The organism is Mesorhizobium huakuii, assembly GCF_030160235.1.
Lineage (GTDB): Bacteria > Pseudomonadota > Alphaproteobacteria > Rhizobiales > Rhizobiaceae > Mesorhizobium > Mesorhizobium huakuii.
On sequence record NZ_BSNY01000005.1, the window covers coordinates 113955 to 171198 of the forward strand.

A 57244-nucleotide genomic window follows, 5' to 3' on the forward strand; every position below is an offset into this window, starting at 1 on the left:
TACGTGACCAGTGCCACGCCAAAGGTGATCACGAGCGCCGACGCGATAAAGGCCCACGGGCCGAGCACCGAAGTCAAGCCTGTTCGCACGAAGAAGATGCGCGTGGCGCGGATGACGAATGGATGCAGCAAGTAGAGAGCATAGGACGCATCGCCGACGCCAGCGCCCCATCGCGCGGCCAGGCTCTCATGCCTCAACTCTCCTGGCGCCAAGGCAGCGCTCCAGACGATGAGAAATGCCGGAATGCCATAAACAACGGGGCGGGCAAGGCCGGCCGAGATATCGGGAAATGCCGCCGCGAGCATCAGCGCGGCCAGTCCCGTCGCAGCGACACAGGCCCTGACCAGGCCGGAGGGCCGCAGGCCGGAGGCGCACATGATCCCGATTGTCACGCCGAAAGCGAACTCGAGGATGATCGGGTCCGTCCAGAACGCGAATGGCTCTCGCAAAGGTGCCGCGAGACGCCCTGCCAATACCATCCCCGCCAGGGCAGTGAGCAGGGCGGTGACGGCCCAACGCATGGGCAGCACTATCGCCGCCGTAAACAACACGTAGAAAAGCATCTCGTAGTTGAGCGTCCAACCGAGTTCATAGACAGGTTGAACGACGCCGTCGGGGCGAGTGGCCGGGATGAAGAAGTAGGATTCGATCACAAACCTGAAATTGATGTAGTCCTGGTTGAGAAATGAGGGAGCGAGCAATGCCACGGCAAGGTAGAGCGTGGTGACCGCCCAATAAAGCGGGACGATCCGGGCGAGCCGGCGAGACAGAAAGAGACGCGCGCCACCCGTCTTGGCGAACAGCTGCCGAGATGTGTGCACCATGATCAGGCCGGAGATCACGAAGAAGATATCGACCCCAGCGCTCCATGGTATCGGATCCCAGGCCTGAAAGGTGCGGCCGGCCTCCAGCTCCAGGGTCGCCGCATCATGCTGTGCGTGGCGCAGCGCCACCGAAGTGGCCGCGAGGGCGCGCAAGACCTGGACCTGAGTTAGGGTTTCGCGTTGGTTGGGCTCGACAGGCGTCGACCTTTCGGACCGATGGCGCATCGGAGGCGTCGGCGCCGTCGCCAATGGTGCTTGTTGCATGGATGCTCCGCAGCTTGCCACGATACCGTGGGGCACGTCCGGAACTCATGCATCCTTCAAATGACGGACACAGGCCTTGAAATAAACATGAGGACCCTGCCGGCATGGCGCGCGTCAAGAGGCGGGTAAGGACATCGACGCTTCTGACCTTAAGCCTTCAGCCATCGAGCCTGGGCCTCTCGCCGCAATGCCGATTAAAATGCATCCGGGCTTCGGTCACTGGCGATCCGCCATGAGCATGGAGACCAACGCACGAAGTGCCCTCATTTGCTTGCCCTCAAGAACCAATTCCATTGATGGGCCTCAATCGCGCTAGGCTTGAGGGATAGTAGAGCAAAAACCAGGCCCGGCATGATTTTCAGTCGCTTGCCGATATAGATGGCCATGGCAACGCTCCAGATGCTGAGAGCAAGCGCGACGCCCACGGCTGCGCCAATCGGGCCGTATATGGCGACGCCCGCCCCACAGGCTATGATATTGGCCACGGCACCGGCGATCATGGTCGTTGCGGCGGCCCATTCGTTTCCAGTCATCGTCAGGAGATTCTGCTGAGGCCCACACAGCGCGACAAAAACATATCCCAGGATGAGCACACGCGCGATTGGCGCTCCCGCGGCGTAACCATCACCGAAGTACCTCAGGAACGGCTCTGCGATCAACATCATGGGGATGGCGACAACGATGGCACCGCCAGCGGAAAGCAAGGTAGCCCGCGCGAACAGCTGCTGCAGTCCGTTGCGATCGCCTCTTGCATAGAGATCGGCAGCCGTTGGCGAAAACATGGTGGCGACGGCGATGCGGGAGAGCCCAACGAGCATCGCGATATTCAACGCCAAGGCGAAAATGCCGGCTTCACGGATATGGTCTGTCCAGCCCAAAACCAGCACGCCTGCCCGGCTGACGAAGACATCGAGCCCGGTGATGAGCATAAGCGGGGGGGCAGCAGACCACCATTCCCTCGACGCATAGCTAGGCTTGGCCTGGCGCAGGCCAGGTGGTTCAAACTTCCTGGCGGTGATGAACACCAACCCAACCGTGAAGGCGGAACTTACCACCACGGCCAGGGTCACGGATGGCGCGTCCACCGTTCGCAATCCGGACTTGGCCAGCAGTGCCACCAGCACCAGCAGGAGCCCGTCTCGCACGATGCGCTCCGGCAACAGCGCAGAGACAACGCCGCCGAACGCACGCACCAGCGTGGCTCCGAGAGCATAAGCGGTAATCAAGGGCACGGCCACCATGCCGAGCATGATGCTTGTCTCGAGCCCACTTTGCGTGTGGTCCGAAAAAAGCAGCACCGATGTAGCGCCGATCGCGCCGAACAGCGTCGCCGCCACCAGCGATCGTTGCAGGGCAAATCTTATCACGCCCCGCGCCAGATCGAGCCTGCCGTTGGCTCGATAGGCAGGGACAAAACGCAACAATGATACGTTGAAGCCAAGCGTTGCCAGATAGGCGAGCACCGAGGTCCATGCCAGAACGTAGGAATAGATGCCATAGTTGCGTGGCCCGATGAGGCGTGCAATTGCCAACTGCGCAAGACTGGTCAGCCCAGCGCCTCCGATATAGATCAGCAGAGCGAAGATGCTCGCCCAAGCGAGCCGCGAGCCCATGTCCCTGTTCCGCGGCGGCGCCGCTGCCGAAGCAGGAACGCCCGTGAGACTATTCGGGAACTCGCTTTGTTTTTCGGGCATCTCCGTACGCAACAACGCGGAAATTATTTGCTTCTCGACCTGGCAAATACTTTTGAGGGTCGCTTGTCGGTCAGTGTTGTCGACGGAAACGATTTCCCGACGAGAAGTCGCCAGAAGATCATTTATAGCTTCAAAAACACCAATGGAGCGCATATTCACGTTCAAGTCGGCCTCGAAAATTCGTTCTGCCGGCGGCTCGCGCTCCATCCGCTGTCGCAGGCGACTCTCCACAATCGCAGCCGGCACCACCAGCCTGATGGTGAGATCGGCAGGGGGCGCGAGGCAGAGCGCCTTTTCGAGCGCTTCGAGGTCGGTGTCCCCGTTGAATATCGCCAGCGATCCAATCGCTTGAACGTAGCCCTGATCGAATATCACGATCTTTGGCGATTGCTTCGCGGCATTCCAGCAACGCGAAAGATGCAAGATATATCGCCAGATTCGGGCGCGCCAGATCCGTTTCTTTGGCGGTATCAGCCTCACCATCGAGAACGAGTTGGCAACTTCGTCCAGTCGCCCTACCGAGGAAAGCAATATCCTCGCGGTGGAAAATATTGCCGACACGATTCTCGAAACGAACAGGAGTATCCCAAGATCGAAGCTGCCTGCCCTAGTGCTGGGCTCGTAGCTGAGAGCAACCGTGGCGTTATAGCCCTTCCCGCGCAACTGCTGGGCGAGCGCATGTGCAAACGTTGTTTTGCCGGATCCTGGCGGTCCGAAAAATTCAATGATCATTCTGGAGCAGGCCCGATTGCGGGAAACGCCGTTGTTCCCTGTGGCTTTTTTGAAGAGCGGAGACGACCGTCGTCATCAAACCTTCTCCAGCAGGAGGTCGGCGGTATCCCCAAGCCCGAAGCCGGCGTGTCTCTTCAGGTTCACCTGGGTGAGCACACTTCCGACTGGAACGGTGGCGGATCCGCCGGTCCGCAGCGACTCCAGAACACCACGGGCGATGCCGCGCCTCGTCCTGGCCCAGCGAACGGCAAAAAGCACCCCATCGGCCCAGCGCTTTAGAAGCCTGGCTTCCGGCCCCCCGAGGCCAAGGGGCCCGTTCATGATGACGACGTCGTAGACCGATCGCAGTTCATCGGTAAACTGGGATTTGTCGACGGTGGACAGAAGCGTGAGCAGATCTTCCGACGGTGATGGAGCAGCCATCAGATCGATGCCGATCTCTGGCATCCTGGTGACTGCATCCTGCAGCACGCAGCGTTCACTCACATAATCTCCAAAGGAGTTGTGAGCCTTGATGGTGCTGAATTCGCCACGAAATTCGTTCGTCAGCCGTACGTCCTTGCGGTCGAGATCGAGGAAAAGCACCCTTCCTCCCAGCCGCGTCGCAGCCAGCGCCAGACTCCATGCCAACTCTGTCTTGCCATCGTCCTGGATGCTGGACGTCACGAGAATGATATGCGGCGGCTGGCCCTTGCCCTGCGTTGGCGCCGCGGTGACGAGAAGGGATGTCGCCGCGCGACTGAAGGGCGAGTTCTGCTGGCCCAGAACCAGATGCCGCAGCTGTCGCGCGTGCAGTCCTGAAACCCTGGGAAGCAGTCCGATGCACGGAACCCCAAGCTCGGCTTCGGCTTCAGCTTCACTGCGCAAGGTCTGATTGAAACCGTTGCGGACCAGGACGAAGACCGCCCCCATCAGGCCAAACACGATCATGCCGGGTGGAATCAGGAAAATTGGCGATAGGGATTTGGGATTTGACGGCGCCCATGCCGTCGACAGTACCGCTACACCTGGCGAGGGAGCGGCAATGCGCCGTATCAAGTCCTGCTGCCGGCTAAGGAGCTCGTTGTAGTGCTGGGTCACGATGGCCACCTGCGGCTCGAGCGCACGCAGGCCGGAAAGCTGGCTCGCGGTGTCGGCCACCGCCGCGTCGAGCATCCTCTTGCGTTCCTCGAGAGCCGCGGCCTGGGCGCGGTAGACATTTGCCTCCGCGGCGATTTTCGCAATGCCCTGTTCCATCTCACGGTTGATCGCGTTGCCCAGATCAGCGTCAGCAGGGGCATCCGGCTGGCGTGCCACGAGGTCCGCCAGCACAGGCGATCCAATTTCTTCGGCAATGGCCGTGACCGGGGCGCCCGCCTTTCGCAGGTCCTCTATGTGGCGAAGGCGCGCTTCCGAAGCGGAAAGATTGGCTTTCGACAAGAAAATCTGTCGGCCTAGCTCCGCTGTCTCATTGGCTGCGTTGTTGGCAGCGGTTTGATCAACTGCGCCATGTGTCAGCCGGTATGTCTCCAGCCGATCGGTCGCGTCCACCAGGTCCTTTTGTACTTGCGGCAGGCTGGCGACCAGCGATTCCAGCTCGAATTGATCCGATGCACGGCGTTTCTGTACGAGATCTTCGATATAGACCTGAGCGAATGTGTTCGCGACAAGCGCGGCACGCGCCGGACTGGCATCGGTGAAGGCGATGGTGATGACGCGCGAGCGCAGCTCCTGTCCGACCCTCATGCCGTTCCGCAGCGTCTTCAGCGCGGCGGCGTCCGCGGCTTCCGGATCTCCTGCCGCGGGCTTACCCTGCGACCAGATCCGGCTCAGGAGATCGCTCACGAACGAGCCGCTAGCCGGCGGGACGGCGCTGACATCGCTTTTTCCGCCGTTGTCGACCGTTTGCACTTTGCGCAGCGCCGTCAAAACTTGACGCAGGTGGCCTTGCGACGAGAGCATCGTCAGATGGTCATCGATGCTCGATTCCAGCGAGTCTTGAGCGGGTGCCATACCGCTCGCGGTGCCGCTGCTCGGGGCGTCGATGATGACCTGCGTCGTCGCCTCGTACAGCACCGGCCGAGAAAGGCCCGCGAGGCCGGCCAGGATGCCGCCCAGAAGGGCGACGGCAAGCAAGAACCATTTTCTCGTCGCCAGGGTGACGACGAGCTGATGGAAGGGAGAAGATTGCATAGGCTCGCGTGGCGGCGGCGTCATTCGCGGATTGGTGTTGAGCGTAGCAACCGCCATCTGGGTAGCACGCGGAAGCCTGGCGCGGCTGGCTATGGAACCTTCCATCTCAATCCCCTGTCAGTTCGATATCGTAAGAAGGGCGCGTTGCCGGCGCCGATGGCCGCACGGCTTCGTTGCGCCACGCCTGGAACATGAGCACCGGCCACAGGTCGCGGAAATTATCCTGGCTTCCATGCAGATGACCGCGCCAACATGCGTCGACCTTCGCGCAGTCGATGACGCCGTCTCCGGACAGGCGTATCGTGGCGATGATATCCGTTGCCCAGTCGCGCAACGGTCCCTTCAGCCAGGCCCCGACAGGAACGTCGAAACCTTGCTTGGGCCGATCGACCAGTGAGCGCGGCACATAGCGATCAAGGAGCTGGCGAAGTATCCATTTGCCCTTGCCATTTCGGACCTTGGCACTGGTCGGCAGGCGCCAGGCGAATTCAACGACGCGATGATCCAGGATCGGGCATCGCCCTTCGAGGCTGTTGGCCATGGTGGCGCGATCGAGTTTCACCAGGATGTCTCCCGGCAGATATCCGGTCATGTCGTCGAACAGGAGGCGGGAGAGCAGGTCGTCCAGCCGTGTCGCGCTGGCATTCGATGCCGGCGGCTTGCCGTGAAGAAGGCTATTGGTCGAAGATTCCGTCAGCCGCTGGAGGAGTTGGTCCTGATCTGCCGCAGCAAACAGGCGGGCGAGGCGATTCAGCCGGTCACTTCGCAGCCCGTGCCGCATATTCGCCGAAAGCGGCAGGCTGCCGAAGATATCTTTCTGGGAAGCCTGGGCCAGCAATCCAGTCCCCGCCGCCAACATCCGACGAAATGACGATGGCAGCTCATGCTGCCTTCTGAGGCGGGTTGCCAGGAAGTGTCTCGAGTAGCCCGCAAAGCACTCGTCGCCACCATCGCCTGACAGCGCCACGGTTACATGTTGCCGGGCGAGGCGCGACACCAGCAGCGTCGGTATCTGCGACTCGTCGGCAAACGGCTCGTCCCAAATCCGCGGCAGCTCTGGAACGACCTCAAGCGCCGCGGTCGATGAAAGGTGAAGTTCGGTATGATCGGTGCCCAGATGCCGCGCAACCGCGGCCGCATGGGGGGCCTCGTCGAACCCGCTCTCGCCGAACGCTATGGTGAACGTACGAACTGGCTTCCGGGACTGCGCCTGCATCAGGGCGACGACCGTCGAGCTGTCAATGCCCCCCGACAGAAAGGCGCCAAGCGGTACATCGGCAATCATTCGTTCCTTGACAGCAAGGCGAAGCAGCCTGTCTAGCTCGGTCGTAAGCTCCTCGTCGCTGCCGGCGATCGGATCCCGCTGCGCCTTGCAGGCGACATCGGCAAGCGACCACCAACGGCGAACGCTATGCGCAAGCGAGCCGGCGCCGCGGGTGTTGGCGAAATCCGCCGCCGTCACAGACAGGACTGAACCGGGTGGCAACTTGAACACGCCCTGCCAGATGCAGCGGTCATCCGGCACCCAGCCTTTCGAAAGCATCGTCGCCGCCGCGTCGACATCGAGTTCAGGGCTGAATCCCGGGAAACAAGTGATCGCCTTCATTTCCGAGGCGAAGACGAGCGCTTCAGGTGTCGAGGCGACGTAGAGCGGCTTTTTGCCCATTCGGTCGCGGGCGAGATGGAGTATCCGCTTCTTCATATCCCACAGAGCGAAGGCGAACATGCCGGCGAAGCGCGCGAGCGCCGCGTCGAGGCCCCAGTTCTCGATCGCGCACAGCATGACTTCCGTGTCGCTGGTGCCGCGGAAATGGTGGCCTGCCCCCTCCAGGTCGCGGCGCAGGTCGCCGAAATTGTATATTTCGCCATTGAAGGTAATGACATACCGCCCGCTCGCGGAGTGCATCGGCTGGCGACCGGCATCCGACAGGTCGACGATGGCCAGGCGCCGGTGGCCGAAGGCGATCCCGGCTTCCCGGCTCGTCCAGAATGCCTCGCCATCAGGCCCACGATGACGAAGGGCCATCATCATCGGACCGATCGCCCTGAGAGCGTTCGTATTGGCTGCATCAGGCGCCAAGAGAATTCCGGCAATCCCACACATTCTAATATCTCCTCCGGCGAACGGTCGCGGGGATCGCCTGCGGCATTCCAGAGACAAGGCAGAGGGTCAGGCAGAACCACACGATCGGATGGCGGATGATCAGGTGCGGAGCACTGAAGACAGCGATCGATGCGACGAGCGCCACGAGAGCGTCCAGCTTCGCACGCCAGGCGGATATAGCGGCCGAGCCGAGGATCCATAGCAGGGCCAGGACTGAAATCAGGCCGCCCTGGGTGTAGAGATCGAGGATCGTGCTATGGGCCTCGAAAGGACGCGGCAGAAACTGCTGATTGACGACCGGGGGAGTATCGAGGTGTGGGCCTGGACCGAGCCCCAGGGATCCGGATGTTGCTCCCTTGTCCAATGCCGCGTTCCAAAGGTAGAGGCGAAGTGCGGCGGTTTCCGCGGTCGCATCCCCGCCCTTATCCTTGGTCAGGCTTTTGGCGAAGTCTTCGGCGCTGGCGGCCTCGCTGAGAGCGTAAGGCGCCATCGACACGGCCAGCGGGACGAACCCAATGGCGAACAGGAGGGCAAGTTGCCGTGAAAGGCTGACCCTGCCGCCGTCGCTGGTGAGCCATGCCCGAACCCGCAGTCCAAGAAGGATCAGGCAGGCCAGGACCGTCGTATAGAGATAGGTATCGCTCTTTGTCAGCCTTCCGACATAGAAGGTGAGGATCAGGCTGCACAGCCCAAGACATCTTCCCCAGGGATTGCGAGTGGTTGTCGCAAGATGCAGGGCCAGGGGGCCAAGCAGAGCGCAATAGAGCGCAAGCTGGTTCGGATTGTCGGACCAACCGCAGAAGCGGTCCCAGTACCAGGGGTCGACGCCAGACTGATGGATCCAGCCGAAGCCGAGCCCAAGCTGAATGACAAAGCCCCCACTCGCTATAGCGATCATCCACCAGGCGATACGACGCAAACGGGGAGCGGCGTTGGGCTCCGCGGCAGCCAAGCAGGTGATGCAAACCAACAGCACGTATGCCATCGTGTCATGCAACAACGGATCGAGGAACAGCGTCGTCGTCAGAAAGCCGATGATGGACCCCACGCCCAAGGCAAGCGTCATGATCAGCCAGAAACGTGCAAGTTTGCTGAGGGCCGGCGTAACCTCCAGTCGGCCGCCGGCGAGGATGCGGGTGATCGACAGCAATATCCAGAGCGTGAGGAACAGTTCGCTGTAGCCGAACGGCAGCCCCGGAATGGTGAGTTGCACCGCGTATGACATCGCGATGCCGAAGGCCAGGATCGCGTCACGGATCATTGCCGCGCCTCACCCAGCCGGGGACCGCGCGCACCCTCTTCCCTCAAGATCACGGGTGCGGGCCGAGCAAGACTGCCGCGGTATTTGCCGCCGAGGACAGTCTTGTAGAGATCGCAATACTGGTCGACGACCCACGACAGCGAAAAGCGTTCCCGCACGAGGCCGATGGAACGGCTGCCCATGACCTTTGCATGGGCGCGGTCGGACAGAAGACCGATTATTCTGGACGCCAGGCCATCGGCATCGCGCGGCGCGACGAGATAGCCATTCCAGCCATCTTCAACCACGTCATTGCAGCCGGGCATTCTCGAGGCGACGATTGGCAATCCGGACAATCCCGCTTCCAGCAGGACGCGCGGAATACCCTCGCGATACTGCGTCGGAAACGCGAATAGATCCGCCATGCCAAGGAGAGCTGGAACGTCCCGCCTTGGCCCCAAGGCGACGACGTAAGGAGCATATTGCTCGATATCGGACCTGCTGACCGCGAACGGGCCTTCGGAGTCCTGTGGCCCGACAAGCACGAAACGCGCGTTGGGCCTCTCGGAGAGGACGCGGGGAACCGCCTTGATCAGGGTCGGAATCCCCTTCTGGCGGGTCAGCCTGCCGACAAAGATTATGATTTCGGCCGACTGAAGCCCAAGCGCCTCGCGCATCGTGGCGGCCGAAGGGCCGCGATACCTTGCTGCCGAGAAGGCATTCGGGTCGATGCCAGAACTCCGGATCAGTCGCGCTTTGCCGCGCCCCACCAGCCGATAGCGGTCGAAGAAGGCCTGATCGTCACGATTCTGGAAGACCGTCATGGCCGTCCAAAGCGACGCCAGCCCCTGAAGGCCACAAAAGACCGGACGCAGCGCCAGCGCTCGCGGTTCCCGTGACGAGAATGTCCAACCGAGCCCATTGATGGTGCGAATGACCGGAACCTGCCCGCGCACGGCCAGAGGGGTCAGGAGGTTGGGCTTGGTGTCGAAACTTTGAACAATGTCGGGACGCAATTCGGACATCAATTTGCGGATCGCGCTGACAGCGCCCCACTCTCCACCGCCGCTGGCAAAGCGGTCGAACCCAAACCGGCGATGCGGAATGCCGTGAGGTGAAAAGGCGTCTCCGACATCGCTCGATACGGCAGTGACCCGAAAGCCCCTTTCACGCAGCGCCAGAAGGAACGGAATTCTAAGCCGGTGATCCTCGCCTCCAATGCAAACCAGATGCGGACTCATCCTGTCCTCCTGGATGCCGGCAGAATCCCCATCGCGCAAAACCGCTGGCCCTGTGATCTGTTTTCACGGCCCGGTTTCATCGCCCCAGTACGCACAACACCCAGGCTCACGCTAGGAGCAGGCTTGCGCGTTGTCCTCGTCTGTTTGAATGAAGCAAGGGATTGGGGGATGCAGCGATGCAGCGGCAACCGCTGTCGGATCGATGAGTTGAGCTGGAACTCATTCGTTCTAACGATGCCAGGGCCGACATGGTCGCGTACGACACGGCAAAGCCAGTCAGCAAAACAAGGGGGCTGTGTTGGAAGCGTCGGGGCGCCCGCGTTTAGAAAGCCGTCTTCCACGCGCCTTGCCATCCGTTGGCAGACCGACAACGGATCAAGACGTTGTGATACTGCGCGGCAACAGCCCTCCAGATGGCCTCACATGGAAACAGGCCTCCACCCGACCTCTGGACATGGACGGACCAACCAGCCGCCTCTTCCCGCGCATGGGCGACGACTTCTCCGAAAAATCGGCATTTTCGCACCTGGAGCGGATCGTCGAAAAATACCCGGACAAGATCGCGGTCAGTGACGGCTCTACGTCCCTCAGCTTTTCGGAACTGCTCAACGCGGTCCAAAACCTGGCGGGTGCGATTGCTGGTTCGACCCCACCAGGCAAGGCGGTCGGGATCCTCATCGGAAATACGCTCTGGTATCCGGTGGCCATGCTCGCCGCCATGCGGGCCGGCAGGCCCGCCGTGCCGTTGAACCCCCGGGATCCATTTCAGCGCCTCGCCGCAATTTCCACCAGCGCGCGGCTGGCTGCGATCATCAAGCCAGGGCCGGGCAAGCCGGCAGGCTGGCCGGATGCCTCTTCGCTTGAGTGGATCGATGCGGCGAGTTGCATGGCCGCAATGCCGGATGGCGGCCTATCGGCGCTGCCGTCCGAAGTGTCGGTCGATGCGCCGGCAATCGTTCTTTACACGTCAGGCAGCACCGGGGCGCCGAAGGGGGTCGTGAACAGCCAGCGGGCGATCCTGCAACGCGTTCAGCAATATGTGGATGCCTGCCACTTCGGCCCCGACGATGTTTTCATGCCATTGACCGGGCCGGCGACGATCGCGGGATGCCGCGAGATGATGACACCGATGCTGTGCGGCGCCACATTGTATCTCTCGGATATCGAGAGCGCCGGTATTCGCGCCGCCCGCGACAATTTCGAGAAATGGCGGGTGACGGTCGTTTATCTCGTGCCGGCGCTGCTGCGTGTGTTGATGAATGGTTCTGCGCGCGACACATTCTCTTCGCTGCGGATCGTGCGGGTCGGCGGAGAAAAAATTCTATGGTCCGATATCGACCGGCTCCGCGACAGCGTTCCCGAGTCTTGCCTTGTCCAGATCAGCTATTCGTCCACGGAAACGACTGGCACGCAATGGTTCCTGCCGAGGGGCTACCAGGAACGCGGCGCAACCGTCCCGGTTGGCTTCGTGCTACCCGGCATCGAATACACCATCGTGGATGAGAACGCACGCGAGGTCGCCCCGGGCGATGAAGGAGAGTTGCTGATCAGAGGCAACTACACCACGCTCGGCTATTGGGCGGATGGGGAAAATGTCCCGCTTCAGGCGAACTCCGGCAACCCCCTGCTTCGAACCTTCGCAACGGGTGATCTGGTCAGGGTCGACGACACCGGAATGATGTGGATCGTCGGACGAAAGGGACGCCAGATCAAAATCAACGGAAGGCGGGTCGAACCTGCCGAACTGGAACTTGTCCTGCGCCGGGCGCCTCAGGTGGATGATGCCGTTGCGGTGGTGACGGACGCGAACGAACTGGTGGCCTTTGTTGTCCCCGCGAGACCTGACGGAACCGAGCTCATCGCTGAACTGCGCGACCTGATCAGGACGGCCCTGCCGCCGGCTGTTCACCCGACGCGACTGCACAGTGTTGCCGAGATACCGCGGCTCAAAGGCGGCAAGGTCGACGGTGTCAAGCTGAGGGAACTGGATCGCGCGCTGAACGCGCAAGATGCCCAGAACACGCCCGTTTCCCGTCAGGCGGCGAACCCGCTTGATATCGAAGGCACCGCGGCGGCCGTATGGGAGAGGATTCTCCCAGGCAAAAAGGCAGCTGGCAGCCGCTGGGACGATGCCGGCGGCGATTCATTGAAATTGCTGCAATTCGTCATGGAACTTGAGACGGCTCTGGGGCGGGAACTCAACCTGGACGCGTTCACGGTCGGGATGAGCTTTGCCGATGTCGTCCGGGCAGCGTCTCCAGGGCAAGACACAAGTAACCCGCTTGTCGAGGCTTCCGACCCGAGACCCGTTTTGTTCATCGTGCCCGGATCGATCGGCTACGGTCCAAGCCTCGCGGCCTTCGGTGCCGAGATGGGCAATGTCGCCAGGGTTGTTGCCGTGCGCTACGGGGATTTGAACGATCTGCTGAAGGGAAATGGCACTATACCGCGGATGGTGGATTCGGTTGTCGAGCAGATCAGCCAGGCCCAGCCTAATGGCAATGTGAAGCTGATCGGCTATTCGCTTGGCGGCGGCGTCGCGTTCGAGGTTGCCGCCAAACTTGTTGCCGCCGGTCGGTCGGTCACGTTTCTGGGAATCCTCGACACCAATATCGGGCCCGGGCATCACAATTACCGAGAAACCCTTGCACGAACGGCTCAGCGCATCCGCACGCATCGAGTGACGGTGGATCGCATGATGTTGCGGGCTCTGGCGAAATTGTTTGCCCAATTTGGCGCCGAGGCTGTGCTTGCGAGGGGCATCGACCGGCTGAAATGGAGGACCTTCGCCAGAATACGATTCATCTTGCGCCTTGAACTCGAAGAAATCCTGAGGATGCGGGCATTTGGCCAGTGGCTTGCGGAAGCGAAGCCCACATTGCCGATTACCGCCACCCTGTTTCGGTGCAGGCGCACAGGCGTTCCGTCAGACCTTGGCTGGAGTGCTTTCGTGACCGGCCTAAACATAGTTCCGATCGTCGGCGGGCACCTGGACATGCTCGTTGACCCTTATCTCAGCCACAACCGTCCACTGATAGAAAGGGCCTTTGTGGCGAGCGGCGCATAGCGGATGATTCGCCCCCCGAAGGCTGAACCAAGACTGAATGCTCGTGCATCTTCCTGACGGATCCACAACAAATCCGCTGGCACTGCCGCCATGGCGAGAACTGCCTGATCCTGTGTCGCCACGCTGAAATATCCCTAAACAATCAACAAGTAACAGAACCAGGGCAGCCTTCCCGCCGCACAGGCTCTCCTTGCCATGATCAACGATTCTATCAAAGGGCACCGGTATTTGATTTGGTCCTAATATACCCTTCCAATAGGCAGGCGTGGGGCACCACCGAAATCGGACGAAGGATATTTGCATGACAACCCTCCACTACGCCTCGGGTGGGTCGGCCTCCGAGGTCGCAACCGCCGGATTCAATCTTGTCGACGTTTCATCCGTGGACGAACTCAACGCCTTGCCGGATGGCACGAAAGGTCTGGTCTGGCTCGATGAAGCCAATGGCGCAACCTCGTCTTTCATTCAGAAAGTCACGCCCTTCATCGGCAATCCGAAGGTGTTCGGCTTCTTCCTAGTCGACGAGCCCGATCCCACGGGCAAATGGGGAACCTATGCCACAGCCGACAATCTGAAGGCGGAATCCGACTGGATTCATAACAACCTGCCCGGCGCCAAGACCTTCATCACCATGATGAACATGGGGTCTTCGGAAAATCCTGATTTCTCAAATACTTACAATCCCGCCAACACGCATATCGACTATTACGGATTGGATCCCTACCCGGTGCGCACCGGCACAAGCACGGTCGACTACAACATGATCGACAGGACCGTGGCCGCGGCGGTCGCCTCGGGCATCCCGCTCAGCCAGGTCGTTCCGGTCTACCAGACGTTCGGCGGCGGCAACTACACCACCGATACGGGCGGCCAATATGTCCTTCCCAGCGTCGCCCAGGAGCAGACCATGCTGGACCACTGGGCCAAGGTGGCTCCATCGCCTGCCTTCGACTATGCCTATGCGTGGGGTTCTCAACAGGGTGACACCGCGCTTGGCAACTCGCCGGCGCTGCAGGCCCTCTTCCTTCAACACAACCAGAGCGCCACCAGCGCGCCTTCGACCGGCGAAGTGACTCCGCCCACCAGCACGGTGCCCCCGCCAAGCACGGTGCCTCCGACCAGCTCGGTGCCCCCCGTCAGTACCGAGCCGACCAGCAGCGTGCCCTCGACCAGCGATCACACTTTCTACGGCACGGGCGGCGCGGATGTGCTTCACGGCACCACCGGCGCCGACACGATGATCGGACGCGGTTACAACGACACCTATTATGTCAACAACGTCGGCGACAAGGTGGTGGAACTGTCGGGCGGCGGCAACGATAGCGTGCTGGCATCGGTGAGCTATGCGCTGTCGGCCGGCTCGGCGGTCGAGCATCTAGCCACCACGAGCAAATCCGGCACGACGGCCATCAACCTCACGGGAAACGAGCTCTCCCAAACCATAGACGGCAATGCCGGCAACAACGTCATCAACGGCGGTGGCGGAAAAGACGTCCTGACGGGAAATGGGGGCAAGGATGTCTTTGTCTTCAATTCCGCCCTCAAGACCGGCAATGTCGACAAGGTCACCGACTTCAATGTGACCCAGGACAAGATCCAGCTCGACCACACTGTGTTTACCGGCCTTCAAACGGGTGCCCTTTCCACCTCGGCATTCCACGTTGGCAGGGGTGCGCACGACAGCGGCGACCACATCATCTACAACAGTTCGACCGGCGCCCTGTCTTTCGATAGCGATGGGACGGGCGGCGCGCATCAGATTCAGTTTGCCACTCTTTCTCCGCACCTGTCTTTGACGGCGTCGTCGTTCATCGTAACGTGAGCCTTGGGGAACGTCAGACCCTGATCACAAGGGTCTGACGTTTTCTTGAACCATCTCGGCGGAACGAAATCGCTCCAGCGCTCGTTAGTCGATCATGAGTGCTCGGGGCATCGAATTCCTGCAGAAATGGGTGGAGGATAATGTGCCACCCTATTCCAAGTCCGATCCGACCCTTGCGGCGAAACTCGCCGACCAGGTGACGGCGGACGCCATCAAGGCGGGAATTCGCCCCGAGGAGATTTCGGAAGAAGTCGGAAGCATGTTGACCACCATGCTTGAAGTGCTCGACCAACGCGATGCGAGATGATCGCGCGGCCGGTTGCATTGGCAAGGTCGCACAGATCCAGTCGACACGCCTAGAGCGTTTCACCGTTTCATGGAAACGGCGAACCGCTCTAACTCTTTGTTTTGACGCAATTCCTGACGGAACACCGCTCACACTTTTCCTGGAATTGCTCTAGTGCTGCGCCGAAATGAGGTGCCCCACCAACTTCATGATTGTCAGTCAATCCAGTGGTTTGGCCAGCGGATTGGCTTCTTCGCCCTGGTCAACCCGGGACGGTCTCGTGCGCTTCCAAGACCCGCGCGATGACCTTGTCGAGGTCGTGAGGTTCAGCGCCGTTGACTTGTATCAAGGGCCATCCATCCTGGCGCAGGCACTTGCCGATCTCCCTTGAGATATCGGCCTGCCTCAAGCCCCTGTCCACGCCGAGTTCGAACAGCAGGACCTCCAGGAGCGGTTGCTGCGCATGCCGATCCACAAGACGGCGGCGCAACGTTTCTTGCGGCGCATCGAGCTGGATGAGGAGGTCTGGTCGCGGCAGGAACGCCAGGCAGTCACGAACCACGTCGATGCTTGGAGTTCGCGCCAGCAAAACCAGGGCGCACAAAGCCTGGATTATGCCCTCTTCGAAAATGAAGTAACCTTCCGATTCCTGCGCTTGACGCCAGGACTCGCACAGCAGGGCGATGTCGACCTTCATGCGCCATGACCATGTGCGACTTCGTAGGGGGATTGACGCCAGAAGCCGCGCGGCGACACCATCCTTCGGCAAGGTCGACAGCAAGACAGGACCGGATGTGGCGATCTTCCTGCCAAGACGCCCGATGCCATGGCGCACCTCCGGGCTGTCATCGTGGGCCGAACCATATTCGATCAGGCGATAGCCGTTCACTGTCTTCACATTGATGCCGTGCTTTGCCATCCCCTGGCAGAGGCCGCGAAGAAGTGTGGTCTTGCCTGCGGCAGGCGGCCCAAACAACTCAATGATCATGGCGGTATGCCCAAGCGTCTGCGAGCAAGCAGTCATTTGCCTGCGGATCAAAGCTTAGCCAGATTACAAACCCCACCAACGTTCATTTGAATGACTTTCATACCTGCTGCCGGAGGCACGCGGGATTGGCCCTTGGTAAGCGTCTCGGGGTCGGGGACACCAGGGCGAACCGGCCGTTGCTGGAGGGGAATCAGAGAACTCCCTGGAGGCCCGGCCGGGAAAGCGCTGTCTGATCAAGATCGAGGCATCATCCGAATGATTGATGAAAAGATTTCGGTGGCGAGTGATGGTCGACCTTCAGCTTGGTGGGGCCCTGAATGTCTTCAGCGTATTTGCAGTCTGAAGCGGCGAATCAAGATCTACGGGTGGATCGTCGACCGACGACGACCCGCGGATGGTCAGATATTCCCGAATATGCTCTTGACGAAGGGGGCCCTCTCTGGCGCCACCATCAACAGATGGGTGCCGGTTTTGCGGACATTCCCGTCTTCGATCACCTTAGAAACGTCGCAAGGCAATACCCCGACAAGCTCGCGATTGGCGACGGCGCCAATCGCCTGACTTATTCCGAGCTTTTCCGGGCTGTCGAGACATTGTCGCACCGTATCGCTGCCGTCGTCCCCGAAGGACAGGCTGTCGGAATCCTTCAGGCCAATTCGGCCTGGTACGCCGTGGCGATACTGGCGAGCATGGCGGCCGGGCGGCCTTCGGTTCCGCTCAACATGAGAGATCCGGGCTCTCGGATCATCGAAATTGTGAACGCCGCAAGGCTCGGCGCCATCATGGGTGCCGGGAATGTTCGCCCCATCGATTTGGCCCAGGAAGTCCTGTGGATCGATATTGCCGCTGGCGTGGCGCCGAACGGTCAATCACAGCAGCCGCAGCTGCCGTCGGTTTCCGTCGATGCGCCCGCAATGGTGCTTTACACATCAGGTAGCACCGGACGTCCCAAGGGCATCGTCAACAGCCAGCGCAGCCTGCTGTGGCGGGTCCGGCAATATGTCGACGCGTGCCATATCAACGCGGATGACGTTTTCCTGCCGCTGACCGGGCCTGCCACGATTGCCGGTTGCCGGGAGATCTTTGCGGCACTGCTGACGGGCGCCACGTTGCATCTTCTCGAGGTGGAGGCGGTCGGCCTGCGCGCAGTCCGCGCTCGGGTCCAAGCCGAAGGTGTGACCATCGCCTATCTTGTGCCGGCGCTGCTTCGGGCGCTGTTGACCGAGGCCCCCGCCGACGCCTTCCAGTCGCTCAGAGTGGCCCGGATCGGTGGCGAGAAGGTGTCGTGGACGGACATCGCCTTGCTGCGCAAAGCCGTTCCGGACCAGTGCCTGATCCAGATCGGCTACTCGTCAACCGAGACCACCGGCTCGCAATGGTTCCTGCCGCGGGATTGGCCGGAGCAAGACGCATCGATCCCCGTCGGCAGGCTGCTTCCCGGGATGGCATTCGCTATTGTCGACGACGCAGGACACAATGTTGGGGCAGGCGAAAGTGGAGAGCTTCTGATCAAAAGCCCCTATGTTCTGCTTGGTCATTGGGAAAACGGTGTCGTCGTTCCCGCACGGCCGGACCCGGACGATCCCGGTGTTCGGGTTTTTGCGACGGGCGACCTCGTTCGTCTGGACGATGATGGCCTGTTGCGCATCGTCGGCCGCAAAGGTCGCCAGATCAAGATCAATGGTCGACGCGTCGAGCCCGCCGAGCTCGAACGGGTCCTGCGTTGCGCGCCTTCGGTGGCGGATGCCGTGGCAATCGTGACGCCGGCCGAGGAACTCATCGCTTTCGCGGTTCCCCAGCGCTTCGCCGGGGCTGCTTTTGCGGAGGAACTTCGCCAGCTCGTCAGAACGACGTTGCCGGCGCCGCTGCGTCCCTTGCGATTGCACACCATTGCCGCGATCCCCCGCCTGCCGGGAGGTAAGGTCGACCTGGCAACGCTCACCGAAATGGATCGCTCCGAGAGAAAGACGGCACCAGCCGCCCAGCCGCCCACCGCCAGACCGCTCCCCGCAGGAGGCGAGCTGAATACAAGGCAAATGGTGCAGCACGCGTGGATGCAGGTTCTCAACACGGGCACCGCGGCGGGACACTGGGATGAGGCGGGGGGAGATTCACTGCAGTTGCTGCATTGCGTCATGGCGATCGAGAGCGCCATCGGGCAAGAGCTCGGCCTCGAGGCCTTCACCGTCGGTATGAGCTTCGACGAGATGGTTGAGGCTGTCGTGTCCGCACAAGCGGGCGAACGACACGCGAATAAGCATCACCCTCCGGTTCTTTTCCTGTTCCCGGGGTCCGTCGGTTATGGTCCGAGCCTGGCTGCATTCGCAGCCGCCATGGGCAAAGTCGCCCGGGTGAACCCCATCCGGTATCCTGGCCTCGCCGCGATACTGAATGGGCATAACAGCCTTTCCGCCATGGCTGCCGCCGCGGTCGAGCAGATAGGCCGCGCCCAGCCTACCGGCCCCGTGCGACTTCTCGGCCATTCGCTTGGTGGCGCGGTTGCGTTCGAGGTTGCGGCGCGGTTGCTGGCCGCCGGCAGATCGGTAAGGTTCTTGGGTATCCTCGACACGAGCCTTCTGGACGAGCCGAGCAACCGTTGGGAGACCGTTACCCGCACATTCCATCGCATTCGCACGAACCGCATATCCGCCCACCGGATGGCTTGCCGAGCCCTCGCGAAGATCACCGTTGCCATGGGTTGCGAGGCGTATCTCGCCAGGATTCTCGACCGGTTTGCCAAGGGGGAGTTCAACCCGACGAGCTTCAGAACCAAACTGGAACTGCAGGAAGTCTTGCGGGCGCGGTCTTTCTTCCAGTGGCTGGAGGCACCCAAACCGGCTCTGCCCATCTCCGGCACCTTGTTCCGATGCCGCCGGGAGGGAATGCCCCGGGCCCTGGGCTGGGATAGTGCCCTGGCGCATCTGGACGTGGTTCCGATCATGGGCAACCACATCGACCTTGTCATAGAGCCCAATCTTGCAACCAACCGCCCGCTCATCGAGACGGCCGTCGTGCAGACCTACTCCCCGGCCGAGTCTCGCAAAAGGGAGGATCTGTCATCGACTTGATCTCACACTTCAGCAAGGACGTGCTGGTGCTCGATGCTCGTACAGAGGTCGATCGCATCGTTGACACCTTGCGCAAGCAGGTTCTTGGCACGCTCCGCCGTCGCGGCGTGGTTGTCGGCCTTTCCGGCGGCATCGACAGCTCCGTCGTCGCGACCTTGTGCACACGCGCGTTCGGCAAGGACAAGGTCCTGGGACTGTTCATGCCGGAGCGCGATTCCTCAGGCGACTCGCTAAGACTTGGCCGCCGTGTCGCGGCACAGCTTGGCATTGAGAACATCCTGGAAGACATAGGCCCGGCGGTGGAGGCTGTCGGAGCCTACCGTCGGCAGCTCGAGGCGATCCGGACCGTCGTTCCCGACTATGGGGACGGCTGGAAATGCAAGCTGGTGATCGAGCCGGTGCTCGAGAGCAACGGCCTCAACATCACCCGGCTCACCGTCCAGGATCCGGAAGGCAAGGTCGATACGGTGCGTCTGTCGCCGGCCGCGTATCTGCAGATCGTCGCTGCAACCAACTATAAGCAGCGCCTGCGCAAGATGACGGAATACTACCACGCCGACCGCCTCAGATACGCGGTTGCGGGAACACCAAACCGTCTCGAGTACGATCAGGGGTTTTTCGTCAAGCAGGGCGACGGAACCGCCGACGTGATGCCGATCGTCCACCTTTACAAAACCCAGGTCTATCAGCTCGCGGAACATCTTGGCGTGGACGAGGAAATCCGCCAGCGGCCACCGACCACCGATACATTCTCGATGGCGCAAAGCCAGGAGGAGTTCTACTTCGCGCTGCCCTATCATCTCATGGATCTATGCCTCTACGGCCTGAACCATGGGATCGCCAGCGATGAGGTCGCGGCGGTTGCCGGCCTCACCGCGCCCCAGCTGCAGAAAGTCTTCAAGGACATCGACGCGAAACGGCGGGCCGCCCACTATCTTCACGCGCGGCCTTTGCTCTCCGTGGAAATTGGCGAGGATTGACCGGGGATGTGCGGCATCGCTGGAATTGTGGCGCTGAGCGCCACGGCGGCTTCTCCTTCACGCGACGCATTGCTGCGGATGGTCGGCGCGCTGGCGCATCGCGGCCCCGACGAGCGCGGCCTTTACCGGGACAAACGCGCGGGGCTGGCGCATGCCCGCCTGTCCGTCGTCGATCTTTCCAGTGGCCAGCAGCCGCTCGCGGACACAGGTGATACGACCTGGATCGTCTTCAACGGCGAGATATTCAACTATGTCGAGCTGCGGGAAAAGCTGATTGCGCTCGGCCATCGCTTCCGAACCCGCAGCGACACAGAGGTCGCGCTGCACGCGTATCGCGCGTGGGGCGAGGCGGCCTTCGAGCGGATGAACGGCCAATGGGCAATCGCAATCTGGGACTCAATAGCGGGTCGTCTCGTCTTGTCGCGCGACCGGTTCGGCATTTGCCCCCTGCATTTTTATGAGCATGCGGGCCGCCTTTATTTCGCCAGTGAAGTGAAGGCCATTTTCGCGGCCGATCCAACCATCCCCCGCGCACTTGACCCCGCCGGCCTCGATCAGACTTTCACGCTCTGGACAGTAGTTCCACCGCAAGGGGTATTTCAGGGAATCCACGAGCTCGTGCCGGGGCATGTCCGCATCTACCAGGATGGCGCCGTTCGCGAGCAGGTCTTTTGGCAGCCTTCCTACCCCGAAAATTTCGAAGCCTCGCACGGCGAATTCACCGGGTCGCTCGATGAAGCGGTGGACCGCGTGCGTGGCGCCCTCGAGGCCGCGACGGCGCTAAGGATGGTGCGCGCCGACGTCCCTGTCGGCTGCTACCTCTCCGGAGGATTGGACAGTTCGCTCGTGGCGACACTGGGACGGCGCTTCGCCGGCCGACGCTTCCAGACCTTCTCCTTGCGTTTTGCCGATGCCGAATATGACGAGACCCGCTTCCAGCGGCTAGTTGCCGAAGCAACCGGCAGCGAGCACCATGAGGTGGTGGTTTCGCGCGGCGACATCGCCGCGATCTTCCCGGAGGTGATCAACCACACCGAGCGCCCGATACTGAGAACCGCCCCGGCGCCGCTGTTCCTGCTCTCGAGGCTGGTGCGCGAGCGTGGCATCAAGGTCGTGCTGACCGGCGAAGGCGCCGACGAAATGTTCGCCGGCTACGACCTGTTCCGTGAAGGCAAGGTCCGCCGGTTCTGGGGACGCCAGCCGGCGTCGACGCGACGATCGCGCCTCCTGGAGCGCCTTTACCCCTATCTCACCCGCTCGCCGGTGCAACAGCAAGCAATGGCGCGCCAGTTCTTCGGGCGCGGGATCGAGACCCATGACGCGCCCGGCTTCGCCCATGACACGCGCTGGCGCAGCACCGGCGCCATCAAACGCCTGTTCTCGGCGGACCTGCGCGCCGAAACCCAGCGCCGTGATGCCGTGTCGGAATTGCTTGGCCGCTTGCCCGCGACGTTTTCGCGTTGGAGCCCTCTCGCGCAGGACCAGTATCTCGAGATCCAGACATTGATGTCGGGCTATCTGCTTTCCTCGCAGGGCGACAGGATGCTGATGGCCCACTCCGTCGAGGGGCGCTTCCCGTTCCTGGACGATGAACTCGTGAGGCTCGCGAATTCGCTTCCGCCTTCCTACAAACTGCGTGTCCTCGACGAGAAGCACGTGCTGAAACGCGTGGCGGAGCCGATCGTGCCCTCCGAGATCGTGACCCGCAAGAAGCAGCCATTCCGGGCGCCCAATGCGCTTTGCTTCACCGCCGACGCCGCGCCGGAGTACATTCGCGAAGCGCTCTCGGAGACGGCGATACGCAAGGCGAATGTCTTCGATCCGGCTTCGGTCACACGCCTGCTCGGCAAGTGCCAGGCCAGGACCGGTGACGGTGATCTTTCCAATGCCGACAACATGGCGCTCGTCGGCGTGCTGTCGACCCAACTCCTTCACCAGCAGTTTGTCGCGAGCTGTCCCAGTGCAGCCCGCGTGCATGGGCTCAGCGTCGACGTCGACCGCGAACATCGGGAGGAGTGCTTGCATGTTGCATGATGCCGTCCCCCTGCTGCATGACTACCTCGCCCACTCCGCCGGCCGGCTCGGCGACAAGGTGGCGCTGGTGTGCGGCAAGCAACGTGTCACCTATGGCGAGCTCGAGGCGCGCGCCAATGCAATCGCCAGGGTCTTGGCTGCATCGGGGGTCGCGCGCGGCGATCGCGTGATGATCTTCGCCGACAACACGGTCGAGACGGTGGTGAGCTTCTGGGCTGTGCTCAAGGCGAATGCGGTGGTCTGCATCGTCAACCCGCTGACCAAGAGCGACAAGCTTGATTATCTGCTCAACGACTGCCTACCGGCGGCGCTGATCACGGACGCGCATCTGCACTCGATTTTCCGCGAGCCGGCGCGCAACTGCCCGTCACTTCTGCGGGTGATCGTTTCCGGATCGATCGACGACCCCGAGCTCTCCCGATTGCCGCAAGCCGTGCGCTGGGACACCGCGGTCGGCAACGGCGGCGATGCACCGCCGGCGCGACGCTGCATCGATATCGATCTTGCCGCCATCATCTACACGTCCGGCTCGACAGGCGAACCCAAGGGCGTGATGCTGACGCACAGGAACATGATGACCGCGTGCGCGTCGATCGCTTCCTACCTCGAACTTGCCGAGGACGAGGTGATCCTCAATGTCCTGCCCCTCGCCTTCGACTACGGCCTGTACCAGATGATCATGGCGTTTCGCACCGGCGCCCGGCTGGTGCTCGAACGTTCGTTCGCCTTCCCGGCGCAGGTCCTTGGGCTGATCAGGCAAGAGGGGGTTACGGGTTTTCCGGGCGTGCCGACCATTTTCGCGGCACTCTCCGAGCTCAGATCCCTCAAGGACCAGGATTTCTCGAGCATTCGCTACGTCACGAACACCGCAGCGGCCCTGCCCCTCAAGCATATTCTCATGCTTCGGGAGCTGTTTTCCCGCGCACGCATCTATTCGATGTACGGCCTCACCGAATGCAAGCGTTGCACCTACTTGCCGCCGGAGGACCTCGCGCGGAAGCCATTGAGCGTCGGAATCGCGATCCCGAATACGGAAATGTGGATCGTTGACGAACATGACAGGCGGGTCGGCCCCGGCATCGTCGGCCAGCTCGTCATTCGCGGCGCGACGGTGATGAAGGGATATTGGGGCAAGCCCGAAGCGACGGCCAGGAAGCTCAAACCCGGCCCGCTGCCCGGCGAGCAGGTCCTATATACCGGCGATTACTGCCGGATGGACCCGGAGGGCTACCTCTACTTCGTCGGCCGTGGTGACGAGATCATAAAGTCGCGGGGCGAGAAGGTGGCGCCGAAGGAAGTGGAGAACGTCCTTATGGATATTCCCGGCGTCCGGGAAGCAGCCGTCATCGGTGTACCCGACGAACTCCTTGGGCAGGCGGTGAAGGCGTTTGTCGTGATGGAGCATGGAAGAACCATCGGCGAAAAGCAGCTGCAGATGGAGTGCCAGAAGCGGCTGGAAAACTTCATGGTTCCGAAGTCCATCGTCGTCGTGGCCAGCCTGCCGATGACGGATACCGGCAAACTCAAGAAAACGGCCCTGTCATGAGGCGGGCTCGGGGACGAGATCGCTTAATTTATGGTGTCTTACGGAGGGCGAATTCATGTTGACGATCAAGGGCCGCACCGGAACCTACAGCGAGCAGATCCGCAGTTTCCTGGTTTCGAATTTCTACGTGAGCGACGTGAAGGCATTGATGAACGACACGTCCCTGCTCGATCAAGGCATCGTCGACTCGACGGGAGTGCTCGAGATTATCGGCTTTATCGAGGAGACTTTTGGCATCACCGTCGAAGACAGCGAGCTGTTGCCTGAGAACCTCGATTCCATCCAGGGGATCGAGCAATACATCATCCGCAAGATGAACTGATTGCCGGCACAAAGCCCAGATCGGTTTCCCGCAATTGCTCTGGCTGTCCGCACGCTCATGCCTGCGCTCTGGCTTGTCCCAGAACCACCCGGCCCTCGCCCGCTTCGTTCGACACAGCGCGAATGTTCTCGTACGCCTTGCTGCGCTCCAGCAGCCCCATCACCTGCCGGTCCTGGCCAAGGCCGACCTCGAAGAGGAGGATGCCGCCAGGCCGCAAGTATCGTGGCGCGTCCTTCACCACCCGCATGTGGATGCTCAGGCCGTAAGGGCCGGCCGCGAACGCTTCACGCGGTTCGAGCTCGACCAGATGCGCGCGGTCGCCTTCGAGCCGCTTTTCCGAAATGTAGGGCGGATTGCAGACGATAACGTCGATCGCCCCGTCGAGCCCGAGGCCCGAGAGAGCGCCGAACAAGTCGCCCTGCAGCACCGCGACACGGTCAGCCATGCCGTGATGGGCGGCGTTACGGCGCGCCACGTCGACGCATCCATCGGTGAGGTCGCTCGCCCAGACACGTGCGGTGGGAATGTGGTGGGCGATGGCACACGCCAGATTGCCAGTGCCGCAGCACATGTCGACGATGTGCGGCGCCGGCAGGTTCATCTGATCCAAAACACCCAGGGCCGTCGTGCCCAGCAACTCCGTCTCCGGCCGGGGGACGAGCGCACCGGGCGCGACGAGCAGCTCAAGTCCCATGAAGATGGCGCGGCCCGAACCATAGGCGTCGGCGACACTGAACTCTTTGCTCATGGCGAACCCCTGTCCTTCAGTTAGGTGTTCGGCATTCGTGCGCCAGTCAAACCTGCCTTGAAATCATCCATTCGCACGGAGGCGCCCATCAAAAGCGGGGATTGTTGCGACTGAACATGGAGGCCAGGGTGACGCCGGCTGATTTCGTTGCGAATGCGTAATCGGCCAGAATGCGATAGCGAGATGAAACCAGAAATCTTCCGGCATCATTCCATATGGCTCCGCGACGTCCGCATGGTGGTTATCTGTAAGCCTTGGCGGCGATTTCAGCGGCCAGGCCGTAATGCGCGGATCTTTGCTCTCGATCAATGAATGCCCAGTTCATTCTGCTAGGTTTTGAAACTAACCGAAGGGAACCTGGGCGCAAAGAGTGTTCTCGGCGAGTAGGATTATGGCTTGGCCGATATCGCAGTTCGATGACTCCTCCTCTGCTTCTTCTGTCGAATTGACAGTGTGCTGATTGAAAGCCGAACCTTGGCATGACACCAGCGCGACCTTGTCTTGAGGCAGCGATGGTCCAGGAGCTGAAGGAAAGGCTGGGAGGAAGCATGGGCGAGGACCTATCCGGTCATCATGCCGACCGCATTCAGGCGGCGATCGCTTCGGACGCGGCGGCGAAATCCGCACTGGTCGCGTCCTGGCGGCGGTCTTCCAATCTGCATCGGCTCGATCCAGCCGACCGCAGCTCCCCACGCTACCTCACGGAGACGGAACTGGGGCGGGCACGGCAACGCATCGAACCGCTCGTCCGTGCTGCCCAATCGAGTCTGGACCGGCTTTATCTTGCGGTGGGCGGCGTCGGATGCTGTGTCCTTCTCGCCGACCGCGACGGCGTGCCGGTCGAACGGCGCGGCGCGGCGGCGGATGACGAAACGTTTCATTCCTGGGGGTTGTGGACTGGCTCTGTCTGGAACGAACAAAGCGAGGGCACCAACGGTATCGGCACCTGTCTGGTCGAACAGCGCGCGCTGACGATCCACCGCGACCAGCATTTCCACACGCGCAATACGGGGCTCAGTTGCACCACGGCTCCGATCTACGATCACCAGGGAGATCTGTTGGCCGCGCTTGACGTGTCTTCCTGCCGCGCCGACCTGACCGAAGCCTTTGCCAACCTTATTTCATTGGCCGTTATCGACGCGGCGCGCCGGATCGAGGCAGAGAACTTCAAGATGGCATTCCCGAAGGCGCGCATTCTGCTGGCCCCGGTGGCCGACAAAGGCTCCGGCGCACTGATCGCCGTAGATAGCGACGACATGGTGGTCGGTGCTACTCGACAGGCTCGCCTCGCGCTTGGAATTACCCAGCAGTGCCTGGACAAATGGATGCCCGCGGCCGACCTGCTCGGCTGGGCTGGCCCCGAAGTTCTTGCCGAGGCGGAGCGCGGTGTGCTGCAGCGGGCGCTCGCGCGGGCGGACGGAAATGTCTCGGCCGCGGCCCAGGCGCTTGGCATCAGCCGCGCGACGCTGCACCGCAAGCTCAACCGCCTGGACGTCCACAGGTCGCACTGACCATTCGAAACCTCACAGGACTGTCGCAATTCTGCGACACATCCCACCCGCCCCCTGTCTCCGGGGCGATGACATTGGCAGCATAAATCGCAAATCTCTTCCCAAGCGTCGCATCCCGCGACGTCAGCTTTGGGAGGAAGACACATGAACAAGGTTGAATTCTCACGCTCGGTCAAGGCGCCCTTCGACAAGCGCTATGGCAATTTCATCGGCGGCAAATGGACCGAACCCCGTTCCGGCCGCTACTTCGAGAACCACTCCCCCGTAAACGGTCAACTGCTGTGCGAGGTGGCGCGCTCGGATGCCCAGGACATCGAGGCGGCCCTGGATGCGGCCCATGCCGCCAAGGACGCGTGGGGACGCACCAGCGTGGCGGAGCGGTCGCTTATCCTCAACCGCATCGCCGACCGCATGGAGGAGAACCTCGATCTCCTCGCCTGTGCCGAAACCTGGGACAACGGCAAACCGATCCGGGAAACGACCGCGGCCGACCTGCCCCTGGCCATCGACCATTTCCGCTATTTCGCCGGCGCCGTGCGCGGCCAGGAAGGCAGCCTTTCGCAGATCGACGACGACACCGTCGCCTATCATTTCCACGAGCCCCTCGGCGTGGTCGGCCAGATCATTCCCTGGAACTTCCCGCTGCTGATGGCATGCTGGAAGCTCGCGCCCGCGCTTGCGGCCGGCAACTGCGTCGTGCTGAAGCCCGCCGAGCAGACACCGGCCGCCATCCTGCTCTGGGCCGATCTTATCGGCGATCTGCTGCCGCCAGGCGTGCTCAACATCGTCAACGGCTTCGGCCTCGAGGCCGGCAAGCCGCTCGCGTCCTCGCCGCGCATCGCCAAGATCGCCTTTACCGGCGAGACCACGACGGGCCGGCTGATCATGCAATATGCCAGCCAGAACCTGATCCCCGTCACGCTGGAACTGGGGGGCAAGTCGCCCAACATCTTCTTCAAGGACGTTGTCGCCGAGGACGACGATTTCTTCGACAAGGCCATCGAAGGCTTCGTCATGTTCGCGCTGAACCAAGGGGAGGTCTGCACCTGCCCGAGCCGCGCCCTCATCCATGAATCGATCTACGACAGGTTCATGGAACGCGCGCTCAAGCGCGTCGAAGCGATCGTGCAAGGCGATCCGCTCGACCCGACGACGATGATTGGTGCCCAGGCCTCGTCCGAGCAGCTGGAGAAGATTCTGTCCTACATCGACATCGGCCGCCAGGAAGGTGCCGAGGTTCTGACCGGCGGCGCCCGCAATGTTCTGCCTGGCGACCTGGCGGGCGGCTATTACGTCAAGCCGACTGTGTTCAGGGGCCACAACAAGATGCGCATCTTCCAGGAGGAGATTTTCGGGCCGGTGGTTTCGGTCACGACCTTCAAGGACGATGCCGAGGCGCTCAGCATTGCCAACGACACGCTCTATGGGCTCGGCGCCGGCGTCTGGACGCGTGACGGCAACCGCGCCTATCGCTTCGGCCGCGCGATCCAGGCCGGCCGCGTCTGGACCAACTGCTACCACGCTTATCCCGCGCATGCGGCCTTCGGCGGCTACAAGCGGTCCGGCATCGGCCGCGAGACCCACAAGATGATGCTCGACCATTATCAGCAGACCAAGAACATGCTGGTCAGCTACAGCCCGAAGAAGCTCGGCTTCTTCTGATCGGCTCTTTGTCGCACAGGCGCGGCTCCGCCAGGGGCCGCGCCCAAGACTGGGGATTGGAAGACCATGCATGCGAAGGTCACGGCAACACCGGCCGCCCTCCAGCTGATCGCGGAGATCGTTGCCGAGCATGGGCCGGTGCTGTTCCACCAATCCGGCGGCTGCTGCGACGGCTCTTCGCCCATGTGCTATCCGCGCGCCGGTTTCATCGTCGGCGACCACGATGTGCTGCTCGGCCACATCGAAGACGCACCCTTCTACATCGGGGCTTCGCAATTCGAGGCCTGGAAACATACCGATCTGATCATCGACGTGGTGCCCGGTCGCGGTGGCATGTTCTCGCTCGACAATGGACGGGAGAAGCGATTCCTGACGCGGTCGACGATCTGCACCGTTCAGAGGTGATGTCGGCAGCTCAGGAGAGGACGGTGTTCGCCAAGCATACCCTACTGGCCTGGCGGCGCCTCAAAGGCTTAGGATAGCCTTGGACAAAGCCAGGCGTATGTTCATCGCCGATGGGTCGGTAGCCGCTACCGATGGCAGCGGATCGACCGCCAGAACCTTGACCGCGTTTTCATTGTGTTCGGACAGGAACACGTTGCACCAAATCGCGTTGGCGGTGCCGTTGGCGCCTCGGAAGACGATATCGGGATTGGAAACTCCGAGCACCCTGAAGCCGAAAGTCCTGGAGCCGTCCTCGGCCCGCTTTTGACTCCTCATGCCAATGGACTGCACGACATCGAAGCCATGGGCGGCCAGCGCGCCGGTGACATAGGGAACGGCCTTGGCCAGCGTCATATGGATCATTGTGCTGATGCCGTTGGTGGACATGACGCCGCGTCGCTCCCTCGCCCCTGCAGCGCGTTTCGCACACAAACGACAGTTGGGCTTTGATCTGGCGCAAAGGCATCGATCGGGCAGACGGCGCGAACGGAACCGACCGTCCGGGCCTGGCTGCCGACGCCTGGATGCGACTTCAAGCCATGTAGCGCTTCTCGGCAGGATCGTCCGGGTAGGCGGCTTTCACTTCGAGAATCTCGTTGGACGCCGCCAGCAGCGCCTGGACACAGGCGGGGTCGAAATGCAGTGCGGATTGCTCCTTGATGTAGTCGAATGCCCGGTCAACCGGCCATGCGGCCTTGTACGGACGCGACGAGGTAAGGGCATCGAAGACATCCGCGACCGCCGCGATGCGTCCGACCTGTGGAATCGCCTCGCCCTTGAGGCCGTTTGGATACCCGCCCCCGTCCCAGCGCTCATGGTGCGATTCAGCGATCTCGGCGGCCAGTTTCAGGAGCGAGCATGTCGATCCGGAGAGAATGGCGCTCCCGATCAGCGTGTGTTCGTTCATCCGCTGTCGCTCGGCATCGCTGAGCTCAGCCTGTTTCAGGAGGATGGCATCGCGAATGCCCACTTTTCCAATGTCATGCATCGGAGCCGCGAGCTGGATGTCGCGGCATTGTTCGGCGGAAAATCCCAGCTGCTTGGCCAATACGGCGCTGTAGTGCGCCATCCTGGTCGTGTGCATGGCGGTCTCCTGATCCTTGTACCCGGCAGCAAGGGTCAGGCGATTGATGATCTCTTCCTCGCGGTGGCGCAGTTCGAGCGTGGCCTTTTCCACCTCGCTCCTCAGCCACTCCGCCCTGTGGGCAAGCTCCTTCTGCGCCTCGCACAACCTCACCAGGTTCCTCGCACGAGCCTTGAACTCCACCGGCTCGATCGGCTTGTGCAGAAATTCGATGGCACCGGCATGGATCGCGTCCATGCGCGTGCTGGCGTCGCCATCAGCCGTCACCATCACGAAGGGCGTATCGGCGAACCGTCGGTCGCTGCGGATGTGCTCGATGAGCTCGATGCCGTTGAGGCCTGGCATCTGGTAGTCGACGATGCCAAGGTCGAAGCTGATCGAAGGCAGGTCGCGCAACAAATCGGCCGGCGCCGGATAGCTGATCGCAACACAGTTCGGGATCTGGCCAACCAGCATCTCCATCAGCATCCGGTTTGTCCGGTTGTCTTCGACGATCAATATGCCGATGCTTTCGTTCCTCATCACTACGCCGCCCTTCTGCCGTTTCGGTCGATCCGTGCGACTTCCTGCTCGATATCCTTGGTCAGCTTGACGTCGAGTGGTCGGCCGCGGCCCTCTTCCGCCAAGGTCGCGAGTGACGTCAGACCCATATTGGCGGCGGCGCCCTTGAGCGAATGGAGGGTCCGGTCGGCAAGCCTCCGGTCGCTGCTCGACATCGCGCGATGCAGGTCGCGAAGCAGCGCGGCGGAGTCCTCCAGAAACGAATCCATCAATCGATGGAAAGCGTCCTGTCCAAGAGTTTCAATCAATTCGCGCGTCCGCAGGTCCATGGGAGTTCCGCCGCCAGCGGCTTCACCGCCGCCCAGGCGGGGGCCGACAGGCGCCATTCGGCCGGCGGTTCCGGCGAGCCCGTCGATCAGATGGCCTAGCCTCGCCATGGTGACCGGCTTGGCCTCGAACCCGTTCATGCCCGCGTCGATGCAGCGTCTGCGATCTTCATCGGACGCGTTGGCCGTCATCGCCACGATAGGCACCCGGTTGCCGGTCGCCCTGATGGTCCGGGTTGCTTCGATCCCATCCATGACCGGCATCTGCATGTCCATGAGGATCAGGTCGAACTGCCATTCGGACGCGATGCGCACGCCTTCGCGGCCGTCCACGGCCAGAACGGCGCGTTGGCCCAGTAATTCGAGAAACTGCCGCGCCACCTCCCGGTTCACCGCATTGTCCTCAACCACAAGGATGTTCAATGATGGCAGGAGAACGGTACGGGGCGAGGTCACGACGGGCGGATCGCTGCGCTTGGCTGGCACCTCGAACCAGAAGCAGCTCCCGACCCCGATGGTGCTGTCGACGCCGATGGTGCCGCCGAGCCCCTCGACCACCTTCTTGCAGATGGCCAGCCCAAGGCCCGTACCGCCGAAGCGTCTGCTGATCGTGCCGTCGACCTGGCTGAACGGCATGAACAGGCGATGACGTGATTCCAGCGGGATCCCGATGCCGGTGTCGGACACCTGGAAGCGCAACCATGTCCCGTCTTCGTTCTCGGTCGCGCTGAGGCGTATCAGGCCATTCTCGGTGAATTTCACCGCGTTGCTCAACAGATTGAGCAGCACGCGCCGCAGCCGGGTGGGATCGCCGACGTACCATCCGCCATGGTGCGCGCAGCCATTCGATATCTCGATACGATCGCGCTGCTCACCCGCCCTGCCCTCCATGACACGTGCGACGTCACGCAACATGGCCGGTGCGTCGAAGGGAACACTTTCGGCGGCGAAGTCGCCGTGTTCGATCTTGGCGAAGTCGAGGATCTCATTGATGACCTCGAGCAGGGCTTGGCCGGAGCTTGTGATGATACGCACGCTCTCCATGTCGCGCTGCGCAAGCTGCGAAAGGGAAAGCAGTTCGGACATGCCGAGGATGGCATTGAGCGGAGTGCGGATCTCATGGCCGATGGTGGCCATGAATTCGGACTTGGCGCGGTTGCCAACCTCGGCCGCTCGATACGCCATCGACAATTCGTTGGCTGTCGCCTCGAGTTGACGGCTGGTGACCTGGACGATGCGCAACTGGCGCATGAGATTCAGGATCAGCAGTCCGATCGAGCAGCCCAGCGCCAGAACGACCAGCGCTGACAGCTGCTGCAGGCGCATCACCTCGTCGCGGGCATCGGCGCGTGCGGCCGAAACCGAGGCGTTGGTGTAGCTGAGAAGGCCCTCGGTGGCCTTCAGCAAGCCAGCAAGCGTATCCGAGGCGCTGATCAAGGTCGCATGGTCGACGGCACCGTCGGCGGCTATGCGGTCGAAGACGGATTCAAGTCCGACGACGATTCCCCGCACCTGTACGCGCACGCCGCGGAAGGTTTCGTTGGTTTGAAAGAAGGAGGCATATTTGGAATTGTCGAGGATCGAGAGCCGCGAATAAAGGATGTCATAGCGCAGACTGAGCGCCTTGACCTCCTCTGTGCTGACACTGCCTTTGCTGGTCAGCCGGTCTATCGCCTGTGCGAGGCTCCGGCTTTCCCGGTCCAACTGGTAGACCGCCCACAAGGCGTCCTCCCGGATGCTATCCTGCAGTGTGTTCTGCCTGGCCGCGAGATGGGCGAAGGCGCCCCCAAGCGCAAGCATCAGCCCCACGGAGACCGCGATCAGATAGCGCGTCGCCTTGCCGGCCCGCCGAACGGCCTCCCGGCTCTCGATCAGGTCGGGTTTCAATCGACAACCTCGATTTCCTTGATCTGCCACACCGAACGCGAGAAGTATTTCTCGTTGTAGAGTTCGTGGTTCTTGTCGAACGGATAGATCATGAAGAGCGGACCCTTGTCGCGAACCGACATCGGCTTGCCGTTCATCTTGAGGGCGAGGATCGTCTCATAGTCGGTGGCATCCTCGACCGGAACGTCGGCCGCGTAGTCGTTGAGGGCCTTGATCCTCAGCGTCTTGCCATGGGCTCCTGCGGCATCGAGGACGGCCTTCAGATATGGACCATCGAACTCGGTGGCGCCATTGGTCCAGGGGGTTTCCATGATCGCCCGCCTGCCGGCAAGCGTCTGCAGCATCGCAATGTCGAAGGTCGCGGTGTTTCCAGCGTTGGTGTTGTCGATATGACCGGTGACTGTCAGGACGACATCGCCCCTGGGCGCTTCAAGCGCGGCGCACATGGCATTGGAGAGAGGCAACGCGCACAACAGCGCTGCCACAAGCAAGATTTTCATCGGATAGCCTTTCGGGAGCCGACGCGCTTGGCGCGGCGGCGAAACAGGGCGCATCGCTGGCGCCGCAATCATGCGTGAAGAGCACAACCGCCGGCCTCAAACCGGCACGGACGGGGCGGCATCATGCCTTCGCCTGGCGGCGATCATCCGAGTTATGGAGGCACCTTAGCAGATGACTGATTGTAATTCGGTAAAGTCGACCGCGAAATGTTTGCGTGATGCCGGATCTTGGCGGCGCCCCCCGAAGAAGCGCGCCGCCATCGGTTTGATCTTGCACAATGCAGAGCACCGATGCGCCGCTACGATCAACACATGGTCATGAATCTTTTCGCCGGCACGATCATCATCAGCCTGACGGTTCTCATCCACACCTTCGGCCTCATCGCGATCACCCACGCCATCGCGCACCTCGTGGCTCGCTTCCGCATGCACGGCCGGCGCAGCCGCGTGGTCGCGATGATCAGCGTCGTCATGGGGCTCTTTGCCGTCATCACGGCCGAGGTGTGGCTGTGGGCCGGCGTGTATCTTGAACTCGGCGTCTTGCCGGACTTCGAGACCGCGCTTTATTTTTCGACCATTACCTTTTCGACGGTCGGATATGGCGACGTGGTTCCCGCCCATGGCTGGCGCGTCCTGGCGGCGCTAGAGGGCGTGAACGGGTTTCTGCTTATCGGCTGGTCGACCGCTTATCTGATCGCGGCGGGAACGCGTATCGGCCCGTTCAGGGTCGGCGAGCACTTCTGACCGGACCGGCGCTCAGACCGCCACCGAATGCCTGGCCGTGCCGGCCTCGAGGTACTTGTCGAACTTCGCCGCCACCGTCCTGACAAGCGGGCGGCTGTCCTTCGGCACGACGAAGTTTTCGCCGTCGAGCCTGAGCAGGCCGCCGCCGCTGATGGCAAGTCGACTTGCCATGGCCAGGAGCCTCTGGCCGACGTCGCCGAAGCGTTCGACCAGTTCGATCGCCGAGAAGGCGAAATGGCACATCAGACGCTCGATGATCCAGCCTCTCGCCAGATCGTCGACGCTGAGCTCGATGCCGCGCGCCACCGCCAGCTGTCCGGACTCCACGGCCTTCTCGTATGCACCGGTCGCGACGATGTTCTGGGCGTAGCCCTGGCGGTATCGGCTGATCGCGGACGGCCCGAGCCCGATCAGCGTCTCGCAATTGTCCTCTGTATAGCCCTGGAAATTGCGGCGGATCTTGCCGACGCGAGCCGAGATCGCGAGCGTATCGTCCGGCTTGGCGAAATGGTCCAGCCCCAAGGCCTCGTATCCGGCGTCCACGATCAGCCTGGCGGCGAGCTGCGATTGCGCCAACCGTGCGGCAGAATCGGGGAGCCATGCTTCGTCGATCATGGTCTGATGTTTCTTGAACCAGGGCACGTGCGCATAGCCGAACAGCGCCAGCCTGTCGGGCTGCAACGTCAACGCCTGGGCGACGGTCCGGGCAACGCTCTCAAGGGTCTGGTGCGGCAGTCCGTAGAGCAGGTCGAGGTTCACGGAACTCACGCCACGCGCCCGCACGGCGTCTACCACGCTCTTGGTCAGCAGGAAACTTTGCTCGCGATTGATGGCCTTCTGCACCTTGGGATCGAAATCCTGAACGCCGAGGCTCGCCCTCGTCATGCCAATCGCGCGGAGGGCGTCGAGCCGGGCCTCATCCATGTCGCTGGGATCGATTTCGACACTGAGGCTGGCATCGTCGAGCACATCGAAACGATCCCGCAGCGCTTTTCCAAGCGACAGTATGTCCTCGGGCTTCAGCATCGTCGGCGAGCCACCGCCGAAATGGATGGCGCGCACGCGACCCTTGCCGCGCACGAGGCTGCCAACAGTTTCGATCTCCCTATGCAAGGAGTGCAGAAAGGTTGCCACAGGCTGATAGTGCCGGGTCTGCTTGGTGTGGCATGCACAGAACCAGCACAGCTTGTCGCAGTAGGGAATGTGCAGATAGAGCGATATCTCGTCATCGCTTTCGAGCGCTTCCAGCCAACTCCGACAGACGGCCGCATCAACCCCAGGATGGAAATGAGGCGCCGTCGGGTAGCTCGTGTACCGCGGTACATTTTCGCCAAGCTTGGCGGCCACTTCCGATCGCATGTCGCTTTCCCCGTCTCTGCAAGGTCAAGGCATGGCCGCAACCCGGCGCCAATGCCTTGATTTCGGTCAAAGCCCTTGCACCGGACAAACTGTCACAAGGCTTTTTCAATCGCCGACACTTATCTTGCCTCTACTCAGGGCCCTCGGACGATCGTGATGACAGTGCGTCAAGATGTTCATAGCGCCGGCATTCCCGTGCTTTGCCAATCATGCGAGGCGCGGCATCGCGGCGTCTGCGGTGCGCTCGACCCCGATCAACTGGTCGGGCTCGCCAAGATTTCGTCAAAGCATACCATTGAACCGGGCGTAGAACTGATTGGCGACGCCGAGACCGTCGACAGCTATTCCAACGTGCTTTCCGGCGTGGTGAAGCTGACGAAAAGCCTTTCGGACGGGCGCCAACAGATTGTAGGGCTTCAATTTGCTCCCGATTTTCTGGGGCGGCCGTTCAAGGTGGAAAGCGCGATCAACGCCGAAGCGGCAACGGCCGTCTCCCTGTGCTCGTTTCCAAGAGCGTCCATCGAGAGAATGATGAGGGAATCGCCAGAGCTCGAGCATCGCCTGCTCAAGCAGACATTGAACGAGCTTGACGAGGCACGCGACTGGATGGTGACGCTGGGACGCAAGACGGCCGCGGAAAAAGTGGCGAGTTTCCTGGATCCCACGCTCGATCCGGCCACCAACGCGACGAGCTTCGAGCTGCCGCTCACGCGCGCCGACATCGCCGATTTCCTCGGGCTGACGATCGAGACGGTGAGCCGCCAGCTGACCCGGCTGCGGACAGACGGGCTGATCCGGATCGAGAACAATCGACATGTAACGGTGACCAGCCTTACCCGCTTGGCCGGCCGCTCCGGCGCCTGACCTCAATCAACGATCCCGATCATCGGCAGCACGTGCTCGCGTTCAAACGCGATGTGGCGGCGCAAGTTCTCGAACAGGCCGCGCAACATGAACCCGATGGCTTCGGGATTCTCGACTGCCTCGCCATGTCCGATGGCCAGCAGGATTTCAGTCACCTCACCGGCAAAGCATTCGTCTTCCACATGCTCGGCCCGCAATCGTCGGGTCGAGGCAAGGTTCGCCTCGCTGCCGACCACCGCCTCCTCGTAAGCCGGGAAAATGATCGCCTCTTCGTACTGATGGATGTTGCGCAGAAGCGGCACGATCGAGTTGGCTGTGCTGAGGCATATCATCCGATCAACACCTGGTAGAGCGTCGGCGATCTTTTCCAGAGCATCGCAAAGACGGAGTTTCTCGTCATGCGCACGCCTCATCACCGCGGTCGGGACGGCCTCCCGCCCGGATCGTCCGGCCAGCGTGGAGATGTCACGGCGGTTTTCAAACAGCGACGATCCTCGCCCTTTCTCCGAGTTCAATGTCAGCCTCCGCTCTTTTGCAAGGCTTACGCTGCCCAATGATAACGCGGTGAGCTTTGACCTGGATCAAGGCGCCGGCAACCCGGCTGAGGAATTGGTGCTGCTGCGGATTGCTTTCCGCGCACGGAATCCGAGGTCGGGGATATGTCATGAAATTCGGCACTGAAACTGTGGCTCTAAGCCTGTTCGCATTCGCGGCCCTGGTGGCCGCCGGCTTTGGCGTGGATGAGCCTTTCCGCCAGCATATGTGGGTGCTGTTCATCGTCCTGGTGGGCTTTACCGCCATTCTCCTGCGCAACACGAGTTTCGCGCCGGCAGCTCCGATCGATCCATCCGCCTACATGGATGGCCCGATCCGCTACGGCGCCATCGCCACCATGTTCTGGGGCGTCGTCGGCATGCTTGTCGGCGTGGTCATCGCGCTGCAGCTTGCCTATCCGGACCTCAACATCCAGCCCTGGTTCAACTTCGGGCGCTTGCGGCCGCTGCACACATCCGGCGTCGTTTTTGCCTTCGGCGGCAACGCACTGCTCTGCACGTCCATGTATGTGGTGCAGCGCACCTGCCGCGCCCGGCTTTTCGGCGGCAATCTCGCCTGGTTCGTGTTCTGGGGCTATCAGCTTTTCATCGTCATGGCGGCGACCGGCTATCTGCTCGGCATCACCGAATCCCGCGAATATGCCGAGCCTGAATGGTATGTCGACATCTGGCTGACCATCGTCTGGGTCGCCTATCTCCTCCTGTTCCTCGGCACGATCCTGAAGCGCAAGGAACCGCATATCTACGTCGCCAACTGGTTCTACCTTTCGTTCATCGTGACCATCGCGATGCTGCACGTGGTCAACAACCTGTCGATGCCCGCCTCCTTCCTGGGCTCGAAGAGCTACTCCGCATTTTCCGGTGTCCAGGATGCGCTGACGCAATGGTGGTATGGCCACAATGCGGTGGGCTTCTTCCTGACGGCCGGCTTCCTTGGCATGATGTATTACTTCGTGCCCAAGCAGGCCAACCGGCCAGTCTACTCCTATCGCCTTTCGATCATCCACTTCTGGGCCCTGATCTTCCTCTACATCTGGGCTGGGCCCCATCATCTCCACTATACCGCCCTGCCCGATTGGGCGCAGACGCTCGGCATGGTGTTCTCGATCATGCTGTGGATGCCGTCATGGGGCGGGATGATCAACGGCCTGATGACGCTGTCCGGCGCCTGGGACAAGATCCGCACCGACCCGATCATCCGCATGATGGTGATCGCCATCGCCTTCTACGGCATGTCGACCTTCGAAGGCCCGATGATGTCGATCAAGTCGGTCAATTCGCTCAGCCACTACACCGACTGGACCATCGGCCACGTTCATTCCGGCGCACTCGGCTGGGTCGGCATGATCTCGTTCGGCGCGATCTACTACATGGTGCCGAAGCTGTGGAACCGCGAGCGCCTCTATTCGCTGCGGCTGGTCACCTGGCACTTCTGGCTGGCGACGCTCGGCATCGTCGTCTACGCCGCGGTCATGTGGGTGTCCGGCATCATGCAGGGCCTGATGTGGCGCGAATACGACGAACAGGGCTTCCTGGTCTACTCCTTCGCCGAGACCGTCGCCGCCATGCACCCCTACTACATCATGCGCGCCGTCGGCGGGGCCATGTACCTGTCCGGCGCCCTGATCATGGCCTGGAACATCACCATGACAATCCTCGGCCATCAGCGCCAGGAGCAACCGTTGCCGGGCTCCGTTCCCGCTCTCCAGCCTGCACAATAGGAGCCAGAAATGGGCTTGATGGACAAACACGCGATCATCGAGAAGAACGCCACGCTTCTTCTCGTTGGTTCCCTACTGGTGGTGACGGTCGGCGGCATCGTCGAGATCGCTCCGCTCTTCTATCTCGACAATACTATCGAGAAGGTCGAAGGCATGCGGCCTTATTCGCCGCTCGAACTCGCCGGCCGCAACATCTATGTGCGCGAGGGGTGCTACCTCTGCCACAGCCAGATGATCCGGCCATTTCGGGACGAGGTCGAGCGCTACGGTCACTACAGCCTGGCGGCCGAGTCGATGTACGATCACCCCTTCCAGTGGGGCTCGAAGCGCACCGGCCCCGACCTTGCCAGGGTCGGCGACCGCTACTCGAACGATTGGCACGTCCAGCATCTTAGCGATCCGCGCTCGGTGGTGCCGGAATCGATCATGCCGAAATACGCATTCCTGAAGGACACGCCAATCCAGGTGAAGGACTTCTCCACGCATCTGGTTGCGAACAGGCGGGTTGGCGTCCCCTACTCCGACGACATGATCGCGCACGCCAACGCCGATTTGATGGCGCAGGCCGATCCTAACGCCGACACATCCGGTCTCTTGAGCCGCTATCCGAAAGCGAAAGTCGGCGATCTCGACGGCAATCCGCAGCAGGTCACCGAAATGGACGCGCTTGTCGCCTATCTGCAGATGCTCGGCACGCTGGTCGATTTCAAACACTACGACGAAGCCGCCGGTTACCGCTGAGGAGGATGACCATGGACTACAATCTGATGCGGGAATTTGCCGACAGTTGGGGCTTGCTCGCGATGGCGCTCTTTTTTGTCGGATGCATTGCCTTCGCGCTTCGGCCGGGCGGCCGCAGCCAGGCCGATGAAGCCGCCCGCATTCCACTCAAGGATGACTGATCATGAGCACAGAGCATATCGACGACGTGTCGGGCATCTCGACGACCGGTCATGAGTGGGACGGCATCAGGGAACTCAACAACCCCCTTCCCCGCTGGTGGGTGATAACCTTCTACATCACCATCGCCTGGGCGATCGGCTACACCATCGCCTATCCGGCATGGCCGATGCTGTCTTCCGCGACGAGTGGGCTGCTCGGCTATTCCAGCCGCAACGACGTCAAGAACGAGCTGGCGGCGGCCGAACTTGCGAAGGGCAAGTATGTCGCTGCAATTCAATCGAAGACCGTGTCCGAGATTGCCGCAGACGATGCTCTGCGTGAATTCGCGGTCGCGGCCGGCGGGGCGACATTCAAGGTCAATTGCGTTCAGTGTCATGGCTCGGGCGCACAGGGGTCGAAAGGCTTTCCCAACCTGAATGACGACGACTGGCTGTGGGGCGGCAAAGCCGACCAGATACAGCAGACGATCACGCACGGCATCCGCTTCACGTCGGACCCGGACACACGCGTCTCCGAGATGCCGGCCTTTGGCGATATCATCACACCCGAGCAGATCACGCAGGTCAGCGCCTACGTGGCGAGCCTCTCCGGCAAGGTCCAGGACGCAAGTCTGGTCGAGCCCGGCGCCAAGGTCTTCGCGGAAAACTGCGTGGCCTGTCACGGCGCCAACGCCAAAGGCAACAGGGAGTTCGGCGCCCCCGATCTGACCGATGCCATCTGGCTCTACGGGTCCGGCGAGGCAGCCATCGCCGCCCAGGTTCGCACGCCGAAACATGGTGTCATGCCGGCCTGGATTGGCCGTCTCGGGGAGACCAAGGTCAAGGAGCTCGCAGTCTACGTGCATTCGCTTGGCGGTGGAGAATAGCAACCGGGGGTCTATTCTCTAGCCCTCTCCGTCCAGGCGACGAGGCCCGGCACCGCCGGGCCTCGATTGCATTCCGTGCCCGGCGATTGACCTGCGTCAACGCGGCGCGATCCAGCCGGAGGCAAAGTCCGGTCGACGCTGCATTTCGCGCTGCCACACATCCAGCGGGCGACCGCCCGGCGAAATCACAAGCTGCGTGACAGGAGAGATCGGTGCTGGACAATACGCAGGTAGAACGGCTCGAGGCAGAGGCGGTCAACTCCGCCAAAGTGCGCCAGCCATTGTATGCTGCGCGCAAGAAGGTTTTCCCCAAGCGTGCATCGGGCAGCTTTCGCCAGTTCAAATGGCTGGTGATGGCGATCACGCTCGGCATTTACTACCTGACGCCGTGGTTGCGATGGGATCGCGGCCCGTTTGCCCCGGACCAGGCCGTGCTGCTCGATGTCGCCAACAGGCGTTTCTACTTCTTCTTCATCGAGATCTGGCCGCAGGAATTCTACTATGTGGCCGGCCTTCTGGTCATGGCTGGCGTCGGCCTCTTCCTGATCACCTCGACGGTCGGGCGCGCCTGGTGCGGCTACACGTGCCCGCAGACCGTTTGGGTCGACCTGTTTCTGGTCGTCGAGCGCGCCATCGAGGGCGACCGCAACGCCCGCATGAAGCTCGATGCCGGACCCTGGACCGCCCGCAAGCTCGCGTTGCGGGTCTCGAAGCACGCCATCTGGCTGGTCATAGGCGCGGCCACCGGCGGCGCCTGGATCTTCTATTTCGCCGATGCGCCGACGCTGGCCGGCGAACTCTTCACCGGCACGGCGGCTCCCGTCGCCTACATCACCGTCGCCGTACTGACGGCGACGACCTATACGTTCGGCGGGCTGATGCGCGAGCAGGTCTGCACCTATATGTGCCCATGGCCGCGCATCCAGGCGGCCATGCTCGACGAGAACTCCCTCACCGTCACCTACAATGACTGGCGGGGCGAACCGCGCTCGCGTCACGCCAAGAAGGTGCTCGCCGCCGGGCAGCCTGTCGGCGACTGCGTCGACTGCAATGCCTGCGTCGCGGTCTGCCCTATGGGGATCGACATACGTGACGGCCAGCAGCTCGAATGCATCACCTGCGCGCTTTGCATCGACGCTTGCGACGGCGTCATGGACAAGCTCGGCAGGGAGCATGGGTTGATCTCCTACGCGACGCTCTCCGACTACAACGCCAACATGATGCTGGTGACCGCCGGGGGCTCCGGCTCAGTCAATCCTTCGCTGGTCCGAACCGCTGACGGCCTGTTCTCCGACAAGGTGGCTCATTTCCACATTCGCAAGATCTTTCGGCCGCGCACCTACGTCTACATGGGCCTGTGGTCGCTGATCGGCCTCGGCCTGCTCTACTCGCTGCTGACGCGCGACCGGCTCGAAGTGAATGTGCTGCACGACCGCAATCCGCAGTTCGTCACCCTGTCCGACGGCTCCATCCGCAACGGCTACACCGTCAAGCTGCTCAACATGATCCCCGAGCCAAGGACGATCGTCGTTACTCTCGAGGGCCTGGAAGGTGCCGAGATGAGCGTGGTCGGCGTTGATCTGCCGGCTGGCCGTTCCGTTCCCATCTCGGTCGAACCAGATCGACTGAAGATGCTGAAGGTTTTCGTACGCCAGCCGGCGGGCCAGATCCACGGCACGGCACAGACCTTCAAGTTCCGGGCCGAGGACAAGGCGAGCTTCGAGTCGGACGAATACACCGCCACCTTCAACGCACCGGAGATCGCCAGATGACCGCCAAGGCGCAAAAATCCCGCGAATTCACCGGCAGGCACATGCTGGCCGTCACTCTGGCCTTTTTCGGCGTGGTCATCGCGGTCAATCTGACCATGGCGACGCTCGCCAGCACGAGCTGGACCGGCCTGGTCGTCGAGAACACCTATGTGGCGAGCCAGCAGTTCAACAAGAAAGCCGAGGAAGGGCGCGCGCAGGCGGCCCTCGGCTGGACCGGCAAACTGATCATAGCAGGGGGCGAGGTCCGCTATGGCCTCACCGATGCCGGCGGCAAGCCGGTTGCCTTGCATGGCGTCAAGGTTCTGTTTCGGCATCCCGCCTACGAGAAGGAGGATAAGGCCATCACGCTCGCCCTCGCCTCGGGCCAGGAGTTCGCCGCGCGGCATACGCCGAAGGACGGTGTCTGGATCGTCGAAGTCGACGCCGACGCCGGTCTGGACAAACCCTATCGCGACGTCCGCAGGATCATTATTTCCCACGGAGCGCAGAAATGAGCTGTTGTGCACCTGGCGCTGAAATGACGCTGGATCTGGCCGGCGCCACATCGGTCCTGCCGTCCAGCCAGGAGATCAGGCTGGCGAGCCGATCGATTGGCGACAACCTTTGCCAGACCGATCTTTCGGTACCGACCATCCACTGCGCGGCCTGCATCCAGACAATCGAGACGGCACTGGGAAGGCTCGATCGCGTCGAGAGCGCTCGCGTCAACCTGTCGACCAAACGGGTCTCGATCCAATGGCGTGGCGACGAGGCTCCGCCATTTTTCGCAACGCTCGGGCGGCTGGGCTATCCCGCGCATCTTTTCGATCCAGAGACCGGCAACAAGGACAAGACGCTTTCGGAACTGATCCGGGCGGTCGCGGTCGCGGGTTTTGCCGCCGGCAACATCATGCTGCTGTCGGTCTCGGTATGGTCCGGCGCCGAAGGCGCGACCCGCGACCTGTTCCACTGGGTCTCGGCGCTGATCGCCATCCCGGCCCTGGCCTTTGCCGGCGGCATCTATTTCCGCTCGGCCTGGAATGCATTGCGCCACGGGCGCATGAACATGGACGTCCCGATAGCGGTCGGCGTGTCGCTTGCCTACGCCATGAGCCTCTACGAAACCATCAACCATGGCGACCACGCCTATTTCGACGCCTCCGTTTCGCTGCTGTTCTTCCTCCTGATCGGCCGCACGCTCGACCACGTCATGCGCGAACGGGCACGTACCGCCGTGAACGGCCTCTCGCGGCTGGCGGCGCGCGGCGCCGTCGTGCTGCGCGGCGATGGCGTCCGCGATTACCTGCCGGTCGGCGAGATCGAGCCGGGCATGGAACTGCACATCGCCGCCGGCGAGCGAATTCCGGTCGACGGCACTATCCTCAGCGGTATTTCAGACCTCGATTGCTCACTGGTATCGGGGGAAAGCACGCCCCGGACCGTGGGAGCGGGAGCCAAGGTCCAGGCGGGCACGCTCAATCTCACCGGTCCGATGACCATGCAGGCGACGGCCGCGGCGAAGGATTCTTTCCTGGCCGAAATGGTCCGGCTCATGGAAGCCGCGGAGGGCGGCCGCTCGCAGTACCGCAGGATCGCCGACCGGGTCTCGGCGCTCTACGCGCCGGTGGTCCATCTCGCTGCCTTGCTGACGTTCCTCGGCTGGATGATCGCCTCGGGGGACTGGCATCTGGCGATGACGATCGCGATTGCCGTTCTCATCATCACGTGCCCATGCGCGTTAGGCCTCGCCGTGCCGATCGTGCAGGTCGTCGCGGCGCGGCGTCTTTTCGAGGCCGGGGTCATGGTCAAGGACGGTTCGGCCATGGAACGACTGGCGGCGATCGATACGGTGCTGTTCGACAAGACCGGGACCCTCACGCTCGGACAACCAAGGCTGATCAATGGGCAGTCCATCGACCCGGCCATGCTGGCGATCGCGGCCGATATGGCCGCGCATTCGCGCCATCCATTCTCGAAGGCCATAGCCGGCTTCGCGGGCTCTTCCAGCCAACCCGGTCTCCAGTCCGTCAGCGAGCACCCAGGCTTCGGCATGGAGGCCGTCACCGAGGGCAACACCTGGCGTCTCGGCCGGCGCGGCTGGGCCGGATGGAAGGCGCGGACCGGCGGCGAAGGCAAATATGGCGGCTATGGCGGGACAGTGCTTTCGAAGAACGGGATGATCGTGGCCACCTTTGCCTTCGAAGACGCCGTGCGCGCCGATGCCAAGGCGACGGTCGGGCAGTTGCAGGATGCCGGCATGTCGGTCCAGATGTTGTCCGGCGACACTGCCAACGCCTGTCGCGACGTCGCCAGCACCTTGGGAATCGAGGACTTCGTTCCGGCTCTGCTCCCCTCCGGCAAGGTCGAGTGGATCGAGGCGCTGTCCAGGGAAGGCCACAAGGTCTTGATGGTGGGCGACGGCCTCAACGATACGCCGGCGCTCGGTGCGGCACATGTCTCGATGGCCCCGGCCACCGCGGCCGACGTCGGTCGCAATGCCGCCGATTTCGTCTTCCTGCGCGAAAGCCTTCTGGCAGTGCCCTTGGCGCTGGATATCTCGCGAAAGGCAGGCCGGCTCATCCGACAGAACATCGCCATTGCCATTGTCTACAACGCGTTCGCTGTGCCGATCGCCATATCGGGGCACGTGACGCCGCTCATCGCGGCGATCGCGATGTCCGCGTCGTCGCTGCTGGTGATCGGAAATGCCATGCGGCTGCAAGGTTTCGCGAAAGGCTCATCACCTGAACACGCTTCGCGCGACCGGCGCGGACGCGCCGGCATGTTGGTCCAACAGCCATGACGACGCTCGTCTATCTCATCCCCGTGGCGCTCTTCCTCGGAGCGCTTGGACTGACCGGCTTTCTGTGGGCGCTGAGAAGCGGCCAGTATGAGGATCTTGATGGAGCGGCGGAACGCATTCTCATCGATGGGGATGAGCCGCCAAAGTGACCGCGCCTGCCCTGTGAAATGACGCAGATCAATGCCTGGAGAGCTCAATCGTCCGACAAAGGCTGGCATCCAACGAGGGGCTGGATGCAAATCAGGAGGCAGGAATGCAGGCCGAAGCCATCATGACCACCCCGGTCGTCACCATAGGTCCAAGCGCTTCGATCGCCGATGCGGCCGAACTCATGCTTGCCCGGAAGATCGGCTGCCTGCCGGTCGTCCGCGATGACGGCACAATGGCTGGCATCATCAGCGAAGGCGACTTCCTGCGCCGTCAGGAGCTCGGTACCCAGCGCGTGCGTCCTCGCTGGCTGGAGTTTGTCCTCGGGCCAGGAAAAATAGCCAACGATTATGTCCTCGCGAACGGGCGGCGCGTTCACGAGGTGATGACAAAGCAAGTCGTGTCGGCGCCGACGGATACCTCGCTCGTCGAGATTGTCGGCTTGATGACCGAGAACAACATCAAGAATGTGCCGATCGTCCAGGCGGGAAGGCTCGTCGGCATCGTTACGCGGACGGATCTGCTGCGCGCGCTGTCGCGCATCCTGCCGAAGTCCGGTGCGACAACGGCCGATGACGAATCCATTCGGAAGAACGTCCTGGCGGAGCTTCAGGGCCATTCGTGGAGCGGCGGAGACTTGATCGGGGTAAGCGTCGACCGGGGGGCTGTCGAGCTGAGTGGCGCGATCTTCGACGAGCGACAGCGGCAGGCGGCGATGGTCGCGGCGGAGAACGTCGCGGGCGTCAAGGCGGTCAAGGACAGCCTCTTCTGCGTCGGCCCATTGTCGGTCCTGCTTGTCGAGTAGTGCGGTGCGATAACGGATGGCGGCACGTCACGGCGACCGACCGAGCCTTCTGCCTATGTCGCGAGCACGGGTATCAATGGCCGAAGCAGCAAAAGGGCAAACGCGATAAGCGCCGCGCCCGCGACCCTGTCCGCCATTCTTGCGTCCTCACCAAGCCGCCTGCCGAGCACAAGCCACGCCGATCCCGTGGCAGCCGTGATCATCAGAAGCATGATCCAGAAAATCCCCAAGGCGCGTGGCCCGACGCCCATCGGCACGATTGCCAGGCAATAGATAAACGCCTTGGGATTGAGGACACTGGTTGCCAGAACGGAAATGGCGTCGCCCTCTTTGGATGTGCCGACCCTGGCACTCGCTATCAGGCGCAGGCCAAGGACCACGAGCCATCCGGCTGCGACCAGCTTGAGTGCCTGCAAGGCCCCGGGCGGCACCCAGGGGCGCAACGAAAACCATGAGGCGGCTGCTATTGCGTATCCGCATGCCTGCGCGGCCAAGAGCCTGACCGCCTTCTCTCGCTTGACCGACCCTGCCATCAAAAGAGCGTTGGTTGGCCCTGGCGCGAGAAAAAGCAGAAACGCTTTCAGAAAAAACAGGGTATCCAAACTGCCCGACCCCGTGGATGTAAGCCTATCGGTTGCAAAGTTCCGTTCGCATTGGCGGTCATCGCAACACAGACGTCAAACCTTTTGCCCAAGCCACGATATCGTCGGGGCGCAAAATGCCCGATGGCACTACCGTTGGCCAGCCGCATGCTGCAACCGTGCGATCAGGTCGCGGTTGCGGCAGTAGTCCGGCGGATCATCGGCTTGCTGGTGTTCGTCAAGCCAGATCGAGCATTCATCCTGGTGCCCGCAGGAACGGCAGCGGTCCACCGCCCGATTGGTAACGGCTGCATGGTCGGCGACAACATGCAATTGTTTGTCGACGCCGAGCTTCCGCATCATGCGGCCCATCAGGGCCGTCCTTGCATCCACTGAAATCAGGTAGTCGAGAAGGGTCACGTTGGTCACTCCCGTTTCTCAACCATCATCGCCATGTTGGCGACCAATGCATTGATCTCGGTCAACGGTCGATACGCCCAGCTATCGTTCCAGGCCGCTGATGGCGGACTGAGGATGCCGATGTTCAATAGGACATGAAGCGATTGATGCCGTTGTCGGCGATCAGCGAGCGGGTGACGCCGCCGAATGCCCATTCCCGCAAGCGGCTGTGGCCGTACGCGCCGGAGACGATCAGGTCCGCATGAATCGAGCGTGCGAAGGACACAAGGCGATCGCCATCAGCCTCGCCGGCAATCAGTTCGGTTCGCGCCATGATGCCATGATGTTCCAGAAAAGCCGCCACATCGGCGAGGCTGTCACGAATGCTTTCGTCGCGTGACATATCGATTGTGGCGACCACGACTTCGCTGGCTTTGGCCATGAAGGGCAACGCATCCACGATGGCCCGGCGCGCCTCCCGGGTATCCTTCCAGGCAACGAGAACAGTCTTTGCACGGACATGTTCGACATTGCTCGCGACGGCCAGGACCGGGCGCCCGGCACCAAGTGCCAGGCTGCCGATATCCACGGCGCGAAACACATTGTCTCCTGCCTCGCCGGTAACGACGAGGTCGGCCGCCCTGGCTGAAACACTGAGGAAACGGGTCGGGCTGCAAACAGCTTGGCCCCACTCGCTGAAGATCGAAGCCGGAACCAGCCTTTCGAATTCGGCTCGCAGTTCTGCAAGCCGTTTTTCGATTTCCGTGCGCTGGATCTGTATGATCTCGCCTTCGTAGACCATGCCCTGTCCAGTCGCGACCAGCGGCGGTACATCCGCGGCCGCCAGACCGATGAGACGGGCCCCAAACCGTTCCGCCAGCTCGACCCCGACCTTTACGATGGGCGCGGGAGGTGCATCCACCGCGAGGTTTACGATGATCGACTTGTAGGACATTGCCGGCCCCTTTTCTGAAACGGAGGAATGCGCAATGAATTGCATTCGCCGGCGCCCGGCACCTTGATGCGCGTCAAATGACCTGACGGTGGCATTCAACGCGGAGCCCCGATCCGTTTTGCGTGTGTGGCTAGAAGTGATAACTACGTCTTCGGCAAGTGTTTCGATTCCAAGGACGTCAGCAGGTGTGCCAAGAGGAAGCGCTTATTTTGTCGGCCGACGGGACGATGCTGAAATCAGTCCTGTCGCAGATGTTCGAGCAGGCCCCGGGCTTCATGGCGCTCCTGCAAGGACCGGACCATGTCTTCGAATTGACCAATGCGGCCTACCAAAGGCTGATCGGACACCGGCAAGTCATTGGGAAGCCCGTCCGCGAGGCCTTTCCGGAACTCGAGGGACACGAGTTTTTCGAGCATCTGGACCATGTGCACAGGACCGGCGAGCCTTATCGGGGCCAAGGTGTGAAGGTCGGCCTCCGCAACCGTGAAGACGGGCCGATCGAAGAGCGCATCCTGGATTTCGTCTATCAGCCGATCAAGGGCGACAGTGGGCGGATCACGGCGATCTTCATTGAAGGCACGGATGTCAGCGAGCTCTCCTTTGCGAACGCCGCCCTCCGGTTGCGCGAGGATCATCTGCGTTCGATCCTGGCTACGGTGCCCGACGCCATGGTTGTCATCGACGAGCAGGGGCGAATCCAGTCCTTCAGCACCGCTGCCGAAATGCTGTTCGGCTATCAGTCAAGCGAAGTCATCGGGCAAAACGTCAATATGCTGATGCCTTCGCCCTATCGCGACGAGCATGATGCCTATCTGCTTCGCTACCTGACGACAGGAGAGCGCCGGATCATCGGGCTCGGTCGCACCGTTACCGGGGCACGCAAGGATGGCACGACTTTCCCGATGGAGCTTTCCGTCGGCGAGATGCACCCCGGAACCGGACGCTTCTTCACCGGCTTCTGCCGCGACCTGACCGAACGCCATCGGGCGGAAGCAAGAATCCAGGAGCAGCAGCAGGAGCTTCTCCATATGGCGCGGTTTACCGCGCTCGGCGAAATGGCGTCGACATTGGCCCATGAGATCAACCAGCCGCTCACCGCGATCACGAACTATCTGAAAGGCAGCCGGCGACTTCTAGAGAACAGCAAGGAAGAAAATGCGCCCATGCTGCGGGATGCCGTGGAGAAAGCGGCCGAGCAGGCCCTGAGGGCAGGAAACGTCATCAGGCATTTGAGGGATTTCGTTGCAAGAGGCGAAAGCGAGCGTCAGGTCGAACGGCTGCCGACGCTGATCGAGGAAGCCTCGTCCCTGGCACTGGTCGGAGCAAGGGAGATAAATGTCCTCGTCAGCTACAAGCTCGACCCTGCCGCCGAACTGGTCTTGACCGACCGCATCCAGATCCAGCAGGTTCTGCTCAATCTGATGCGCAATGCGGTGGAGGCAATGCAAGGCGCGCCACGCCGCGAATTGAAGGTCACAACTGTCGCCCGCGATGATGGAATGGCCGAGGTGAGCGTGATCGATACCGGCCCGGGCCTTGCCCCGGAGGTTTCGGCGCAACTCTTCCAGCCATTTGTGACCACCAAGAAGCAAGGCATGGGTGTCGGGCTTTCGATTTGCCGCACCATCGTTGAATCGCACGGCGGCCACATATGGGCGGAGGCAATGCCGACCGGCGGGACGGCTTTCCGGTTCACCTTGCGGATCGTTGAGAGGGAAGAGGTCACAAATGGTCGGCAGTGATCTGGTGCACGTGGTCGACGACGATGTGGACGTTCGCAAGTCGCTCGGTTTTCTTCTGGCAACAGCGGATTTCGCGGTGCGCTTGCACGAATCGGCCACGGCTTTTCTGTCAACGGCAACGGGCAAGCTCGACGGCTGCATCGTCACAGACGTGCGCATGCCGGGCATAGACGGTATCGAGTTCCTGCGGCAGCTCAGAGCCGGCGGCCATACGATTCCGGTTATTGTCATGACAGGCCATGCCGATGTGGCGCTCGCCGTCCAGGCGATGAAGGAGGGAGCAGCCGACTTCATCGAGAAGCCTTTCGATGACGAGATGCTGATCGAAGCGATCCGTTCCGCATTGGCCAACCGCAACCAGGCACATGCGGCGCATCCCCAGTCCGCGGATATCCGCGATCGTCTGACCACCTTGTCGGAACGTGAGCGACAGGTGCTTGATGGGCTTGTGTCTGGCCTGCCGAACAAGACAATCGCCTATGATCTGGGCATCAGCCCGCGCACCGTCGAAATCCACCGGGCCAATGTCATGAGCAAGATGGCGGCAGGCAGCCTGTCACACCTCGTGCGCATGGCGCTTATCGTGGAGTCCAAATCCTAGACTTACCGGCTGGGCTGAAGTCCGTCGTCCTCGTTGAGTCTTTTCTCCGTCACCCAATCGCGCCAATGAGTCGGTCGGATATCGACTCGAGCGCCAGTGGTCACGTTCATCCAACCCTCCCTCACCCTCCGGCAGGGGAATACAAGCGCGTGCTCGCCGTCCTCATCAAGGACGGCAAGTTCGAGATCGCGACCAAACGGAGCGTTTAGGATTAGCTTCCACATCGCATCAAGATGTTCGCAAACGATGGGCCGCGCTTTGATTTACATCATTTTGTGGGATCGCCCCGATCGCCGTCGGCATGAGGTCGTTCTTGCGTGCCCTGATCGGGTCTTGCCCCAGCTCTGCCTGCTCTTGCTTAGGCCCCGATCACGGTTGCTGTAGGCTGCTGATATAGGCGATGATCGCCTCGATCTGGTCAGGGCTCGCAACCCACTCAGGCATGTCCGGATGTCCAGTCGAGATGCCTTCTGCGAGAGCTTCCTCGAGATCCGCGATCGGATAGCGCTTCGACAAGGTGCGAAAGGCGGGCGCATCCGGATGGCTGCTCTTGTCGGTTCTGCCGACGGCGTGGCAACCGGAGCAATTGAACTCAACCAACGCCTTGCCGCGTTCGACCGAGCCATTTGCCAAGGCTGGCGGCACGCAGCCAAGCAAAACCGCCACCAACACGGAAAGCCGCGCGTCATATCTGCGTCTGCCATTGTCCATACGGGTGTTCATGGCTGCAAGCCTCCGCATTTCCGACTAGGCGACTGTCCTCACCGCTATGTCTTCAATCGCGGTTCTGGCTTCCTTGCGCACCAGCCCGGCCGCTTCCGACGCAAGCTTGGACGTCAGTGTCGCAACCTTGCCGGCTTCGGTGACATATTCCGAGGCCGCATTCTGCAGGAAGGTGGAGACAACCTCGAAGGCGTCATTGAATTCAGGACCGCCGATGAGATCGTCCGCCAGCTTGATATCCTGCTCGCAACGATGCCTCAGGAAGGCAAGCGTTTCGATCTGATAGCGCATCATCGCCTTGAAGGCGTGCGCCTGAAGTGACACGGCGGCAAGAACCACCTTCTGGCCATTCTCCGCCATTGGCAGCAGTTGCGTGCCGGATCGCGGCGGTTCTGGGTGGCTGTGCATGATCGACTGCTCCGTTGCGAGAAGCCGCAAAGCTAATGCCATTCGCCTTGGGGTCGTTGATCAGGATCAACCCCTATGACCTTTGCCGGCAGCCCTCCGGATTGGCCAGGAGATTGCGGCTGATCTGATTGTTCTGGGCGGTTACGGCCACAGCCGTGTCCGTGAAATGGCCTTTGGCGGCGTGATGCATTCTGTGCTGCGCAACGGATCGCTGCATCGGTTCATATCGAACTGAGCAAAAATACCTTCGCCCCTGAAGTTGACATGAATCAAGGTCGCCCCTTCCCGCAAGGGGTTACGTCTAGCCTCGCCAAATGAGCGAGGAACCGGTGCGCCGACACCTGCGATCGTTCCACAGAAAAGGAGTGCCGACATGAACTACCAGCGGTTCTTCGAAGAAGCGATCGACCAGCTCCACGCGGAGCGTCGCTATCGTGTCTTCGCCGACCTCGAGCGCATCGCGGGCAAGTTTCCGCGCGCCATCTGGCGCGCAGGCGGCCGCGCCGAGGAAATCACCGTCTGGTGCTCCAACGACTATCTCGGCATGGGCCAGCATCCAGACGTTATCGCCGCGTTCCAGGACGCGGCCGGCAAGATGGGGTCGGGCGCCGGCGGCACCCGCAACATTTCCGGCACCTCCAACCCCCTGGTCGAGCTCGAGCATGAGCTTGCCGACCTGCACGGCAAGGACGCGGCCCTGGTCTTCACCTCCGGCTTCGTCTCCAACGAAGCCTCGATCTCGACCATTGCCCGGCTTCTGCCTAATTGCCTGATCATCTCGGACGAACTGAACCACGCCTCGATGATCGAAGGTGTTAGGCGCTCCGGCGCCGAGAAGAAGATCTTCCGGCACAATGACGTCGCGCATCTGGAAAACCTGCTGCAGGCGGCGGGGCGCGAACGCGCCAAGCTGATCGTCTTCGAGAGCGTCTATTCGATGGATGGCGACATCGCGCCGATCCGGGAGATCGTCGAGCTCGCCGAGCGCTACAACGCCATGACCTATATCGACGAGGTCCATGCTGTCGGCATGTACGGACCGCGCGGCGGCGGCATCACCGAGCGTGAGGGCCTGGCCGACCGCATCGACATCATCGAAGGCACGCTCGCCAAGGCGTTCGGCACGTTGGGCGGCTACATCACCGGCACCAGTGCCGTCATCGACGCGGTGCGCTCCTATGCGCCGGGCTTCATCTTCACCACGGCGCTGCCGCCGGCGATCGCGGCCGCGGCCACCACCTCGATCCGCCATCTCAAGAACTCGCAGGCCGAGCGCGACGCCCAGCAGCAGCAGGCGAGCCGAACCAAGCAGATCCTCTCTGCCGCCGGCCTGCCGGTGATGGAGTCTCCGACCCATATCGTGCCGCTGCTGGTTGGCGATCCGGAGCTCTGCAAGATGGCCAGCGACCGCCTGCTTGGCATGCACGGCATCTACATCCAGCCGATCAACTACCCGACCGTGCCGCGCGGCACCGAGCGGCTGCGCATCACGCCGACGCCGTTCCATTCCGATCGACTGATCGCCGAGCTGCAGGATGCGCTGGTCGAGACCTGGGATGCGCTCGGCATTCCCTACGGCTCGGCAGGACGCCCCGCCGTCGCCAAGAGCGACCGGGTCATTCCGCTGGTCATGGCCAAGGCCGGAGGCTGAAGCCGCCGTGTACTCAACAGCTTTCATTCATTTCGGCTTCCTCTGAATTTTCAGGAGTAGAACCATGAGCCACATGTCCCACACTTCCTTTTCCGGCTTTACCCAGGCCGCGCAGCAGGCACAGCAGTGGGTAAAGGAGCTCGCCGCGGACCTGCGCTGGAGCGAGCCAAGTGCCTGCCGGCTTCTAAGGTCCGTCCTGCACACGATGCGAGATTGGCTGCCGCCAGCGGAAATGGCCGATTTCTCGGCGCAACTGCCCGTTTTGATTCGCGGCATTTATTTCGAGGGCTGGGAGCCATCGGCGCCCGAGCATGAGCGCAAGAAGCGTGATTTTGTCCTCAGCGTCAGGAACAGTTTCGGCTACGATGACGACATCGATTTCGACGTCGCCATCAGCGCGGTGTTCAAGCTGCTCGATCGCCATATATCGCATGGCGAGATCACCCAGGTGAGAAACTCGATGAAGAAGTCCCTTCGCGAACTCTGGCCCGTTGATTGAACAATGTTTCGCGACCGCAAGCAGGCTGGAGAGAGACTCGGCATCGAATTGGCCGGGCTCGACCTTTGCCAGCCGATCGTTCTGGCGCTGCCGCGCGGTGGGGTTCCGGTCGCCGCAGAAGTGGCAAAAGCCCTGGGCGCGCCTCTCGACGTACTCATCGTCCGCAAAGTCGGTGCTCCGGGCAACGCGGAACTGGCGGTTGCCGCCGTCGTGGATGGCAATCCGCCCGACGTCGTGCTCAATCGGGAGATCGTTGAGACCTATGCGCTCGACGATGCCGAACTTGCCGCGCTGGTTGCTCTCGAACGCCCCGAACTCGAACGTCGACGCCTCGCCTACAAGGGCAATCGCAGGTCGTTGTCAGTCGCAGGCAAGACGGTGATCCTCGTCGACGACGGGGCAGCAACGGGCACGACCATGAAGGTCGCCATACGCGCGCTCAGGCACCGGGCGCCCAGGGAGATCATCGTGGCGGTTCCCGTGTCTCCCCCCGATACATTGGCCGATTTGGCGACAGAGGCTGATCGCGTGGTATGTCTTAGCCAGCCAGGGCGGTTCCGTGCATTGGGCTATCATTATCTGCGGTTCCCGCAGCTTTCCGACAGCGAAGTGACCGCGACGCTGGATGAGGCTAGCCAGATGCACAAGTCGCGCAGGCGCGATATGGTCGGCGACCGGTCGACGGCCGAGAAGAACAGGAGATCACATTGATGCTGGTCCGCACGCTTTCTGCCTTGGAATGCACGAAGATCCTGACAGCCAACCGTGTTGGCCGACTGGCATGCGCGAAGGATGGACAGCCCTACGTCGTGCCCATCCACTATGCCCATTCTGATGCTCATCTTTACGCTTTTTCCATGCCGGGCAAAAAGATCGAATGGATGCGAGCCAATCCGCTGGTGTCCGTGCAGGTTGACGAACACGGCCAGGGCCGAGGATGGAGAAGCGTCATTGTCGATGGCCGATATGAAGAGCTGCCGGACCGGATCGGCCACAAGCTCGAGCGGGATCATGCCTGGTCGGTGTTGAGTAAGCACAGCGACTGGTGGGAACCTGGCGCACTTAAGCCGGTCGCGCCTCCCACGGCCGACGGCGCACCACATGTCTTCTTCCGGATCCTGATCGAGCAGGTGTCGGGACGAGAGGCGAGCGAGTAGGTTCACAACCCTTCATACAAGAATGGGAGCGGTCCGGCGCAAACTGCGTCGGACCGTTTTTCCTCGCGTGAATTGTTATCTTGCCATCAAGACCGGCAGCGATTGTCCCTCAATCATCGACTTGGTGACGCCGCCGAAAATACGCTCGCGCAACCGGGAGTGGCCGTAGGCGCCCATGACCATCAGCTCGGCCGCAACGTCGCCGGCATGCTGGCGAAGCACCTCGGCAACCGAATGGTTCGAGCTCGGCAGCCGGTCGACCGTAACCTTCACGCCGTGCCGGGCGAGATAGGTCGCGGCATCGGCCCCAGGTTCAGCCCCGTGATGGAATTCGTCCTCCAGCGGATCGACCATGACGAGGCGCACGTCGTCGGCGCCTTTCAGCAGGTCGAGCGACTCGCGAACAGCGCGCGATGACTCAACGCGAGCGTCCCATGCGACCAGGATGCGTTTCGGTGTCAGCGTTGGCCGCGAGCCCTCGGGAACCAGCAGCATGGGCTTTCCCGATGAGAACAACACGCCCTCGATGACCTTATCCTTCAGAGTGTGGCTTGCCAGCAGATCCGGCCCCAGAATGGTCAGATCGGCGTAGCGGGCACGCCTCCCGATGACGTCGTCAGCCCATCCAATGTCGGGATAGTCGTCGCTCAGATCAGCCGATACCGCGCTCCGGAAAAGAAAGGCGGTGACATCCGAAATTCGTTTCTCAAGCCTCTTCAACTCGGCCTGACGCTCCTCAAGCCAGGCTGGTGAGACGACAGCAGCATACTCACCTCCCGAGGGCGGTGCGGCAATCTCGAGGACGAGCACGGAAAGGTGCGCATCGATCTGTTCGCACAGGTCAGCGGCGAGCTTCAGATCGCCCTCACCCTGGTTCGGTCCGGTAACCGTAAGCAGTGTCCTGAAAGTCACGGTGGCGACTCCTGATTTCGAGTGAAGGTTCAGTCGTGATGTCAGTCATTAGCGCGGTGCCCGGTGGTTTCATTGCGCTGAGTCAAACACCGTGACCGCGGCGGCATTTGATCCGCATCAACGTGCGGGGAAGCCAAGGCTGTAGGTTTCAGTCGATCAATCGGGGAAACGCGGATGAAATTCCTGATTACGGCGATTCTGGCGGGATTGGCCCTCAACGCAGCTGCCGCCCAGGAACTCGGCAACGGCAAGGCGGAATACATGAACTCATGCGCCGTCTGCCATGGCCCAGAAGGCAAGGGCGACGGCCCGTTGGGCGACCAGTTGTTGAAGCGGCCGAGCGACCTGACGCGCCTCTCCAGGCGCAATGGCGGCGAATTCCCTTATTGGCGCGTCTTTGCCGTCATCGACGGTCGCGGCATGGTCCCGGCGCATGGCGATCGCGACATGCCGGTCTGGGGCCGGCAATTCCTTCCCGGCGACGTGAAGAAATATGGCCCGAATGCCGGGGAAATCGTCACCAGGGAACGGATCCATGATCTGGCCGGTTATGTCGAGACGTTGCAGCAATGAAAACAGAAGGCATAAACAGTCTCCGCGCGACGCAGGCATCGAAGAGGCCGGACATGGTCGTTGACGAGCAGCAATCCGCTACCGCGTTCGTGCTTGATCCCGCCTCTCATGGCATGACCGGACCGGTCGAGGCGATCGAGACCCATATCTCGCGTATTTTCTTGGTTGGCGAACGCGCTTTCAAGATGAAGCGGGGGGTCAAGCTGCCTTATGTCGATTTCTCGACGCCAACGCTCAGGCTGGCCGCTTGCGAGAAAGAGGTGGAACTCAACAGCAGGACCGCACCTGATCTCTATCTGGGAGTGCGGCGGATCACCCGCGAAGCCGACGGCAAACTCGTTTTCGATGGCACGGGCGAAATGGTCGATGCAGTGATCGAGATGGTCCGGTTCGATCAGTCAAGGCTCCTCGATCGGATGGCGAGTGCCGGAGAACTGACGCCAGCGGTGATGACGGCCGTCGCACGCATGATCGTGGGATACCACCGTGCCGCGCCGAAGATCCACAACGGCACCGGCTCGTTCAATCTGATGGGCGTGCTCGACATCAACGAGGCCGGCTTTGGCACCAGTCATGTCTTTACAAAACGCGAAATCGAGACGTTTGCCGGGGCTTTCCGCATCGCGCTTGCCCGCCATTCAGGATTGCTCGACCGCCGGGAGGCCTCAGGCAAGATCCGCCGGTGCCATGGCGATCTGCACCTGCGCAACATCTGCCTTTTCGATGGCGAACCTCGCCTCTTCGACTGCATCGAATTCAACGATCAGATCGCCACTATCGATGTTCTCTACGACCTTGCCTTCCTGCTGATGGACCTTTGGCACCGTGGTTTTCCGCAGCTCGCCAATCTCGTGATGAACCGCTACCTCGACGAGGCCGATGACGAGGATGGCTTTGTCCTGCTGCCTTTTTTCATGGCGGTGCGGGCGGCGGTGCGCGCGCATGTCACCGCCACCCAGGTCGAGGAAGGCAGCGCCGATTCCGGCAAATTGACCGCCGAGGCCCGATCCTATTTCGAACTGGCCCGAACATTTCTCCAGCAAACACCGCCGAGGCTCGTTGCCATCGGCGGCCTCAGCGGTTCCGGCAAGACGACCATTGCCGAGGCGCTCGCTGCCCATGTCGGTGCGCCGCCCGGCGCGCGCATTGTCGAAAGCGACCGCATCCGCAAAGCGATGCACGGCGTGCCGGCCGAGACCAGGCTGCCGGACAAGGCCTATCGACCTGATGTGTCCGACCGCGTCTACAACGAAATGGCATGGCGCGCCGGCCTGATTCTCTCTGGGGGCGGCTCGGTTGTAGCCGATGCGGTTTTCGACAGACCGGCAGATCGTGAGCGAATCGAGAAGGCTGCGCGCGACAGAGGTATTCCATTCTCCGGTTTCTGGCTGGAGGCGGATCCACTCGTCCTTTGGCGACGGGTCAGCGAACGCAAGGGCGGTCCCTCGGATGCCACGGTGGATATCCTCTCGCGTCAACT

51 protein-coding genes (2 of these 51 only partly in view) are annotated in these 57244 nt (G+C 61.8%); 31 read left to right on the top strand and 20 right to left on the bottom strand.

All coding sequences use genetic code 11. From position 1 onward, the window contains the following. The 6 genes from QQK95_RS00950 to QQK95_RS00975 all read right to left on the bottom strand — a co-directional run. On the bottom strand, positions 1-1088 hold the 5' portion of the coding sequence (locus QQK95_RS00950; RefSeq protein WP_284267849.1) for an acyltransferase family protein. Its footprint begins 115 nt before the window's first position; the window shows 1088 of its 1203 coding nt (coding positions 1-1088); its start codon is at positions 1086-1088; the stop codon falls past the left edge of the window. 263 nt (positions 1089-1351) lie between these two features. After that, entirely contained in the window at positions 1352-3514 is a 2163-nt protein-coding gene (locus tag QQK95_RS00955; protein ID WP_284267850.1) for an oligosaccharide flippase family protein, read from the bottom strand. A gap of 75 nt (positions 3515-3589) precedes the next feature. Further along, entirely contained in the window at positions 3590-5791 is a 2202-nt protein-coding gene (locus tag QQK95_RS00960; protein WP_284267852.1) for a GumC family protein, read from the bottom strand. Between the two features lies 1 nt (position 5792). Continuing rightward, positions 5793-7790 (bottom strand): asparagine synthase (glutamine-hydrolyzing), encoded by a 1998-nt coding sequence (gene asnB, locus QQK95_RS00965; protein WP_284267854.1) that lies wholly within the window; start codon positions 7788-7790, stop codon positions 5793-5795. Between the two features lies 1 nt (position 7791). Next, positions 7792-9051, bottom strand: coding sequence for an O-antigen ligase family protein (locus tag QQK95_RS00970; protein WP_284267856.1), 1260 nt, complete (start codon positions 9049-9051; stop codon positions 7792-7794). Further along, the gene (locus tag QQK95_RS00975) at positions 9048-10271 is read right to left on the bottom strand and encodes a glycosyltransferase (RefSeq protein ID WP_284267858.1); all 1224 of its coding nucleotides are present in this window, start codon (positions 10269-10271) and stop codon (positions 9048-9050) included. Before QQK95_RS00975 ends, QQK95_RS00970 begins: the two co-directional genes overlap by 4 nt. A 454-nt stretch (positions 10272-10725) precedes the next feature. Here QQK95_RS00975 and QQK95_RS00980 point away from each other — a divergent pair, with 454 nt between their 5' ends. The 3 genes from QQK95_RS00980 to QQK95_RS00990 all read left to right on the top strand — a co-directional run bounded on the left by QQK95_RS00980 (position 10726) and on the right by QQK95_RS00990 (position 15467). Continuing rightward, positions 10726-13338: an AMP-binding protein gene (locus QQK95_RS00980; protein ID WP_284267861.1), complete on the top strand. Its 2613-nt coding sequence runs from the start codon at positions 10726-10728 to the stop codon at positions 13336-13338. Positions 13339-13639: 301 nt separating this feature from the next. Then, complete coding sequence (locus tag QQK95_RS00985) at positions 13640-15160, top strand: calcium-binding protein (protein ID WP_284267863.1); 1521 nt, start codon at positions 13640-13642, stop codon at positions 15158-15160. Between the two features lie 94 nt (positions 15161-15254). Continuing rightward, the gene (locus QQK95_RS00990) at positions 15255-15467 is read left to right on the top strand and encodes a DUF768 domain-containing protein (protein WP_284267864.1); all 213 of its coding nucleotides are present in this window, start codon (positions 15255-15257) and stop codon (positions 15465-15467) included. Positions 15468-15708: 241 nt separating this feature from the next. Here the strand turns inward: QQK95_RS00990 and QQK95_RS00995 are convergent, their stop codons facing one another. Continuing rightward, complete coding sequence (locus tag QQK95_RS00995; protein ID WP_284267866.1) at positions 15709-16434, bottom strand: nucleoside/nucleotide kinase family protein; 726 nt, start codon at positions 16432-16434, stop codon at positions 15709-15711. 317 nt (positions 16435-16751) lie between these two features. Here QQK95_RS00995 and QQK95_RS01000 point away from each other — a divergent pair, with 317 nt between their 5' ends. The 5 genes from QQK95_RS01000 to QQK95_RS01020 are packed head-to-tail and all read left to right on the top strand — an operon-like array spanning position 16752 to position 24384. Further along, positions 16752-19502, top strand: coding sequence for a non-ribosomal peptide synthetase (locus QQK95_RS01000; RefSeq protein ID WP_284267868.1), 2751 nt, complete (start codon positions 16752-16754; stop codon positions 19500-19502). Further along, a complete protein-coding gene (nadE, locus tag QQK95_RS01005; protein ID WP_284267869.1) occupies positions 19499-20482 on the top strand; it encodes an NAD(+) synthase in 984 nt (327 codons plus the stop codon). Before QQK95_RS01000 ends, nadE begins: the two co-directional genes overlap by 4 nt. A gap of 6 nt (positions 20483-20488) precedes the next feature. Further along, positions 20489-22516, top strand: a complete 2028-nt coding sequence (asnB, locus tag QQK95_RS01010; RefSeq protein ID WP_284267871.1) for an asparagine synthase (glutamine-hydrolyzing) — start codon at positions 20489-20491, stop codon at positions 22514-22516. Next, the gene (locus QQK95_RS01015) at positions 22506-24062 is read left to right on the top strand and encodes a class I adenylate-forming enzyme family protein (protein ID WP_284268034.1); all 1557 of its coding nucleotides are present in this window, start codon (positions 22506-22508) and stop codon (positions 24060-24062) included. Before asnB (QQK95_RS01010) ends, QQK95_RS01015 begins: the two co-directional genes overlap by 11 nt. A gap of 55 nt (positions 24063-24117) precedes the next feature. Next, positions 24118-24384 (top strand): acyl carrier protein, encoded by a 267-nt coding sequence (locus QQK95_RS01020; protein ID WP_284267872.1) that lies wholly within the window; start codon positions 24118-24120, stop codon positions 24382-24384. 55 nt (positions 24385-24439) lie between these two features. Here the strand turns inward: QQK95_RS01020 and QQK95_RS01025 are convergent, their stop codons facing one another. Further along, positions 24440-25132, bottom strand: a complete 693-nt coding sequence (locus QQK95_RS01025; RefSeq protein ID WP_284267873.1) for a N5-glutamine methyltransferase family protein — start codon at positions 25130-25132, stop codon at positions 24440-24442. Positions 25133-25680: 548 nt separating this feature from the next. Between QQK95_RS01025 and QQK95_RS01030 the strand changes: the two genes are divergently transcribed. The 3 genes from QQK95_RS01030 to QQK95_RS01040 all read left to right on the top strand — a co-directional run bounded on the left by QQK95_RS01030 (position 25681) and on the right by QQK95_RS01040 (position 28710). Beyond that, on the top strand, positions 25681-26643 hold the full coding sequence (locus QQK95_RS01030) for a GAF domain-containing protein (RefSeq protein ID WP_284268036.1): 963 nt from the start codon (positions 25681-25683) through the stop codon (positions 26641-26643). 144 nt (positions 26644-26787) lie between these two features. Beyond that, positions 26788-28305, top strand: a complete 1518-nt coding sequence (gene adh, locus QQK95_RS01035; protein ID WP_284267874.1) for an aldehyde dehydrogenase — start codon at positions 26788-26790, stop codon at positions 28303-28305. A gap of 66 nt (positions 28306-28371) precedes the next feature. Next, on the top strand, positions 28372-28710 hold the full coding sequence (locus QQK95_RS01040; RefSeq protein WP_284267875.1) for a DUF779 domain-containing protein: 339 nt from the start codon (positions 28372-28374) through the stop codon (positions 28708-28710). Positions 28711-28770: 60 nt separating this feature from the next. On the opposite strand, the gene QQK95_RS01045 is transcribed toward QQK95_RS01040, so the two are convergent. The 3 genes from QQK95_RS01045 to QQK95_RS01055 form a co-directional block, all read right to left on the bottom strand. Continuing rightward, entirely contained in the window at positions 28771-29136 is a 366-nt protein-coding gene (locus QQK95_RS01045) for a hypothetical protein (protein WP_284267876.1), read from the bottom strand. Positions 29137-29281: 145 nt separating this feature from the next. Further along, a complete protein-coding gene (locus tag QQK95_RS01050; protein WP_284267878.1) occupies positions 29282-30331 on the bottom strand; it encodes an HD-GYP domain-containing protein in 1050 nt (349 codons plus the stop codon). Positions 30332-30357: 26 nt separating this feature from the next. Further along, positions 30358-32067: an ATP-binding protein gene (locus tag QQK95_RS01055; RefSeq protein ID WP_284267880.1), complete on the bottom strand. Its 1710-nt coding sequence runs from the start codon at positions 32065-32067 to the stop codon at positions 30358-30360. Positions 32068-32103: 36 nt separating this feature from the next. Here QQK95_RS01055 and QQK95_RS01060 point away from each other — a divergent pair, with 36 nt between their 5' ends. Continuing rightward, positions 32104-32607, top strand: a complete 504-nt coding sequence (locus tag QQK95_RS01060) for a hypothetical protein (protein WP_284267882.1) — start codon at positions 32104-32106, stop codon at positions 32605-32607. Here the strand turns inward: QQK95_RS01060 and QQK95_RS01065 are convergent. Beyond that, the gene (locus QQK95_RS01065; protein WP_284267884.1) at positions 32544-33047 is read right to left on the bottom strand and encodes a putative pterin-binding protein; all 504 of its coding nucleotides are present in this window, start codon (positions 33045-33047) and stop codon (positions 32544-32546) included. The two genes, QQK95_RS01060 and QQK95_RS01065, sit on opposite strands and share 64 nt — an antisense overlap. A gap of 291 nt (positions 33048-33338) precedes the next feature. On the opposite strand from QQK95_RS01065, the gene QQK95_RS01070 reads away from it, so the two are divergent. Continuing rightward, positions 33339-33791, top strand: a complete 453-nt coding sequence (locus QQK95_RS01070; RefSeq protein ID WP_284267885.1) for a potassium channel family protein — start codon at positions 33339-33341, stop codon at positions 33789-33791. Between the two features lie 12 nt (positions 33792-33803). Here the strand turns inward: QQK95_RS01070 and hemN are convergent, their stop codons facing one another. Next, a complete protein-coding gene (gene hemN / locus QQK95_RS01075; RefSeq protein ID WP_284267886.1) occupies positions 33804-35150 on the bottom strand; it encodes an oxygen-independent coproporphyrinogen III oxidase in 1347 nt (448 codons plus the stop codon). Between the two features lie 156 nt (positions 35151-35306). Here hemN and QQK95_RS01080 point away from each other — a divergent pair, with 156 nt between their 5' ends. Then, a complete protein-coding gene (locus QQK95_RS01080; RefSeq protein ID WP_284268038.1) occupies positions 35307-36014 on the top strand; it encodes a Crp/Fnr family transcriptional regulator in 708 nt (235 codons plus the stop codon). A 2-nt stretch (positions 36015-36016) separates the two neighbouring features. Here the strand turns inward: QQK95_RS01080 and QQK95_RS01085 are convergent, their stop codons facing one another. Then, positions 36017-36427: a hemerythrin domain-containing protein gene (locus tag QQK95_RS01085; RefSeq protein ID WP_284268039.1), complete on the bottom strand. Its 411-nt coding sequence runs from the start codon at positions 36425-36427 to the stop codon at positions 36017-36019. Between the two features lie 251 nt (positions 36428-36678). Between QQK95_RS01085 and ccoN the strand changes: the two genes are divergently transcribed. The 9 genes from ccoN to QQK95_RS01130 all read left to right on the top strand — a co-directional run bounded on the left by ccoN (position 36679) and on the right by QQK95_RS01130 (position 45563). After that, positions 36679-38289 (top strand): cytochrome-c oxidase, cbb3-type subunit I, encoded by a 1611-nt coding sequence (ccoN, locus tag QQK95_RS01090; RefSeq protein WP_284267887.1) that lies wholly within the window; start codon positions 36679-36681, stop codon positions 38287-38289. Between the two features lie 9 nt (positions 38290-38298). After that, positions 38299-39030: a cytochrome-c oxidase, cbb3-type subunit II gene (ccoO, locus tag QQK95_RS01095; RefSeq protein ID WP_284267889.1), complete on the top strand. Its 732-nt coding sequence runs from the start codon at positions 38299-38301 to the stop codon at positions 39028-39030. A gap of 11 nt (positions 39031-39041) precedes the next feature. Then, entirely contained in the window at positions 39042-39191 is a 150-nt protein-coding gene (locus tag QQK95_RS01100; RefSeq protein WP_019860163.1) for a CcoQ/FixQ family Cbb3-type cytochrome c oxidase assembly chaperone, read from the top strand. A gap of 2 nt (positions 39192-39193) precedes the next feature. Then, the gene (gene ccoP, locus QQK95_RS01105; protein WP_284267907.1) at positions 39194-40057 is read left to right on the top strand and encodes a cytochrome-c oxidase, cbb3-type subunit III; all 864 of its coding nucleotides are present in this window, start codon (positions 39194-39196) and stop codon (positions 40055-40057) included. A 212-nt stretch (positions 40058-40269) separates the two neighbouring features. Next, positions 40270-41829 carry a cytochrome c oxidase accessory protein CcoG gene (ccoG, locus tag QQK95_RS01110; RefSeq protein ID WP_284267909.1) on the top strand — a complete coding sequence of 520 codons (1560 nt, stop codon included), beginning with the start codon at positions 40270-40272 and terminating at the stop codon, positions 41827-41829. Continuing rightward, positions 41826-42323 carry a FixH family protein gene (locus QQK95_RS01115; RefSeq protein WP_284267911.1) on the top strand — a complete coding sequence of 166 codons (498 nt, stop codon included), beginning with the start codon at positions 41826-41828 and terminating at the stop codon, positions 42321-42323. The genes ccoG and QQK95_RS01115 overlap by 4 nt, the downstream gene beginning before the upstream one ends. After that, positions 42320-44611: a cation-translocating P-type ATPase gene (locus QQK95_RS01120; RefSeq protein ID WP_284267912.1), complete on the top strand. Its 2292-nt coding sequence runs from the start codon at positions 42320-42322 to the stop codon at positions 44609-44611. The genes QQK95_RS01115 and QQK95_RS01120 overlap by 4 nt, the downstream gene beginning before the upstream one ends. Further along, on the top strand, positions 44608-44760 hold the full coding sequence (gene ccoS / locus QQK95_RS01125; protein WP_284267914.1) for a cbb3-type cytochrome oxidase assembly protein CcoS: 153 nt from the start codon (positions 44608-44610) through the stop codon (positions 44758-44760). The genes QQK95_RS01120 and ccoS overlap by 4 nt, the downstream gene beginning before the upstream one ends. A gap of 104 nt (positions 44761-44864) precedes the next feature. Beyond that, positions 44865-45563, top strand: a complete 699-nt coding sequence (locus tag QQK95_RS01130) for a CBS domain-containing protein (protein ID WP_284267916.1) — start codon at positions 44865-44867, stop codon at positions 45561-45563. 53 nt (positions 45564-45616) lie between these two features. Here QQK95_RS01130 and QQK95_RS01135 read toward each other — a convergent pair whose 3' ends face one another. The 3 genes from QQK95_RS01135 to QQK95_RS01145 form a co-directional block, all read right to left on the bottom strand. Beyond that, positions 45617-46165, bottom strand: coding sequence for a hypothetical protein (locus tag QQK95_RS01135; protein ID WP_284267918.1), 549 nt, complete (start codon positions 46163-46165; stop codon positions 45617-45619). A 129-nt stretch (positions 46166-46294) separates the two neighbouring features. Beyond that, positions 46295-46573, bottom strand: coding sequence for a DUF6455 family protein (locus QQK95_RS01140; protein WP_284267920.1), 279 nt, complete (start codon positions 46571-46573; stop codon positions 46295-46297). A 115-nt stretch (positions 46574-46688) separates the two neighbouring features. Further along, positions 46689-47498: a universal stress protein gene (locus QQK95_RS01145; RefSeq protein WP_284267922.1), complete on the bottom strand. Its 810-nt coding sequence runs from the start codon at positions 47496-47498 to the stop codon at positions 46689-46691. Positions 47499-47725: 227 nt separating this feature from the next. Between QQK95_RS01145 and QQK95_RS01150 the strand changes: the two genes are divergently transcribed. Together QQK95_RS01150 and fixJ are read left to right on the top strand one after the other, a co-directional pair. Further along, entirely contained in the window at positions 47726-49240 is a 1515-nt protein-coding gene (locus QQK95_RS01150) for a PAS domain S-box protein (protein WP_284267924.1), read from the top strand. Beyond that, the gene (gene fixJ, locus QQK95_RS01155) at positions 49227-49841 is read left to right on the top strand and encodes a response regulator FixJ (RefSeq protein ID WP_284267926.1); all 615 of its coding nucleotides are present in this window, start codon (positions 49227-49229) and stop codon (positions 49839-49841) included. Before QQK95_RS01150 ends, fixJ begins: the two co-directional genes overlap by 14 nt. A 369-nt stretch (positions 49842-50210) precedes the next feature. Here the strand turns inward: fixJ and QQK95_RS01165 are convergent, their stop codons facing one another. Both QQK95_RS01165 and QQK95_RS01170 read right to left on the bottom strand, forming a co-directional pair. Beyond that, positions 50211-50564, bottom strand: coding sequence for a c-type cytochrome (locus tag QQK95_RS01165; protein ID WP_284267930.1), 354 nt, complete (start codon positions 50562-50564; stop codon positions 50211-50213). 24 nt (positions 50565-50588) lie between these two features. After that, positions 50589-50972, bottom strand: a complete 384-nt coding sequence (locus tag QQK95_RS01170; RefSeq protein WP_284267932.1) for a phasin family protein — start codon at positions 50970-50972, stop codon at positions 50589-50591. Positions 50973-51345: 373 nt separating this feature from the next. Here QQK95_RS01170 and hemA point away from each other — a divergent pair, with 373 nt between their 5' ends. From hemA to QQK95_RS01190, 4 genes are all read left to right on the top strand, one after another. Beyond that, positions 51346-52623 carry a 5-aminolevulinate synthase gene (hemA, locus tag QQK95_RS01175; RefSeq protein ID WP_284267934.1) on the top strand — a complete coding sequence of 426 codons (1278 nt, stop codon included), beginning with the start codon at positions 51346-51348 and terminating at the stop codon, positions 52621-52623. A 64-nt stretch (positions 52624-52687) separates the two neighbouring features. Continuing rightward, positions 52688-53122 (top strand): DUF2267 domain-containing protein, encoded by a 435-nt coding sequence (locus QQK95_RS01180; protein ID WP_284267936.1) that lies wholly within the window; start codon positions 52688-52690, stop codon positions 53120-53122. 3 nt (positions 53123-53125) lie between these two features. Next, positions 53126-53833: a phosphoribosyltransferase gene (locus QQK95_RS01185; RefSeq protein ID WP_284267938.1), complete on the top strand. Its 708-nt coding sequence runs from the start codon at positions 53126-53128 to the stop codon at positions 53831-53833. After that, positions 53833-54279, top strand: a complete 447-nt coding sequence (locus QQK95_RS01190) for a pyridoxamine 5'-phosphate oxidase family protein (RefSeq protein WP_284267940.1) — start codon at positions 53833-53835, stop codon at positions 54277-54279. The genes QQK95_RS01185 and QQK95_RS01190 overlap by 1 nt, the downstream gene beginning before the upstream one ends. Positions 54280-54354: 75 nt before the next feature. Here the strand turns inward: QQK95_RS01190 and QQK95_RS01195 are convergent, their stop codons facing one another. Continuing rightward, entirely contained in the window at positions 54355-55191 is an 837-nt protein-coding gene (locus tag QQK95_RS01195) for a universal stress protein (protein WP_284267942.1), read from the bottom strand. A gap of 174 nt (positions 55192-55365) precedes the next feature. On the opposite strand from QQK95_RS01195, the gene QQK95_RS01200 reads away from it, so the two are divergent. Continuing rightward, the gene (locus tag QQK95_RS01200) at positions 55366-55764 is read left to right on the top strand and encodes a c-type cytochrome (protein ID WP_284267944.1); all 399 of its coding nucleotides are present in this window, start codon (positions 55366-55368) and stop codon (positions 55762-55764) included. Between the two features lie 53 nt (positions 55765-55817). Continuing rightward, a protein-coding gene (locus QQK95_RS01205) for a bifunctional aminoglycoside phosphotransferase/ATP-binding protein (RefSeq protein WP_409371641.1) crosses the window boundary here: on the top strand, positions 55818-57244 show its 5' portion. Its footprint extends 127 nt past the window's final position; only the first 1427 of its 1554 coding nucleotides appear in the window; its start codon is at positions 55818-55820; its stop codon lies off the right edge, out of view.

What these genes read in the sequence shown, in the direction of transcription:
- QQK95_RS00955 (WP_284267850.1), bottom strand. Translation starts at nt 3,514, where the DNA reads ATGATCATTGAATTTTTCGGACCGCCAGGATCCGGCAAAACAACGTTT.
- QQK95_RS00960 (WP_284267852.1), bottom strand. Translation starts at nt 5,791, where the DNA reads ATGGAAGGTTCCATAGCCAGCCGCGCCAGGCTTCCGCGTGCTACCCAG.
- asnB (WP_284267854.1), bottom strand. Translation starts at nt 7,790, where the DNA reads ATGTGTGGGATTGCCGGAATTCTCTTGGCGCCTGATGCAGCCAATACG.
- QQK95_RS00970 (WP_284267856.1), bottom strand. Translation starts at nt 9,051, where the DNA reads ATGATCCGTGACGCGATCCTGGCCTTCGGCATCGCGATGTCATACGCG.
- QQK95_RS00975 (WP_284267858.1), bottom strand. Translation starts at nt 10,271, where the DNA reads ATGAGTCCGCATCTGGTTTGCATTGGAGGCGAGGATCACCGGCTTAGA.
- QQK95_RS00980 (WP_284267861.1), top strand. Translation starts at nt 10,726, where the DNA reads ATGGACGGACCAACCAGCCGCCTCTTCCCGCGCATGGGCGACGACTTC.
- QQK95_RS00985 (WP_284267863.1), top strand. Translation starts at nt 13,640, where the DNA reads ATGACAACCCTCCACTACGCCTCGGGTGGGTCGGCCTCCGAGGTCGCA.
- QQK95_RS00990 (WP_284267864.1), top strand. Translation starts at nt 15,255, where the DNA reads ATGAGTGCTCGGGGCATCGAATTCCTGCAGAAATGGGTGGAGGATAAT.
- QQK95_RS00995 (WP_284267866.1), bottom strand. Translation starts at nt 16,434, where the DNA reads ATGATCATTGAGTTGTTTGGGCCGCCTGCCGCAGGCAAGACCACACTT.
- QQK95_RS01000 (WP_284267868.1), top strand. Translation starts at nt 16,752, where the DNA reads ATGTCTTCAGCGTATTTGCAGTCTGAAGCGGCGAATCAAGATCTACGG.
- asnB (WP_284267871.1), top strand. Translation starts at nt 20,489, where the DNA reads ATGTGCGGCATCGCTGGAATTGTGGCGCTGAGCGCCACGGCGGCTTCT.
- QQK95_RS01015 (WP_284268034.1), top strand. Translation starts at nt 22,506, where the DNA reads ATGTTGCATGATGCCGTCCCCCTGCTGCATGACTACCTCGCCCACTCC.
- QQK95_RS01020 (WP_284267872.1), top strand. Translation starts at nt 24,118, where the DNA reads ATGTTGACGATCAAGGGCCGCACCGGAACCTACAGCGAGCAGATCCGC.
- QQK95_RS01025 (WP_284267873.1), bottom strand. Translation starts at nt 25,132, where the DNA reads ATGAGCAAAGAGTTCAGTGTCGCCGACGCCTATGGTTCGGGCCGCGCC.
- QQK95_RS01030 (WP_284268036.1), top strand. Translation starts at nt 25,681, where the DNA reads ATGGGCGAGGACCTATCCGGTCATCATGCCGACCGCATTCAGGCGGCG.
- adh (WP_284267874.1), top strand. Translation starts at nt 26,788, where the DNA reads ATGAACAAGGTTGAATTCTCACGCTCGGTCAAGGCGCCCTTCGACAAG.
- QQK95_RS01040 (WP_284267875.1), top strand. Translation starts at nt 28,372, where the DNA reads ATGCATGCGAAGGTCACGGCAACACCGGCCGCCCTCCAGCTGATCGCG.
- QQK95_RS01045 (WP_284267876.1), bottom strand. Translation starts at nt 29,136, where the DNA reads ATGTCCACCAACGGCATCAGCACAATGATCCATATGACGCTGGCCAAG.
- QQK95_RS01060 (WP_284267882.1), top strand. Translation starts at nt 32,104, where the DNA reads ATGGTCGACGGCACCGTCGGCGGCTATGCGGTCGAAGACGGATTCAAG.
- QQK95_RS01065 (WP_284267884.1), bottom strand. Translation starts at nt 33,047, where the DNA reads ATGAAAATCTTGCTTGTGGCAGCGCTGTTGTGCGCGTTGCCTCTCTCC.
- QQK95_RS01070 (WP_284267885.1), top strand. Translation starts at nt 33,339, where the DNA reads ATGCGCCGCTACGATCAACACATGGTCATGAATCTTTTCGCCGGCACG.
- hemN (WP_284267886.1), bottom strand. Translation starts at nt 35,150, where the DNA reads ATGCGATCGGAAGTGGCCGCCAAGCTTGGCGAAAATGTACCGCGGTAC.
- QQK95_RS01080 (WP_284268038.1), top strand. Translation starts at nt 35,307, where the DNA reads ATGACAGTGCGTCAAGATGTTCATAGCGCCGGCATTCCCGTGCTTTGC.
- QQK95_RS01085 (WP_284268039.1), bottom strand. Translation starts at nt 36,427, where the DNA reads ATGAGGCGTGCGCATGACGAGAAACTCCGTCTTTGCGATGCTCTGGAA.
- ccoN (WP_284267887.1), top strand. Translation starts at nt 36,679, where the DNA reads ATGAAATTCGGCACTGAAACTGTGGCTCTAAGCCTGTTCGCATTCGCG.
- ccoO (WP_284267889.1), top strand. Translation starts at nt 38,299, where the DNA reads ATGGGCTTGATGGACAAACACGCGATCATCGAGAAGAACGCCACGCTT.
- QQK95_RS01100 (WP_019860163.1), top strand. Translation starts at nt 39,042, where the DNA reads ATGGACTACAATCTGATGCGGGAATTTGCCGACAGTTGGGGCTTGCTC.
- ccoP (WP_284267907.1), top strand. Translation starts at nt 39,194, where the DNA reads ATGAGCACAGAGCATATCGACGACGTGTCGGGCATCTCGACGACCGGT.
- QQK95_RS01115 (WP_284267911.1), top strand. Translation starts at nt 41,826, where the DNA reads ATGACCGCCAAGGCGCAAAAATCCCGCGAATTCACCGGCAGGCACATG.
- QQK95_RS01120 (WP_284267912.1), top strand. Translation starts at nt 42,320, where the DNA reads ATGAGCTGTTGTGCACCTGGCGCTGAAATGACGCTGGATCTGGCCGGC.
- ccoS (WP_284267914.1), top strand. Translation starts at nt 44,608, where the DNA reads ATGACGACGCTCGTCTATCTCATCCCCGTGGCGCTCTTCCTCGGAGCG.
- QQK95_RS01130 (WP_284267916.1), top strand. Translation starts at nt 44,865, where the DNA reads ATGCAGGCCGAAGCCATCATGACCACCCCGGTCGTCACCATAGGTCCA.
- QQK95_RS01145 (WP_284267922.1), bottom strand. Translation starts at nt 47,498, where the DNA reads ATGTCCTACAAGTCGATCATCGTAAACCTCGCGGTGGATGCACCTCCC.
- QQK95_RS01150 (WP_284267924.1), top strand. Translation starts at nt 47,726, where the DNA reads ATGCTGAAATCAGTCCTGTCGCAGATGTTCGAGCAGGCCCCGGGCTTC.
- fixJ (WP_284267926.1), top strand. Translation starts at nt 49,227, where the DNA reads ATGGTCGGCAGTGATCTGGTGCACGTGGTCGACGACGATGTGGACGTT.
- QQK95_RS01165 (WP_284267930.1), bottom strand. Translation starts at nt 50,564, where the DNA reads ATGAACACCCGTATGGACAATGGCAGACGCAGATATGACGCGCGGCTT.
- QQK95_RS01170 (WP_284267932.1), bottom strand. Translation starts at nt 50,972, where the DNA reads ATGCACAGCCACCCAGAACCGCCGCGATCCGGCACGCAACTGCTGCCA.
- hemA (WP_284267934.1), top strand. Translation starts at nt 51,346, where the DNA reads ATGAACTACCAGCGGTTCTTCGAAGAAGCGATCGACCAGCTCCACGCG.
- QQK95_RS01180 (WP_284267936.1), top strand. Translation starts at nt 52,688, where the DNA reads ATGAGCCACATGTCCCACACTTCCTTTTCCGGCTTTACCCAGGCCGCG.
- QQK95_RS01185 (WP_284267938.1), top strand. Translation starts at nt 53,126, where the DNA reads ATGTTTCGCGACCGCAAGCAGGCTGGAGAGAGACTCGGCATCGAATTG.
- QQK95_RS01190 (WP_284267940.1), top strand. Translation starts at nt 53,833, where the DNA reads ATGCTGGTCCGCACGCTTTCTGCCTTGGAATGCACGAAGATCCTGACA.
- QQK95_RS01200 (WP_284267944.1), top strand. Translation starts at nt 55,366, where the DNA reads ATGAAATTCCTGATTACGGCGATTCTGGCGGGATTGGCCCTCAACGCA.